Raw genomic sequence first — 56,599 nt, 5'->3', positions numbered from 1 at the left:
CTGGAAATCGCCGAGCACCCCTTCGGCAACCCCAACTTCACCGGCAAACGCTGGCCGCTGGCCGACGTGCGGCTGCTCGCGCCGATCCTGCCGTCCAAGGTGATCGCCGTCGGCCGCAACTACGCCAAGCACGCGGCCGAGTTCGGCAACGAGGTGCCCAGCGCCCCGATGCTGTTCCTCAAGCCGTCCACGACGGTCGTCGGCCCCAACGCGCCGATCCGCCGTCCGTCGAACGTCGGCCGCGTCGACTTCGAGGGCGAATTGGCCATCGTCATCGGGCAGCCGGTGAAGAACGTGCCCGCCGCCCGCGCCGCTTCGGCGATCCTCGGCTACACGATCGCCAACGACGTCAGCGCGCGCGACCTCCAGAAGTCCGACGGCCAGTGGGGCCGCGCCAAGGGCTTCGACACGTTCTGCCCGCTCGGCCCGTGGATCGAGACGTCGCTCGACGCCTCGGACCTCTCGCTCAAGGCGTCGGTGGACGGCGAGCTGAAGCAGGACGGCCGTACGTCCGACCTCGTCCACAAGATCCCCGAGCTGGTCGAGTTCGTCTCCGGCGTGATGACGCTGCTGCCCGGCGACGTCATCCTCACCGGCACCCCCGAGGGCGTCGGCCCGATCGAGGGCGGTCAGAGCGTCTCGATCACCATCGAAGGCATCGGCACCCTGACCAACCCGGTCGAGAACGTCTAGCCGCGGGAAACCGGCTCCATCGGCCGCCGGGCGAACGCCGGAGCGTGCTCCGGCCGCAGCCCGAGGCCGAGGAGCCGGGCCGGGAAGTACGACAGCCGCGGGAACCGCGCGAACGCCTTGATCATCGGCTCCGGCGGGCCGTTGCGCCTGCCGCTCATCACGCCGCGCACGACCGTCCGGTGCATCAGGCGCTGCAGCCCCTGCACCAGCAACGTCGGCGCGAGCCGCCGCGAACGCACCTTCGCCAGGTCGGACTCCGACGGGCGGCCCCGCCGCAGCGGCTCGGCCAGCAGCGTCGCCGCCGCGACCGCGTCTTGCACCGCCAGGTTGATGCCGACGCCGCCGATCGGCGACATCGCGTGCGCCGCGTCACCGATGCACAGCAGCCCGTCGACGTGCCACTTGCGCAGCAGGTTCAGCCGCACGTCGAGGAACTTGACGTCGTCCATCGTCTTCAGCTCGTCCACCCGGTCGCCGAACTCGGGGCAGATCTGCGCCACGTTCTCGCGGAACGCCTCGATGCCCTGCTTTCGCAGGTCTTCGCCCTTGGGTGCGAGGTAGGCGACCTGGTAGTAGTCCGGCCGGGGGAGCGGCACGGCGAACCGGCGGTCCCGCATCTTCGGCAGCAGCATGCCGCCCTGCTCGCCCTCCTTGCGCGAGAGCCGGAACCACCAGACGTCGAACGGGCAGTCGTACTCGTGCGGCACCAAACCGGCTTCGCGGCGGGCGAGCGACCACCGGCCGTCGGCGGCGATCACCAGGTCGGCGCGGATTTCGCCGGTGTCACCGGCCGTCGTGCGGTAGGTGATGCCGGCGACCCGGCCGTGCTCGCGGACCAGGCCGGTGCACTCGGTCTCCATGCGCTGGACGAACGTCGGCTCCTTGCGGGCGCTCTCGGCGAGCAGGTCGAGGAAGTCCCACTGCGGCACCATCGCGATGTACGGGTGGGGGACCTTCAACCGGGTGAAGTCGGCCAGCTTCATCAGCTCGCCGTCCTCCTTCGGGAAGCCGGCCGCGGTCAGCTCGCTGTGCGGCAGCGCGTCGAACCTCTCGCCGAGGCCCAGCTCGTCCAGCAGCGTGAGCGTCGACGGGTGGACGGTGTCCCCGCGGAAGTCCCGCAGGAAGTCCGCGTGCTTCTCGAGCACTGTCACCTCCACGCCGGCCCGCGCCAGCAGGAGTCCCGTGACCATCCCGGCCGGCCCGCCACCGATGACGACGCAGCCCGTGCGCTCGGCCATCTCGACCATCTCCCCTGGTATTCATCGCTTGTTGAATAAGTTGAGGATGCACCGGCCCGGTCCCCGGCGTCAAGCTATGCGGCGACGGATACGCTGATCGGGCTATGAGTGAGACATCGGTGGTACGCGCGCGCTTCTGTCCTTCGCCGACCGGCACCCCGCACGTCGGGCTGATCCGCACGGCGCTGTTCAACTGGGCCTTCGCCCGGCACAACCAGGGGCAGCTGGTCTTCCGGATCGAAGACACCGACGCCGCCCGCGACTCGCAGGAGTCCTACGAGCAGCTCCTCGACGCGCTGCGCTGGCTCGGCATCGACTGGGACGAGGGTCCCGAGGCCGGCGGCGAGTACGGGCCGTACCGCCAGAGCGAGCGCCGCGCGATCTACGCCGACGTCGCCGCGAAGCTGCTCGAAGCAGGGGAGCTGTACGAGGCGTTCTCGACCAACGAAGAGGTCGAAGCGCGGCGCAAGGCGGCGGGACTCGACCCGAAGCTCGGCTACGACAACTTCGACCGCGACCTCTCGGACGAGCAGCGCGCGGCCTACCGCGCCGAAGGCCGCGCTCCGGTGTTGCGCCTGCGCATGCCCGACAAGGACCTCGGCTGGAGCGACCTGGTCCGCGGGGACATCAGCTTCCCGGCGGGCACGATCCCGGACCCGGTGCTGGTGCGCGCCAACGGCGACCCGCTCTACACGCTGACCAACCCGGTCGACGACGCGCTCATGAAGATCACGGACGTGCTGCGCGGCGAGGACCTGCTGCCCTCCACGCCCCGCCAGATCGCGCTCTACGAGGCACTGCAGCGGGTCGGCGTCGCCGAGTTCACGCCGCGGTTCGGCCACCTGCCCTACGTCATGGGCGAGGGCAACAAGAAACTGTCCAAACGCGACCCCTCGTCGAACCTCTTCAACTACCGCGACCGCGGTTTCATCCGCGAGGGCCTGCTGAACTACCTGGCCCTGCTGGGCTGGTCGATCGCCGACGACCGCGACGTGTTCAGCGTCGAGGAGATGATCGCCGCGTTCGACGTCACCAAGGTCAGCGCCAACCCCGCGCGCTTCGACCTGAAGAAGGCCGAAGCGATCAACGGCACCCACGTGCGGGCCCTGCCGGCGGACGAATTCGTGAAGCGCGTCACGCCGTATCTGGTCACGGCGGGTGTTCTCCCGGAATCACCGGGCGAAGAGCAGCTCGCGCGGCTGAGCGCGATCGCGCCGCTGGTGCAGGAGCGCGTCACGGTGCTTTCGGACGCCGCGCCGATGGTCGCCTTCCTCTTCGTTGCCGAAGACACTTTCGCACCGGAAGAAGACGCCGCCGCGAAAAATCTCGGCGAAGCCGCGCAGCCGGTGCTCACCGCGGCGGTCGCCGCGCTCGAGGCGCTGCCTTCGTGGGAGACCGCGGCCATCGAGGAGGCGCTCAAGAGCGCCCTTGTGGACGGTCTGGGTCTCAAGCCCCGCAAGGCTTTCGCGCCCGTGCGCGTCGCCATCACCGGGCGGACCGTTTCCCCGCCGCTGTACGAATCCATGGAGCTGCTCGGCCGCGATGTCTCATTGGGACGTCTTCGCCGCGCATTGGTCGGATAACCGAAAGAAGACGGTTCGCCAACTGGGAGTAGAGCCGGTGCGCCGGAACAGGGGAGCCGTAATCACCTCTTTGGCAGCGTCGCGAACGCGGCGGTTGCCCTAGCCTCACTGGGTGGATTTCGCTCTGGCACCCCCGACCCCGTTGCGATCCGCCCCGCCCGCTTCGGCGGCGCCCGAGCCCTGGGCGCCGCCCGAGCTCCGGCTGGTGTGCCTGGACATCGACGACACCCTGATCGACTGCACCGCCGCGATCCGCCGCAGCCTCCACATCCTCACCGGCCGGGGCGACCTGTGGCCGTTGTGGGACCTGATCACCGAGGAGCACGTCGCCCTCGTCGTCGCGGGCGAGATCGACTACGCGACGATGCACCAGCGGCGCACGGACTGCTTCCTGGCCGAGATCGGCATCCTGGCCGACGCCGAGCAGGTGTGCTCGTTCGAGCGGCGCCGAAGAGAGCTGCTCGACCATTCCTGGCAGCTGTTCGGCGACGTCCTCGACTGTCTCGAATGGCTTCGCGCGGCCGGGCTGATGCTGGCCGCCGTGACGAACGCCTCGGGCGCGCACCAGCGGCGGAAAATCGCCGACCTGGGCCTGGCGCCGTTCTTCGACCACGTCGCCATCGCCGGCGAGCTGGGAGTGGCGAAACCCGATCCGGTGATGTTCCACACGGTCTGCCTCGGCCTGGGCTGCGCACCTGCCCAGGCCGTTCACGTCGGGGACAAACTCGACACGGACGCGATCGGCGCCCGCGACGCCGGGCTGGGCGCGGTCTGGCTCGACCGCGACGAGATCGGCGAGCGCGCCCCGGCGGGCGTCCACCGCCTCGCGGGCCTGGCCGAGCTGCCTGAGCTGCTGGTTTCGGAATACGCGACGATCGGCGTCCCCGCCCAGCGCCGGAGTGACACCCCCGCTTTGGGCGTCCGGAACGGCGTGCTCTAGTATTTCTCCTCGTGCGGTGCTGAACCGGCCAGGCTGGCTCGGTATCTCACTGGGGTATGGTGTAATTGGCAGCACGACTGGTTCTGGTCCAGTTAGTCTAGGTTCGAGTCCTGGTACCCCAGCTGCGGAGAGTGACCCCCTTGCAGAGCGAGAAATCGCCTCTGGTAAGTTCTCTCCAGCAAGAAAAACAGAAAAGCCCCTGGGAAACCAGGGAAAGATCCTAAGCCCCCGTCGTCTAGCGGCCTAGGACGCCGGCCTCTCACGCCGGTAGCGTGGGTTCGAATCCCATCGGGGGTACTTACCGCGAAGTCCGTCTGACCCAGGTCAGGCGGACTTTTTGCTGTGATCCCCCGCGCGGACGAGGTCGTCCGAACCGGTTGCTTCCCGCGCTCACGCCGACCTCGCTCGGCGTCGTGCCCGGGGTGCGGGGGATGGCTCCGCGGCGCTGTACCCGGGTCCCGCCCTGCCGCACCAAGCGAGAAGGTCGCGGCGCCGGTGACCCACCGCCCCGGCTGACACAATCCGCGGGTGCCCACGCCCGCCGGATCGTCCACGCCAGCACCGACCCGCACGCGGCGGGGACTCACCCTCCTCACGTTGTTCGGGGCCGTTCTCTTCGGCTACGCGGCGTTCAGCGACACATTGGACGCCAAAGCGGTTGCGTCGCTGTGTGCCGGCCTCGCGTGCGGCGGCGTCGGCTACCTGTTCATCGTGATGCTGCGCGCGGAAGACCGGAGAGCCCTCGAGCGGACCGCTCCGGCGCGGCCGCGGGAGCGAGCCGATCCGGTCACCGAATACCTCCGCAGTCCCGAGTTCGAGGACTTCGACGCCTGGTCCGCGCGGCTCGCCCTGCGCGTCCTCGTCGAGGACGCCCTCACCGATCCGGACGTCGTCGCGGCACTCGCCGGCGAGGGGCTGGGCCAGGACGACGTCCGGACGAGCCTGTTCGCCGACGACTCGCTCGTCGCCCGGATCCGCATCGAGCAGGACCGGCTGGTCCGCGAAGGCATCGAGAGCACGCCGGTGCCGCGCCGGCGCGTCCCGCGCGCCGGCGAGTTCTTCCTGCTGCTGGCGATCGCGGTGGCCGGCATCGGCTACCTCGTCCTCCTGAGCGCCGCCTGGCCGCGCCTGCCGTTCCCGTGGCGCGTGGTCGGGATGGCCGGGCTGATCGGGGTGGGCGGGCTGTCGGCCGGGCTCGTCGTGCGGCGGGCGCCGGACCTCGCCGGGATGGCCGGCGGGCAAGGCGAACCGCAGCCGCATCCCGAGCTCCTGCGTCTCGGCGACCGGCGCGAGGCCCTGGTCGCCGAGCTGGTCCGGCCGGCGATCCACGAGTTCGCCCGCGCCCACCGGTCCGTCCGCTACGGGACGAAGCTCGCCCACACGGGCGAATCGGGACTCGGCGAGAGCGACGGCGGCGAAGTCGTCATGACCGCCGGAGCGGAACGGCTGCGGCGCATCATCGAACGAGCCGACTCCGGCGCGGTGGCCCTCGCCGGCTCGCGCGGGGTCGGCAAGACGACCGCGATCGAGGCCATCCGGCAGGGCAAGCTGAGCACCGCCGGCCTGCCGCCGCTGGTCGTCCTCGCCTCCGCACCGGCGAACTACGACGCCCGCGACTTCGTGCTGCACCTGCACGCGCTGATCTGCCAGACCGTCATCGAGCGGACGTCGCAGGCGCTCGCGCCGGGATTGCCGCGGACCCAGGGCGAACGCCGGGCCGCGGTGCGCCGCGGGCTCGTCAAGCTGGTGCGGGTCTTGGGTTTCACGCTCGTCTGCCTCGGCGGCGCGCTCCTCCTGTGGGGCGTCCCGGTGGCCCGGTTCCCCGGCGAGATCGGCGGGCTGGCGGCCGCGGCCGTCCGGGACCTCCCGATGTCCGCCCAAGTCCTGTGGAGCGGCCAGCCCGTTACGCACGTCGTTGCCGCCAGCCTGATCCTCCTCGCCGCCTGGCGGCTCGTCTCGTTCGCGGTCCTGACGCCGTTGAGCGCGCTGGTGGTCTTCGGGTTCCGCCGCCGGCACCGCGCCCTCTTCGAGCTGCGCCGGTCGGCTGTCCACCAGCTGACGCGCACGCGGTTCCTGCAGACGCACACCACCGGCTGGTCGGGCAAGCTGACCCTGCCGCTGAAGGGCGAGGCCGGCCGGACGTGGTCGACGCAGCGGGCCGAACAGCAGCTCACGCACCCGGAAGTCGTCGAGGAGCTGCGCTCGTTCGCCGGCAAGAGCGCACGGACCCTGCGGGACAACGGGGTGATAGGCAGGCTGGTCATCGCCATCGATGAGCTGGACAAGATCGGCGAACCCGAGAAGGCCCACCAGTTCGTCAATGACGTCAAAGGAGTCTTCGGGGTCCCGGGCTGCTTGTTCTTCGTCTCGGTGTCGGACGACGCCGTGCTCAACTTCGAGCAGCGAGGGCTGGGCATCCGTGACGCGTTCGACAGCGCCTTCTCGGAAATGGTGCGCCTGGAGCACTTCACCCTCGACGAAAGCCGGCAGTGGGTCGCGTCGCGGGTCGCCGGGGTCACCGAGCAGTTCTGCTACCTCAACCACTGCCTGTCGGGCGGCCTCCCCCGGGAGCTGCGGCGCTACACGGTCGAGATGCTCGACGTGGCCGCGCGGGAGTACGAGCCGACGCTGGCCGCGGTCACGCTCGCGCTGGTCCGGCGGGATCTGGCCGGCAAGATCCACGCGCTCGTCGGGCTGCTGGGCACGTTCGACGCCGAACCCGAGCACGTCGCGCTCACCGCGCGGCTGCTCGCGATCCGCGACGCGGTGAACCCGCTGGAACTCGCGCGGATGGCGGCCGACCTGGTGGGGGAGACGGTGGAGACGTCGGTGCAGCCGGCCGACGTCGTCCGCTGGAACGCGGGCTGCTTCACCTTGTTCTGCGCGACGTTGCTCGACGTCTTCACCGATTCGCTCGAGCACGGGGCCCTCACGGAAGAGCTGCACCAGCTCGCGCTGGCCCGCCGGCAGCTGCCGGCGCACCCGCAGCTGGCGTGGCAGCGGATCGAGGATTTCCGCAAGGCGCACAACCTCGACCCGGGTGTCGACGGACGGTCGAAAGACGGTCGACGGCGGCAGTGAAGGATGGGTGCTCGCAGGAATTCGGCTCTCGCGCGGCTGACGTCGGGTTCAGCCGGGAACTGCCGCGCGGTGGTGGAGAAAGGGCCTCCGCCGGCGGCGGGGACGTCAGTCCTTACCGCCGACGGGCCTTCGGTGTTCCCCCAGTTCTCTGGCGGGCACCGCCGTCACTTCTTGGCGGCGGCGACCTTCTTGCGCGGGGCGCGCTTGCGCGGGGCGGCGGCGGGGGCCTCGGACTCCGCCACCTGGGCCTGCTCGTACGCCGAGATCACCTCGGACGAGAGGCGGCCGCGCTCGGAGACCTCGTAGCCGTTCGCGTTCGCCCAGGCGCGGATCTGCTGGTTGCGCTCGCGGTCGGTGGTGCTCGTCGTGGTCGACTGGCCCGTCGCGACGCGGACCTTGCGGCCGCCGATGCGCCGGCCGGCCGCGATGAAGCGGGCGAGCTCGTCGCGCAGGGCGGCGGCGTTCTCGTCCGAAAGGTCGATTTCGTAGGTGACGCCGTCGAGGCCGAACTGAACGGTCTGGGCGGCGGTGCTGCCGTCGATGTCGTCCAGGATCTCGACGAGGACTTTCTGGGCCACGGGAATGCTCCTCAAGCTGGATGTGCGTCCGGGGAACGTGACGTGTGACAAGGTGCACAATGACCGACGTTCTCCCGTGGAGTGTATCCACCCGGCGATCGGTTCGGCAATTTCCCGTGGTTTTTCCCGGTTCGGCGGGCCGGAATGGACGCGCGCCGAGATCCACTGTGGAGGACTACGGCGTCCCGGAAGGCGCCGAATCCCCTTGATCCGTCTCCGGTCCTTCCGCTGCGGGATCGACGATGTCCGCGGCCGCGGCCGCGTCCTTCGCCTCCTCGATGTACCGCCGGGACCGGGCGAGTTCCGCTTCGGGATCCTCGCGCTTGTCATTCTCTGTCATTGCGGCTCCTCCGGTCGCTTGATGGACCTGTTGTCCCCGGCTACCCGGCCCGGGGATTCCGGAAACGGCGTGAATCACCGCTCCGGCGCAAAACGAGGCCGGGAAAGAATGCCGCCCGCAGTTGTCGGGCGACACGGTTGCCGGTGGTGCACCGCGTCGGTCACCCCAACGAGTGGCCCACCGGGCGCGGTGGTCCGGTCCCGGTCGTGCCGCCCAGCAGGCCGTGGGAGCCGCGTCGGGACCGGTTCCGGGTTCCCCGGCCCGCACTGCGGACACGGCCCGGCAGAACGCCGTTGAACGCCGTTTTGCCCCCGGGAACGCCGAAGGGCCCCGCACCAGGCTGGTGCGGGGCCCTTCGACGAGGAAGCGAGTTACTTCTTCTTGGCAGCCGACGTGCGCTTGGCCGGGGCCTTGGCGGCGGTCGTCTTCTTCGCCGCGGCGGTCTTGGCGGCCGGCTTGGCGGCGGCCTTCGCCCGCGTGGTGGTGGTGGCCTTGGCCGCGGTCGCCTTGGCGGGAGCCTTGGCCGCGGTCTTCGGGGCCGCCTTGGTGGCGGTGGCCTTCGCGGCCGGCTTCGCCGCGGTGGCGCGGGTCCGCGTGGTCGTCGCGCGCGTGGTGGCCGGCTTGGCGGCCGCGGCCCGCGTGGTGCGGGTCGTGGTGGCCTTCGCCGGGGCGGCGGCGGCCTTGGTGGCCGTCGCGCGGGTCGCCGTGGTGGCGGTGGCGCGCTTGACCGGGGTGGCCTTCGGCAGCTTCTTGGAGCCGGAGATGACGTCCTTGAAGGTGGTGCCGGCACGGAAGGCGGGCACGTTGGTCTTCTTCACGCGCACGGCCTCACCGGTGCGCGGGTTGCGCGCGGTGCGAGCGGCGCGGGCGCGCTTCTCGAAGACACCGAAGCCGGTGATGTTGACCTTTTCGCCCTTGTTGACCGTCCGGATGATGATGTCGACCAGACCGTCAACGGCCTGCGAAGCCACCTTCTTGTCGCCCAGACGCTCCGACAGCGCCTCGATCAGCTGGGCCTTGTTCGTCATTCCAGTCCTCCATAGTGGAACTACTCGTACACGGCCCATCTCGGCCGACACTGCACACGGTATTACCAATACCGCACAAAATCCAACCGGGGGTCGAAATATTTCCTTGTGAGGGCGCTGGTTCCGCCCCTCCGGAGACCCCGGCCGGCGGGGTCCCGAATCGGAAGCCGGACCTCGACCAAGGCCCTGAGCAGGCAAAACCGTGTGCCCGGGCCGTCCACAGTGGTCGTCCATATAGGACCCGGGGCCCGTCGGGAGACTTTTTCCGCGACACGCCGGGAGCGGCCCTCCCGGCGTGTGGTCGATGCCACCCCGGGCCCGATCCCGCGCAGCGGCGGGGGATCGCGGGCCCGCCGGGAGGCCCGGCGAAGGGCCGCCGGGGTGGGATCGCCGTGGGGTCAACGCGGTAACGCGGCGCCCGCCCGGAGCGACCCTCCCGGGGACGCGGCGAGGTCGTTGCGGCGCAACGGCGGCGAACGCCGTGGGGCCGAAAGGATCTTCCCCGTAGGGTGAACTCACTCGTTCGGCCCAGCCACGGGCGCGGCGCGGAAGGCCGTGTTGGGCGCGGGACTGTCGGTCCGGCGAGCTAGTCTGCCGCGGGAGGAAGACCCGGGTGCGACAGGGAGAACCGTGGACCAGGAGACGCTCACCACCGTGGTCGGCCGGGTGGCCGGGACCGAGGACTCGACGCCGCTGCAGTTCCACGTGGCGATCGACCCGGAAGCCTATCTGCAGCTCGACGACGTCGTCGTGACCAGGCGGGAACTCCCCGGTCTCGGCGAAGTCACGTCGTACGGGGTCGTCACGCAGGTGAACGCGCGGCACGAGGGCGCGAGCTTCGGCAGCGACGTCTTCCTGATCTCCGACGGCGTCCTGCCCGCGCAGGTGCAGGAGATCGCCGAGATCGCCACCACCCGCGTCGAGCCGGAGTGCTACGTGCCGCCGCGGCCGGGATCCGTCGTCTCCCGCGCGGTGGGGGAGGATCGCGCGCAGGCGCTGTACTTCGACAACATGACCCGCCAGGTGGCGGTCGGCCTGGGCCGGGACGGCGAACCCGTCTACCTCAACATGGACTTCCTCGACGGCACGCGGGGCGCGCACGTCAGCATCAGCGGCGTCTCCGGCGTGGCCACCAAGACGTCGTTCGCGTTGTTCCTGCTGCACTCGATCTTCCGCGGCGGCGCCCTGTCCAACGCGCACAACGCCAAGGCCCTCGTCTTCTCGGTCAAGGGCGAGGACCTGCTGTTCCTCGACACCCCGAACGTCCGGCTCGACGAGAACCTCAAGGCCGAGTACGCCAAGCTGGGCCTGCCCGCGGAGCCCTTCGCCTCGGTCGGGTTCTACGCGCCGCCGACGCCGTCGGACACCACGGGGAAGCCTTACGTCACCGGGCGGACGTCGGGCGTCGGCGCGTTCTGGTGGACCATCGCGGAGTTCTGCGCGAACGACCTGCTGCCCTACGTCTTCGCCGACGCCGAAGACGAGCGCAACCAGTACACGATGGTCATCCACCAGGTCGCGAACCGGTTGCGGCTGGACAGCACCCCGGCGGGGAAGGACGGCGCGGCCACGGTCGACGGCGTCCTGTGCCGCACCTACGCCGAGCTCGTCGACGTCATCTGCGAGCGCGTGACCGACGAGGAAACCCGCGCCGGCTGGGCCGGTGCGGTCACCGGCGCGGGCACGGTCAACGCCTTCATCCGCCGCCTGCGCTCGAGCCAGCGCGCGCTCAGCGGCCTCATCCGCGGCGACCTCGCCGACCACGCCGCCCGCAAGCTGTCCACGGAGAACCAGCAAGTCACGGTCGTGGACATCCACAACCTCGTCGAGCGCGCGCAGCGGTTCGTCGTCGGTGTCACGCTCGCCGCGGAGACCGCGCGCAAGGAGGCGGCCGGCCCCGGCGGGCTGCTGTTCACCATGCTGGACGAGCTGAACAAGTACGCGCCGCGTGAAGGCAGCAGCCCGATCAAGGAGGTGCTGCTGGACATCGCCGAGCGCGGCCGCTCCCTCGGCGTCATCCTCATCGGTGCGCAGCAGACGGCTTCCGAGGTGGAGCGCCGGATCGTCAGCAACAGCTCGGTGCGGATCGTCGGGCGCCTCGACGCCGCCGAGGCCTCGCGCCCGGAGTACGGCTTCCTGCCGCAGAGCCAGCGGGTCCGCGCGACGCTCGCGACACCCGGCACGATGTTCGTGAGCCAGCCGGAGATCCCGGTGCCGATCGCGGTCGGCTTCCCGTTCCCGGCCTGGGCCACGCGGCTTTCCGAGGCCGGGCAGGTGCCGACGACCACGGCGGCGTCGAAGAAGTCCGACCCCTTCGCGGGGCTGCCGACCGGGAGCGCCGACCCGTTCGGCGACGACCCGCCGCCGTTCTGAGCCCGCTGCCCGTCACCTGAACGGAAGGACGAAGGGTGAAGTTCCTGCACACCTCCGACTGGCACGTCGGCAAGACGCTCAAGGGCCGCAACCGCCTGGACGAGCAGCGCGCGGTGCTCGGCGAGATCGTCCGGATCGCGCGGAAAGAGACGTTCGACGCGGTCCTCGTCGCGGGCGACCTGTACGAGACGTCGGCGCCTTCGGCGGCCGCGCAGGAACTCGTGGTGCAGGCGCTGATGGCGCTGCGGGACACGGGCGCCGAGGTCATCGCGATCGCGGGGAACCACGACCACGCCGCGACGTTCGAGGCGTACCGGCCGCTGCTCAGGGCGGCGGGCATCCACCTCACCGGGAACCCGCGCCCGGCCGCGGACGGCGGGGTCGTCTCCTTCGACGCCCGGTCGACCGGCGAACGCGTGAACGTCGCCGTGCTGCCCTTCCTTTCCCAGCGCTACGCGGTCCGCGCCGCCGAGCTGCTCGCCGGGACGCCGGCGGACAACGTCGGCCAGTACGACCAGCGCGTGCGGGACATCCTGGAGCACCTCAAGTCCGGGTTCACGCCCGGCGCGGTGAACCTCGTCATGGCGCACCTGACGGTGACCGGCGGCGCGATGGGCGGCGGGGAACGCGCGGCGCAGTCCATCTTCGAGTACCACGTGCCGGCCACGGCGTTCGGCGCCGACCCGCACTACGTCGCGCTCGGCCACCTGCACCGGCGCCAGTCGCTGCCCGCCGCGTGCCCGGTGCACTACAGCGGCTCGCCGTTCGCCGTGGACTTCGGCGAGCAGGACAACAAGAGCGTGGTGCTGAGCGTCGAGGTCACGCCCACGACCCCGGCGAAGATCACCGAAATCCCGCTGACCGCGGGGCGGCGGCTGCGGACCGTCCACGGCTCGGTGGCCGAGCTCGTCGGCCGGGCCGAGGAGTTCGGTGAGGACTACCTCCGCGTCTACGTCCGGGAAGCGACCAGGGCCGGGCTGCGCGAAGAGATCCAGGAAGCCCTGCCCAACGCCCTGGAAATCCGCATCGACCCGGAGTTCGCGGCTCCGGTGACGACGTCGGGCGGCGAACGCGCGGTGGCCGACCGGTCACCGGGTGAGCTGTTCGCGTCCTACTGCGAGGAGCGGACGGTGGACGACAAGCGCGTCCAGTCGCTCTTCGCGCGGCTGCACGACGAAGAGACGAGCGGGGTGTGACATGCGGCCTGTGCTGCTGGAGATGACCGGCTTCGCGTCCTTCCGCGACAAGACCGAAGTCAGCTTCGAGGACACGGACTACTTCGCGCTCGTCGGGCCGACGGGCGCGGGCAAGAGCACGGTGATCGACGCGCTCACCTTCGCCCTCTACGGCTCGGTCGCGCGCTGGGACCACGAAGGCCTGGTCGCGCCCGCGCTCGCCCCGACGGTGAACCGCGCGACCGTGCGGCTGGTGTTCGACGCGGGCGGCGCGCGCTACCACGTCGTGCGGGAAGTCCGGCGCAGCGGCGGGAAGAAACCCACGGTCAGCGTCAAGAACGTCCGCCTGGAACGGCTCGCCGACCCCACCGCGCTCGGCGGCGCGGAGGACGACGCCGACCCGGTCGCCGCGGACTCCGAGGTCACCCCGACCGTCGAACGCCTGCTCGGGTTGACGTTCAAGCACTTCTGCACCTGCGTCGCGCTGCCCCAGGGCGACTTCGCGGAGTTCCTGCACGCCAAGGCCGCCGACCGGCAGAAGATCCTCATCAAGCTGCTGGGCCTGGAGGTCTACGAGCGGATCGGCCGCCGCGCCGGGGTCACGGCCGAGCAGCAGAAGCAGCGCGCCGCCGTCCTCACCGAACAGCTCGGCAGCTACGCCGACGCGACGGAAGAAGCCGTCGAAGAGCTTTCAGCGCGGAGGACTGCGCTCGCCGACCTCGACGCGCGGGTCACCGCGGCGATGCCGGGACTGTCCGACGCCACCCGCGTCCACGACGAAGCCCGGCAGCTGGTCGCGACGGTGACGCGGGAACTGGGCGTCCTCGGCGCGCTGGAACGTCCTGAGGGTGTCGAGGATCTCGAGGCCCGGCGCCAGGCCGCGGCGGACGCCGTGACGACGGCGCAAGCGGAGCTGGAGAACACGGAGAAGGCGGACGAAACCGCCCGCGCCGCGCTCGCGGCCGCGCCCGGCCGCGGCGAGCTGGAGCGGATCCGCGCCGCCCGCACCGAGCTCGGCGAGATCGAGAAGGCGCTCCCGCGGCTGGAAGAAGACGCGAAGAAGGCGTCCCAGGCCAAAGACGCCGCCGCTGTTTCGGCGACCGAGGCGGTGTCCGTCGTCGAGGCGGCCCGGAAGAACCGTGACCTCACCGCGCGGGCCGCGGAGGACGCCGCCGCCGAAGCCGCGCGGGCCCGTCAGGACCGTGACCGGCTGGCCGGGCTCCGGCCGCCGGCGGATCTCGGGGACCTGGCGAAGGATTCGGCGCGGGTCGCGAAGCGGACGGCGGACGCCGACGCGCGCCTGCGTGCCGCCGAGGCCGCGGACGCCGAAGCACGCAAGGCGCTGGCTGCCCAGCCGGACGTCGCGCCGCTCGCTTCGGCCCGGTCCGACGCCCGCACCCTCTACACGTTGTGCGACGCGCAACGGAAGGCCGCACCCGAACAGGCCGCCCGCCGCAAGGAACTCGAAACCGCGCGAACCGCGTTCAAGAGCGCCGACGCCGAACTCACGGCGGCGAAGACCGCGCTGGCCGACGCCGAACGGACCGGCCAAGCCCTGGTGCTGCGGGCGGGCCTGGCCGTCGGGCACGCGTGCCCGGTGTGCGAGCAGGAAGTCACGGCGCTGCCCGATGCCGGCGGGCACGCCCACCTCGCCGAGGCCCGCGAACGCGTCGAGCGCGCCGAACGCGAGCGCGCGACGGCCGAGACCGCGGTGCGCAAGCTGGAGCGGGCCGCCGATCGCGACGCCGACTCCGCCGCGTCCGTGGCCGCGCAGGCGGAAGAACTGCGCGTGGTCCTCGCCGAGGTCGACGGGCCGCCGGAGTCGGCGGTGCTGCGGCGCCCGGTCGAGGCGTCCTTCACCGAACAGGACTTCGCGGACCTCGTCGCCGCCGTGCGTGAACGCGGCGAATGGCTGTCCACGACGATCGAGGGCCGGTCCCGGATCGCCGAAGCGGCGCGTGCCGCGGACACCGAACTGGCGGCGGCTCGCGCCGAGCGCACCGCGGCTCAGCACGACGCCGACGTCGTGGCGAAGTCCTTCGCGGCGGCGCGGGAGGCGTTGCGTGCGGCGCGGGATCCGCTGGTGGAGCTGGGCGCGCCCGCGATCGACGGCGACGACGTCCCGGCGGGCTGGCGGCTCCTCACGACGTGGGCCGCTTCGGCGCTGGACGAACGACGGACGACGCTGGCCTCCCTCGAAGCGGCCGCCGAAGCCGCGGGCAAGGAAGCCGTCGTCGCGGCGGACGACTTCAAGGCCGCCGAGCGCGACGCCGAGCAGCGGCGCACGCGGGCCGTCGACGCGGGACTGGCCGAGCAGGCGGCGGGCACCCGGCTCGAAACCGCCCGGCGCCGTCGCGGCGAACTTGCCGAGACGCTCGCCGGAGCGCCGTCGGCCGAAGTCGTCGCCGAGCAGCTCGCGCGCGTCGCCGAACTCGAGAAGGCCGCGAAGGCCGCGGACGCCGAGCTGCGAAAGGCGCGCGCCGCCGCGAAGGAGGCAGCCGACCGGCAGGCGAGCGTCGCGAAGGAAACGGACGCCGCGCGGCAGCGGCTGTCCCAGGCGCGCGACCCGCTGGTCGGGCTCGGTGCGCCGCCGATCGACGGCGACAGCCTCCTCGGCGCCTGGGCCGCGTTGACCGATTGGGCGGCTGGGCAGGCGAAAGAGCGTCGCGAGCGGCTGGCCGTCGCGACGACTGCCGAGGCCGAAGCCGCCGAAGCGTTGCGAGCGGCCGAGCGCGCCGTGGTGGAGGACGTGACCGCGCTCGGCGTCGAACTGCCGGAGGGGCCGGTGCGGGACCGCGTGCCGGTGGCGCTCGCGACCGCCCGGGCGCGGGCCGAAGCCGACCACACGGAGATGAAGCGGCGCGTGGCGCGCGTGGCCGGGCTGCACGGCGACATCGCGGCCGCAGAGTCCGAAGCGCAGGTCGCGCGGCTGCTCGCGGACCTCCTGCGCTCGGACAAGTTCCCGCGCTGGCTGATCGCCGGGGCGCTCGACACGCTCGTCGCCGAGGCGTCCGCGTCGCTGCTCGAACTGTCGGGCGGCCAGTTCGAACTGACCCACGACAAGGGCGACTTCCTGGTGGTGGACCACAACGAGGCCGACGCCCGCCGCCCGGTGAAGACGCTGTCGGGCGGGGAGACGTTCCAGGCGTCGCTTTCGCTCGCCCTGGCGCTTTCGTCCCAGCTCGGCGCGATGGCCGCGGAGGGCGCGACCAAGCTCGAGTCGATCTTCCTCGACGAAGGGTTCGGCACCCTCGACGAGGCGACCCTCGACGTCGTGGCGTCCACTTTGGAGAACCTCGCCGCCACCGGCTCCCGGATGGTCGGGGTGATCACGCACGTGCCGGCGCTCGCCGAGCGCGTGCCGGTGCGCTTCCTGGTCACGCGCGACGGCACCGGCTCGCACATCAGCAGGGAGGGCGCATGACGGCGGTCGCCGGGATGAACTTCAGCATCGACAGCTGGGACCCGGGCTACGGCAGCTCGATGGAGGCCGAAGAGCTCGCCAGGTCGGGCGCGGAGGTCGAGCTGGACGTCGAGGTCCCGGCGGCCGAGTGGGCGCCGATCGACCCGTCGCCGGTTTCCGCGCCGGAGGCCGTGTTGTTCGTCGACGGCGTCCGGCGGATCGACGCCCGCGTCTGGATCGACGACCCGGACGGGACGAACTCGGCGTCGATCGGGCTGTGCGCGTCGTACGCGGCGGGCGTCGTGTGCTGCTGCGAGGGACGGGCGCACGTGGTCGGGACCGACGTGCGGCGCGGGCTGTTCACGGTCGCCCCGGAGGCGGCCGACATCCCGACGCCGGCCGGGACGTACCAGGCGTTCCGGGCCGCGGCCAAGGAGGACAAGCCGCTGCCCGTGGTCCTTTCGACGGCCCTGCAGGACCAGCTGGCGGAAACCGAGCTCGACACGGCGATCGCGGCCCGCACGGCGATCGCCGGGCACGTCGGCCGCGACCTGCTGGTGGTGGACGGCCCGTTGCGCGGCCGGGCCCACCTCGAGCGGGCGGTCGGGTTCATCAAGAGCCACCAGACGACGTACCTGCCGGGCGAGCTCAACGCGATGGTCGGCCGGCTCGGCCCGCACCAGCGCACGCCGGTGTTCCTGATGGGGACGACGTGGGTCCGGCACTCGTGGTACCTGCGGCTGCCGTCGACGGGCGGCCCGCCGTGGTCGGGCGTGGTGCGCGTGGAGGCGGCATCGCACCTGGACCGCGACGAGGTGGCCGGCCTGGCGAACCTGACGCAGTCGGTACTGGGCCGGTTCGCGTCGGTGCCGTACAAGGACTCGCGGGCACCGCAGAACCTGTATCCGATCGCGGGCCTGGAGCGCGACCTGCGGCACCGGCTGGGGGATCAGCAGTTCGTGTACCGGGCTTTGCGCCTGGCCGCGGCCCGCTGACGTGGCAAGGCGGAGCCGGGGACCGCACCGGGCGCACACCGTCCGCGAGCAGGAGGGGCACGTCGATCTTTCCGGCCGGCCCGCCGCCGCGCTGAGACCGGCCCGGGGCGCGGGTGCGCGCCCCGGGCCGGCACCGCCCTCTGGGGTGGGCGGTCCCCGGGGCGGTGGCCTGGGGGCCCGCGCCCGCCCCGGGGTGTCCTTTGTGGAGGGAGCCGGCCGCGGCCGTTCAAGGTGGTGAACGGCCGCGGCGGCGTTAGGCCGATCAGTGCTTTCTCGCCGCGGCCCGGCCCCTCCGGTGGGCGCCCCTTCCACGCTTGAGCCGGGGAAACGGTTGATCCCTCGTTCTGTTCATGTACATGAACAACTATCGAGTCTATGTTTCTCGGTCACGTATGGGTTAGCTTGTCCGCCGTTGATCCCGTTCAGTGGCGAGGGAGACTGCGATGCGCAACGGCCGGCTGGTTCTTGCCGCGGTTCTGGGGTTGTCGCTGGCCGTGCCGGCGACGGCGGTGGCGGACGCGCAACCGTGGCGCAACGCCCGCCAGTCGCCCGAGCAGCGGGCCGCCGAGCTCGTCGCCGCGATGACCCTCGACGAGAAGATCTCCCAGCTGCACCTGCAGCCCGACGCCGAGCACCAGCGGTTCGTGCCACCCATCCCGCGCCTCGGCGTACCCGGCTTCCGGATCGCCAACGGCCCGGCCGGCATGGGCCCGGCCGACGACAAGCCGCAGAAGCCGGCGACCGCGCTGCCCGCCACGATGGCCCTGGCGTCGACGTTCGACACCGGGCTCGCGCGCCAGTACGGCCGCCTGATCGGCGACGAAACCCGCGCGCTCGCCCACAACGTGTCCGAGGGCCCCGACATCAACATCGCCCGCGTGCCGCGCAACGGCCGGACGTTCGAGGGCATGGGGGAGGATCCGGTGCTCGCCGGCGCCCTGGGCGCCGCCGACATCCGCGGCATCCAGGAGAACGGCACCATCGCCGAGGTCAAGCACTACGCGGCGAACAACCAGGAGACCCAGCGCCAGAGCATCGACGAGCACATCGACGAGCGCACCCTCAACGAGATCTACCTGCCGCACTTCGAGCAGGCGGTGACCGAAGGCCACGCCGGCTCGGTGATGTGCGCCTACCCGAAGATCAACGGCGTCTTCACGTGCGAGAACCCGGCGCTGCTGCAGGGCAAGCTGCGCGACGACTGGGGGTTCACGGGGTTCGTGCAGTCCGACTGGGGTGCCGCGCACAGCACGGTCGGGTCGGCGAACGCGGGCATGAACCTCGAGATGATCGACGGCACCTGGTACGGCGACAAGCTGAAGCAGGCGGTGCTCGCCGGGCAGGTCAGCGAACAGCGCGTCGACCAGCTGCTGATCCCGCGGTTCCGCACGATGTTCGCGTTCGGGCAGTTCGACCACCCGCCGACGCCGGCGCCGCTGCCGACCGCGCAGCACGACGCCGCGGCGAAGCAGTTCGCCGAACGCGGCATGGTCCTGTTGCGCAACGACCACGCCCAGCTCCCGCTCGACGACCGCGCGGTGAAGTCGATCGCGCTGATCGGGCCGTTCGCGACCAAGGCCAAGACCGGCGGCGGGGGCAGCTCGGCCGTCATCCCGACGTCCACAGTGGACCCGTTGCCGGGGCTGCGGGCCCGGGTCCCGGGGGCCGCGGTGACGCTCGACGACGGCAGCGACCCCGCCCGCGCGGCCGCCCTGGCCGCCGGTTCCCAGGTCGCGGTCGTGATGGTCGGCGACAACGAAGCCGAGGGCAAGGACCGGGCGAGCCTGGCGCTGGACGGCACCCAGGACGCGCTGGTGTCCGCCGTCGCCGCGGCGAACCCGCACACCGTGGTCGTGGTGAAGAGCGGAGGGCCGGTGCTCATGCCGTGGGCCGCTTCGGTGCCCGCGATCCTGCAGGCGTGGTACCCGGGCCAGCAGGACGGCGCCGCGGTGGCGGGCGTGCTCTTCGGCGACGTCAACCCGTCGGCGAAGCTGCCGATCACGTTCCCGGCGGCCGACGCGGACACCCCGGCGAACACCACGGCGCAGTTCCCCGGCGTCAACGGCGTCGCGACGTACTCGGAAGGCCTGCAGGTCGGCTACCGCTGGTTCGACGCGCAGGGCAAGACGCCGCTGTTCCCGTTCGGCTACGGCCTGTCGTACACGACGTTCGCCTTCTCCGGCCTGTCGGTGCGGAACACCGGCGACGGCGCGACGGCGACGTTCACGGTGCGGAACACCGGGCACCGCGCGGGCGCCGAGGTCGCGCAGCTGTACCTGGGCTTCCCGGCGGCGGCGGGCGAACCGCCGAGGCAGCTGAAGGGCTTCTCGCGCGTCGAGCTGGCGCCGGGCCAGTCCCAGCGCGTGACGATCCGGCTGGACGCGCGCGACTTCTCGACGTGGGACGCCACCAGCCACGCGTGGCGTCCGGTGAAGGGCGGCTTCACGGTCCAGGTGGGCGACTCGTCCCGCTCGCTGCCGCTGCAGGCGCCGCTGAAGCGCTGACCCGTCAGGCCTTGCAGCCCGGGGCGAGCGCGGCGGCCGTCATCAGCTCCCGGGACGCGACCATCGGGGCGACCGGGTCGTACATGCCGTCGACGTCCTGCTGGGCCTGCTGCAGGGCCTTCATCGCCGGGTCCTGCGAGGCGGCGTCACCCGGCTTCGCACCGTCGAGTGCCGTCTTCGCGTCGCGGGCGCGGTCCCGGGCCGTCGTGTACTTCGTGACGAAGCCCTGCCGGACCGTTTCGGCGAGCGGGACCGGCGCCGGCGGCAGCGCCGTCAGCTTGTCGACCACTTCGCCCGTGCGGTCCGCGATCCCGCCCAGCTCTTCGCTGAGCGCTCGCTGCGCTTCCTCGACCGTGCCCGGTTCGGGCGAACCCGGTATGGCTTCGTCGTTGGTGCGCTCGCGGTAGCCGTGGATCGCCGAGCAGAAGCCGTCCATCCAGTCCCGCGTCGCCGGGTCGACGCTCGGCGGTGCCGGCGGCGTGCTCGGCGCCGTCACGGTCACGGTCGGGGCGGTCGGAGTGGGTCCCGAGCACGCGCTCAGCAGCAGTCCGGCGCCCAGCAGTCCCGCGGCGATCTTCATCGGTCCCCCTCGCGGTGTTCCTCGGCGGATACACGCGCGAAGCGGCCGGGCGGTTGCATCAGGCGGCGGCGAGCGTCCCGCCCAGCGCGAGCCGGCCGTCGTCGGTCAGTTCCGCGCGCGTCCACTGCCCGATCGCCCGCACCGGTCCCCGCGCCGGCCGGATCAGCCCGGCCCGCGCCAGCTCGTGCGCCGTCGCCTGGTCGCAGCACGGCAGCCCGTCGACCCGCAGGTCCGGCTCGCAGCTGCAGGTCAGCTCGGCCCGCCCGGCGTCGACGGCCCGGAGCATCGCCAGTGCCCTTCGGTTCAGCATGGTCGGTTCCCCTCTTCGGTGCTGTCCCTGAAGAGACGTGACCGCCGTCACCGAATACGCAGGTTTCGCGAGGTTCCCCCGAACGGTGCACGATGACCGCATGACGCACTCGATCGGCGACCCGGCTGTGCGCGCGTTCGTCGACGCGCTGAACGCGGGCGACCGCACGGCGTTCCGGGCCGCGCTGACCCCGGACGCGACCATGTCCGACGACGGCACGGACCGCGACCTCGCGGAATGGACGGAGAAGGAGATCTTCTCCAGTCAGGGCCACCTCGAGGTCGAAACCGCGGAAGACGAGGGGAGGCGGTTCGTCGCGAACTACTCGAACTCGACGTGGGGCGCGATGCGGACGCGGTGGGCGTTCACGGTTCGCGACGGCAAGGTGGCGCGCTTCGAAACCGGCCAAGCCTGACAACGGGTGTGACTCCTGGGGCGGGAGTTACAGGCGTTCCTGCAACGCGTCCGCCGCCGCGAGGAGGTCCGCGGCCCAGCGCGCGCCGGGCTTGCGGCCGATCCGCTCGATCGGGCCGGACACCGAAACCGCCGCGACGACCGTGCCCGCGGAGTCGCGGACCGGCGCCGAAATGCTGGCCACACCCGGCTCGCGCTCGGCGACGCTCTGCGCCCAGCCGCGGCGCCGGACCTCCAGCAGCGTGCGCTCGCCGAAGACCGCGTCGGCCAGGATCGTGCGCTGCGTGTGCGGATCCGCCCACGCCGCCAGCACCTTCGCGCCCGAGCCCGCCGTCATCGGCAGCCGGGAGCCCACCGGGACGGTGTCCCGCAGGCCGGACGGCGGTTCCGCGGTGGCGACGCACACGCGTTGGACACCGTCGCGGCGGTACAGCTGCACGCTTTCGCCCGTGACGTCCCGCAGCTTCGGCAGCACCACGCCGGCCGCGTCGAGCAGCGGGTCGGTCGAGCCGCCCGCCAGCTCGGCCAGTGCCGTACCGGGACGCCAGCGGCCGTCCGGACCGCGGCGCAGCAGCCGGTGCACCTCGAGGCCGACCGCGAGCCGGTGCGCGGTGGCCCGGGGCAGGCCCGTCCGCGTGCACAGTTCCGCGAGGCCGCAGGGGTCGTCCGCGACCGCCTGCAGGACGGCCACTGCTTTGTCCAGTACTCCGATACCGCTATGCTGTCCCACGACCCGATACTAGCGTCCCGCACTTTGGGAAGTCCAGCATCTGGGAAAACCCTGAACTCGAGCTGCGCTCCTCCTTCGCGGCTCGCATCCGTTCCGCAGGTGCGCGCCCGAGTTCCGACGTCGAACCGTGGAAGGAGCCGGAGATGACCAGCCCGACCGGCAAGGCCCGCACGCTGGCGGAGAAGGTGTGGGAAAGCCACCTCGTGCGCCGAGGTGAAGGCGCCGAGCCGGACCTGCTCTACATCGACCTCCACCTGCTGCACGAAGTGACCAGCCCGCAGGCCTTCGACGGCCTCCGCCTGGCCGGGCGGCCGGTGCGCCGCCCCGACCTCACCATCGCGACCGAGGACCACAACGTCCCGACCGTCGACATCGAGCTCCCCATCGCCGATCCGGTCTCGCGTACCCAGGTCGACACCCTTCGCCGCAACTGCAAGGAGTTCGGGGTCCGGCTGCACCCGATGGGTGACGCCGAGCAGGGCATCGTGCACGTCATCGGCCCGCAGCTCGGCCTGACGCAGCCCGGGATGACCGTGGTCTGCGGTGACAGCCACACCTCCACGCACGGCGCGTTCGGCGCCATCGCCTTCGGCATCGGCACGTCCGAGGTCGAGCACGTGCTCGCCACGCAGACGCTGCCGCTGCGTCCGTTCAAGACGATGGCGATCACGGTCGACGGCGAGCTGCGCCCCGGCGTCACGGCGAAGGACATCATCCTCGCGGTGATCGCCAAGATCGGCACCGGCGGCGGGCAGGGCTACGTCCTGGAGTACCGCGGCTCGGCCATCGAAGCGCTCTCGATGGAGGCGCGGATGACCGTGTGCAACATGTCGATCGAGGCCGGCGCCCGCGCCGGGATGATCGCCCCGGACGAGACGACCTTCGCGTACCTGAAGGGCCGCCCGCACGCGCCGCAGGGCGCCGACTGGGACGCGGCGCTCGAGAACTGGCGGCAGCTGCGCACCGACGAAGGTGCCGAGTTCGACGCCGAGGTGCACCTCGACGCGGGCGAGCTGACGCCGTTCGTGACCTGGGGCACCAACCCAGGCCAGGGGCTCCCGCTGGGTGCCGACGTGCCCGACCCGGAGCTGATCCCGGACGAGAACGACCGCATCGCCGCTGAAAAAGCCCTGTCCTATATGGACCTGAGGCCGGGCACGCCGCTGCGCGAGATCGCCGTGGACACCGTCTTCCTCGGCTCCTGCACCAACGGCCGGATCGAGGACCTGCGCGCCGCGGCCGAGGTGCTGCGCGGTCGGAAAGTGGCGGACTCCGTCCGGATGCTGGTGGTTCCCGGCTCCATGCGGGTCCGCAAGGCCGCCGAGGCCGAAGGGCTCGACGAGGTCTTCACCGCGGCCGGCGCCGAGTGGCGCCAGGCCGGCTGCTCGATGTGCCTGGGCATGAACCCGGACCAGCTGAAGCCGGGCGAGCGCAGCGCGTCGACGTCGAACCGCAACTTCGAGGGCCGGCAGGGCAAGGGCGGCCGGACGCACCTGGTCTCGCCGCTCGTGGCCGCCGCCACGGCCGTGCGGGGCACGCTGTCCTCGCCGGAAGACCTGCAGACCGCCGCCCGCTGACCCACCCGAGGAGCTCCCACCATGGAACCGTTCACCCAGCACACCGGCGTCGGCGTCCCGCTGCGCCGGTCCAACGTGGACACCGACCAGATCATCCCGGCGGTCTACCTCAAGCGGGTGACCCGGACCGGGTTCGAGGACGGGCTGTTCGCCGCCTGGCGCGGTGACCAGGACTTCATCCTCAATCAGGAACCGTTCAAGAGTGGCAGCGTGCTGGTCGCGGGCCCGGACTTCGGCACCGGGTCGTCGCGCGAGCACGCCGTCTGGGCCCTGATGGACTACGGCTTCCGGGCCGTCATCTCCGCCCGGTTCGCCGACATCTTCCGCGGCAACTCCGGCAAGGGCGGCCTGGTGGCCGCGCAGTGCGAGCAGCACGACGTCGAACTGCTCTGGAAGCTGCTCGAGAACGAGCCCGGCACCGAGGTCACGGTCGACCTCGAGACCAAGACCGTGCGGGCCAAGGACTTCACCGCGCCCTTCCAGATCGACGACTACGTCCGCTGGCGGCTGCTGGAAGGCCTCGACGACATCGCTCTCACGTTGCGCCATGCCGGTGAGATCGACAGCTTCGAGTCGGGCCGCCCGTCCTGGAAGCCGACGACCACGCCGATCGCCGCTTCGTAGCGTTTTCGAGGGCGGAATCCCTTGTGGTACCGGGGATTCCGCCCTTCGTGCGGCCGGCTGCGACACCACGCCGAACGGCCCTCGCGGGGATCTCCCGCGAGGCGGAACCCGCCCCGGGGCAAGGGAAAGATTCCGCGTGCCGTTTGGAATTTGTGCTGCCTTGGTAATACCGTGTCGCTAGTCGGCCCTGCGCGGCCGTGGACGAGCACTTCCTTCTTGGAGGACTGGAATGGCCAACAAGGCCCAGCTGATCGAGGCGCTGACGGAGCGCCTGGGCGACAAGAAGGCCGCTTCCGAGGCGGTCGACGGTCTGGTCGACATCATCATCCGGACGGTCAACAAGGGCGAAAAGGTCAACATCACCGGCTTCGGGGTGTTCGAGAAGCGTGCTCGTGCGGCCCGCACCGCGCGCAACCCGCGCACCGGGGAAGCCGTGCGCGTGAAGAAGACGAACGTGCCCGCGTTCCGCGCCGGCACCACGTTCAAGGACGTCATCTCCGGCGCGAAGAAGCTGCCGAAGGCCACCCCGGTCCGCCGCGCGGCGGCAGGCACCCGCACCGCGGCGGCCACGACCTCCCGGACGGTCGCGGCCAAGCCGGCCACCACGCGGTCGACGACCACGCGCACCCGCACGGCGGCGGCAAAGCCGGCGACGACAACCCGCGCGACGGCGACAAAGGCGGCCGCGGCGAAGCCGGCGACGACGCGGGCCAAGGCGGCCCCGAAGGCAGCGGCCCCGAGGGCTGCGGCGGCTCCGAAGGCGGCCGCGGCCAAGACGACGGCCGCGAAGCCCGCGGCGGCGAAGACGACCGCGGCGAAGACCACGACCCGGGCGACGACATCGCGGGCCAAGGCGGCCCCGAAGACCGCGGCCGCCAAGGCCCCGGCCAAGCGCACGACGGCGGCGAAGAAGAGCTGACCACCCGAAACTGTCGGACCCCTGCGGTAACGTGAAATCAGGGGGACCCCCAGGGGGTGACCTCTGCTGGGCTTTCGGCGGGGCCTCGCGCAGACGTGCGCGGGGCCCCGCCGTGCATTCCGGGCCAGGTGCGGCGGAAGCGTGTGAGGGTGACTCACGTTCCGGGGTAGCGCGGTCAGCTCGCGCTCAAGCAAGTGCCCGGGGCGGCCAGCCTTGCGGGCCAGGTGGTCGCCCGCGTGCTCCGAGAAATCGGCTCGCGTAGCCGGACGGCCAGCCCACTCGCCGGTGCGGCCGGATCGCGTGCTCAGCAAAAGTCGGCTCGCGTGGCCGGATGGCCAGCCCACTCGCCGGTGCGGCCGGTCGCGTGCTCAGCAAAGTCGGCTCGCGTGCGTGGGCAGCCAGCTCGCTCGCCGGTGCAGTCGGCTCGCGTGGTCGGTCAGTCACCGGGCCGGCCGACTCTCCAGGCGCGCCAACCGACTTCTCCCGGCGACCGTTCCGCTACACGGGCGGGCGCGACCGACGGGGCGGCGTGCCGACCGACCGTTCGGGCGTGCCCACTCGGTGTTACCCACTGCCAAGATCCACAGTCCGAACGGGACTCGGGCACCACTCGCTCGGAGCAGACCGCCGTCGCGGGACCGGTTCCGCCCAATTTCGCAAAGTTGCTTGAGCGCCCGGCCGAGTGATGCCACGCTGCCACCTCGGGGCCCGCGTCCGGCGGTGCCCGCCCGCACGCGAGGCGAACCCTGGGGGCGACCACCATCGACATCCGGCTGCTCGGCCCGTTCCAGGCGCTCGTCGGCGGTTCGCCGGTCGTGCTGACCAGTTCCCGGCAGCGGGCGCTGCTCGCGACACTGGCGTTGTCCGCGGGCCGGCTCGTGTCGATCGACGCCCTCGCCCGCGGGGTGTGGGGCGAAGATCCGCCCGCGCACATCCGCGGCAGCCTCCAGACCTACGTGATGCGCCTGCGCCGGCTCTGCGGCGAGGAAACCGTCGTCACCGAACCGGACGGGTACCGGCTGGTCGTCGACCCGTCCCGGGTGGACGCCCTCTGCTTCCTCCGCACCCTCGACCAAGCCGCCGCCGCGACGGAACCCGCGCGCCGCCGCGACCTGCTCACCGCCGCGCTCGCCACCTGGGGCGGCTCGCCCCTGGAAGGCGTCGGCTCGCCCGCGCTGGCCGCCGAGTGGGGGCCGCTGCTGACCGAGCGGTACCTCTTCGCCGTCGAACAGCGCATCGACCTCGACGCCGGGCTCGTCCCCGACGCCCGGCTCGTCGCCGAGCTCACCGACCTCGTCGCCCAGCACCCGCTGCGGGAATCGTTGTGGGAACGGCTGGTGCGCGTCCTCGCCCGCTCCGGGCGCCGCGCCGAAGCGCTGTCCCGCTACGCCGGTCTTCGCGCGCTGCTGGCCGACGAGCTGGGCGTCGAGCCGGGGGAGGACCTGCGCCGCCTGCACGCCGAACTGCTCGCCGCCGACGCCGGGCCGGCCGTCCACACCGTCCCGCGGCAGCTGCCCTTCGACGTCGCCGGCTTCACCGGGCGCGGCCCCGAGCTCGCCGAACTCGACCGCCTGCCGCCGGGTGGCGCGTCCGGCATCGTCGTCATCGAAGGCACCGCGGGCGTCGGGAAGACGTCGCTGGCCGTGCACTGGTCGCACCGCGTCCGCGACCGCTTCCCCGGCGGCCAGCTGTTCCTCGACCTGCGCGGGCACTCGGCGGACACGCCCGTCGCCCCGGACGCCGCGCTCGCCGGGTTCCTGCGCGCCCTCGGCGTCCCGGCCGAGACCGTGCCTTCCACAGTGGAGGAACGCTCCGCGCTCCTGCGCAGCCGCCTGGCCGGCAGCCGCACGCTCATGCTGCTCGACAACGCCCGCGACGCCGACCAGGTCCGGCCGCTGCTGCCCGGCACCGGCAACCTCGTCGTCGTGACCAGCCGCAACCAGCTGCGCGGCCTCGTCGCGCGAGACGGCGCCCGCCGGATCGCCCTGCGCTCCTTCGACGACCGGGACGCGGCCGCGCTGCTCGCCGGCAGTGTCGGACCGCAGCGGCTCGCCGCCGAACCCGCCGCCGTCGCCGAGCTCGTCCAGCTCTGCGGCCGTCTCCCGCTGGCGCTGGCGCTGGCGGGCGAACGCGCGTCGCGCTTTTCGGGCGTCTCGCTCGCGGGGATCGTCGAGGAACTGCGCGACCAGCGGCTGCGGCTCGACACCCTGCGCGACCCGCAGGACGCCGGGACCGACCTGCGGGCGGCGTTCTCGTGGTCGTACAAGGCGTTGCGCCCGGCGGCCGCGCGGTTCTTCCGGCTGCTGGGCCTGCACCCCGGCCACGGCTTCAGCCTGTCGTCGGCCGCCGCGCTGGCCGGGACCGACCTGCGGGAGGCGCGGGAGCTGGCCGATCAGCTCGCCGCCGCGCACCTGCTCAACCAGCCCAGCACCGATCGCTACCAGTTCCACGACCTGTTGCGCGTCTACGCGGCCGAGCTCGTCGAAACCGAGTCCGCCGCGGACGAACGCGTGGCCGCGCTGCGGCGGCTCCTCGACTGGTACCTGGCAAGCGTCGCCGAAGCGACCACGCTCGTCCGGCCCGACCTGCTCACCGACGACCTCACCCTCGACCCCGCGCCGGTGCCCGCCGTGCCGTTCACCCAGCACGAGCAGGCGATCGCCTGGTACACGACGGAACGCGCGGCCCTCACGGCGCTCGTCGGCGTCGCCGCCGACAACGGCTTCACCGCCCACTCGTGGAAGCTCGCGTGGCTGCTTCGCGGGTTTTTCGCCGAACGCCACGACCGCGACGACTGGATCACGACGGCGCGCACGGCCGTCACGGCGACCCGGGAAGCCGGCGACAGCACCGGTCTCCAGTACAGCGCCAACAACCTCGGCTCGGCCTACCTGCGCACCCTCCAGCCCGACAAGGCACTCGAAGCACTGGAGGAGGCGCGCGCCGCGTCCGAGTCCGGCGCCGGAAGCGCCCTGACGGTGGCGATCCTGTCCAACCTCTCGGGCGCGTACTACGTCCAAGCCGAGTACGCGAAAGCCGAGCGCCACGCGCTGAAAGCAGTCGGCATCGCCCGCGACCAGGGCCAGCGGACGTTCGTCCCGCACGCGCTCCTCAACGTCAGCGCCAGCCGCATCGGCCTGCGCGACTACGACAACGCCGCCGAAGCGGCCCAGGCCGCACACGAAGCCTTCGCCGAACTCGGCGACCGCTACCACGCGGCGCTGGCGCTGGGAAACGTCGCCGAAGCGCTCGAAGGAGCCGGCCGCTACGACGAAGCGGAGAAGTCGGGACTGGAAGCACTCGCCGAGCTGAAGGAACTGAACGCGGAATACGGCACGATCGACGTCCGCATCACGCTCGGCCGGCTCAAGCTGCGCACGGGCCGGAACGAAGAGGCACGAGGGCACTGGGCCGAGGCGCTGACGGTCTGCCGGCGCCTCGGCGATCCCCGCATCCCGGAGATCCGCACCCTGCTGGCGACAGTGCCGTCGGACGGGCCCCAGACCCGGGATGCGCCGTACCCCTAGCCCGGCGCAGCCCAGCGGGACCCGGAGCCAGTACACCAAGATCGACTGTCACGGCACTGTCTTCTGCCGGTGGCGTGCGCACACGGGCAGGTCGTCGCGCTGGCAGCCTCGCGCTGGTGGATTGCCGCGGTAGCTGGCTCGTGCTGCGTGGCGGTCGCGGTGTCAGGCTGTCGCCCACGGCAGGCGGTCGCGCTGGCAGACCGCGCAGTGGCGGACTTGCCGCTGAAGCTGGCTGGCCCGCGCTGCCTGGCGGTCGCGCTGACAGGCAGTCGCCCACGGCCAGGCCGTCGCGCTGGCTGGCAGACTCCCGCGCTGGCAGACCCCCGCGCTGGCAGACCCCCGCGCTGGCAGACCCCCGCGCTGGCAGACCCCCGCCCTCCCTGGGGGGCGTGCCCTTGTCCAGCGTATCGGGGGCCGCCGACCAAAAGCCGGGGAAAGCCCGCAGCCGAGGCCGGTTGCCCACATCACGGACGGCTTGTGGACAAGCCGCTCAGCGGTGGCTGGGCGAGGGGGTCGGCAGCGCGCTCGGGTAGTAGTCCGCCGCCAGCAGGACCGGGCCCTCGTCCTTGGTCGGGGCGCGGAACGACAGCACCCAGAACGAGCCCTTCTTGCTCGGCACCACGCCGCCGCGGGCGGCGGCCAGCTCGACGCCGTCGCGGTCCGCCAGTGCGCTGACCAGGTCCGGGATCACGCCGCCCTGGCTGCACACCACCGGGGTGCCGCCGTCGCCGGCCACCGCCAGCAGCCGCGCGACGCCCAGCACCGGGTCCGGCCAGTAGCCCTCCTCCGACAACAGCGGCTCGTGCCGCACGTCGGCCCCCAGGTCCTCCGCGACCCCGCCCACCGTCTGCACACACCGCAGCCGCGGCGCCGACAGCACGCGGTCCGGCCCGAACAGCGCCAGCACTCGCCGCAGCGCCGACGCCTGCCGTTGTCCGGCGTCCGACAACGGCCTCAGGTCGTCGTCGCCGGACCAGTCGTCGCGCTTGCCCGCCTTCGCGTGCCGCACCAGGACCACCGTCGTCACGTCGACCGGCAGCTCGCAAAAAGACCGCAGCACCCGCACGTCTTCCGGGCGCGTCAGCAGCTTCTCCGCCGCCGTCGGGGCGAGCCAGCGCAGCTCGTCGACCTCGTGGTTGACCTCGAACTCGCCGGAAACGGCTTCGGCGCTGAAGTAATCGACCTTCTTCGGGACAGTGCCGGACCCGTTGCGCGTGGGCACCGAATACTCCGTCCGGGTCAGGTAGCGGCCCAGGATCCCGTCGAACCCGGTCTCCTCCCGCACTTCGCGGACGGCGGCCTCGGCGATCGTCTCGCCGGGGTCGAGCTTTCCCTTCGGCAACGACCAGTCGTCGTACCGCGGGCGGTGCACCAGGGCGACTTCCGTCTCCCGCCCGGCGGCGCGCCACAGCACCGCGCCGGCCGCCCGTACCTCCTGGGTCATCCGGCGGCCCCGTGCAGCTTCGCGAGTTCCAGCTGGTGGTCGCGGACGCGCGAGCCTTCCGCCGGGAACGGCGACCACTCGCCGCTGGCGGTCAGCACCCAGCACCGCGTCTCGGGGTCGAGCGCCGAGTCGAAGATGTCGTCGAGCTGCCGCGTCAGCTTCGGGTCCTTGACGCGCACCAGCGCCTCGATCCGCCGGTCCAGGTTGCGGTGCATCATGTCCGCGCTGCCGATCCAGTGCGTCCCGCCTGCCCGGAAGTGGAAGACCCGCGAGTGCTCCAGGAACCGGCCGAGGATCGACCGGACGTGGATGTTTTCCGACAACCCCTCGACGCCCGGCTTCAGCGCGCAGATCCCGCGGACGACGATGTCGACCGGCACCCCGGCCTGCGACGCGTGGTACAGCGCGTCGATCACCTGCTCGTCGACCAGCGAGTTGCACTTGATCCGGATCCCGGCCCGCTGCCCGGCCCGCGCCAGCTCGATCTCCTCGCCGATCGCGCGCACGATGCCGCGGCGGATGCCGTGCGGCGACGTCAGGATCGTCCGGTAGGTGTCCTGCCGCGAGTAGCCGGTCAGCACGTTGAACAGGTCGGTGATGTCCGCGCCGATGCTCGGGTCGGCCGTGAGCAGGCCGAGGTCCTCGTACAGCCGCGCGGTCTTCGGGTTGTAGTTGCCGGTGCCGATGTGGCAGTAGCGGCGGATGGTCGAGCCCTCTTGGCGCACCACCATCGACACCTTGCAGTGCGTCTTCAGCCCGACCAGGCCGTACACGACGTGCACGCCCGCGCGCTCCAGCGTGCGCGCCCAGGTGATGTTCGCCTGCTCGTCGAACCGCGCCTTGATCTCGACCAGCGCGACGACCTGCTTGCCCGCCTCGGCGGCGTCGATCAGCGCGTCGACGATCGGCGAGTCGCCCGACGTCCGGTACAGCGTCTGCTTGATCGCGAGGACCTTCGAGTCGGCCGCTGCCTGCTCTATGAACCGCTGCACGCTCGTGGAGAACGAGTCGTACGGGTGGTGCACGAGCACGTCGCCCTCGCGCAGCGTCGCGAAGACGCTCTTCGGCGTCTCGCGCTCGCCGAACGCCGGGTGCGTCGCCGGCACGAACGGCCGGTCCTTCAGCTCCTTGCGGTCCACACTGGACAGCTGGTGCAGGCAGGTCAGGTCGAGCAGGCCGGGCACCTCGACGACGTCCGCCGGGTCGACGTCCAGCTCGCGCAGCAGCAGCTCGAGCATGTGCTCGCTCATGTCCTGGGCGACCTCGAGGCGCACCGGCGGGCCGAACCGGCGCTGCGCCAGCTCGCGCTCGAGGGCCTGCAGGAGGTCTTCGTCACGGTCTTCGTCGACCTCGAAGTCGGCGTTGCGGGTGACGCGGAAGACGTGGTGCTCGGTGACGTCCATCCCGGTGAACAGCTCGCCCAGGTGCGCGGCGATGAGCTCTTCGAGGGGCAGGAACGTCGCGGTGCGGCTGGTGCGCTCGTTTTCGACGCGCATCAGGCGCGGCACGTTGCTCGGCACCTTCACCCGGGCGAAGCGCTCGGTGCCGCCCTCGGGGTCGCGGACCGTCACCGCGAGGTTGAGCGAAAGGCCCGAAATGTACGGGAACGGGTGCGCCGGGTCGACCGCCAGCGGCGTCAGCACCGGGAAGATCTGCTCGGAGAAGTAGCTGGAGAGCCGGAGCTGGTCGGCGCCGGACAGGTCGGCCCAGCCGACGATCCGGATGTCGTACTCGGCCAGCTGCGGGCGCAGGTGCTTCTCGAACGCGCCGGTCTGCCGCTCGACCAGGTCCTGGTTGCGCTTGGCGATGTAGTCGAGCTGCTCGCGCGGGGTGAGCCCGTCCGCGCTGCGCACCAGCAGGCCCGTCTCGTCGCGGCGCTTCAGGCCGGCGACGCGGACCATGTAGAACTCGTCCAGATTGGACGCGAAGATCGCGAGGAACTTCGTCCGTTCGAGCAGCGGCTGCGACTCGTCCTCGGCCAGCGCGAGCACACGGGCGTTGAAGTCCTGCCAGGAGAGCTCGCGGTTGAAGTACCGGTCGTCCGGCAGCGTCTCGACGGCGGTCGGCGCGCTGGTGACCGCGGGCGGCGCCGACGGGACGGCGCGGAACTCCTCGGCGGGGCGCTCGGCCGCGCGAGGCGCCTTGCCGGTTCTGGTGGTCTTGCTCGTCGTGGGCTGGGCAGCGGCCGCGGTGGTCTTGCGGGGCCGGGCCTTCGCGGCGGTGGTGCGGGCCGCGACGTCACGCGCGCTGGACTTCGCCGGCTCGCGCTTCGCCGGCGTCGTCTTTTTGGCCGTCTCCGAAGATCCGTTCGCCGGGTTCCGTCGCCTCCGCGGTGCGGGCGTGCTGCCGTCTGCTGTGCTCACCGCACCCATTCTTCACTAAGCCGCGCCGAATTGCGCAGACCGCGGTGAAGGTCAGGTGAACAGCTCAGCGGAGGTTTCGCCGAGGCGTGCGGCGGTGTGTTTCCCGACACCCAGGCCGCGCGCGTGGGCGAGGTCCCCGGGCGTGTCGACATCGCTGCGCAGGGACGGGAAAGCGCCGCCGAGCGCGACGGCTCCGGAGCCGCGGTGCGCGCCCGCCGAGCCGGGACCGAAGCGTGGGTCGAGGGGCGCGCCGGGCGCGGACAGCAAGAGGGTGGTGCCGGTGCCCTGCCGGTCGGCGACGAAGGCCCGGCGGTGGTCGGCCTCTTTCAGCGCGGCCGAGAGATCGCCCGCGCGCAGGGCGGGGAGGTCGGCTTGCAACGCCCCGACGACGCCGTGGGGGTCATCGGCGCGGAGCAGGGCCTCACCGTGGCGGAAGGCGGCGTTGAGGGTCTTCTCGGCCGGCTCGGCGACGATCTCGACCCCGAGCTCGCCCAGCTCGGCGACGGCGTCGGGATCGGACGCGACGAGCAGCACGCGCCGGACGTGCGCACTCGACGTCACGGCGGCGAGGGTGTCGGCGGCCAAGGCCAGGACGAGCCCGGGGTGCAGTCCGGGGTCGACGGCCCCACGCAGCCGCGACTTGCCGTCACGGGGGTGTTTCATCGGCACGACCAGGTCCACGTCCACGTGTCCATCTTTACCCGAAACGGCGCAGGCGCGTCGGCGGACGGGCGAGTTGTCCACAGGTGGTCCGGGTTGTGGACAAGTCGGGGTGCGGGGTGTTCGAGCCGGGGTTTCCGTCGGTGGGGGTCGATACGCTCGAGACGGGGTGGCCCCCAGGGAGGGTGGGCTTGCGTTGTGTGTGGGTCGGGGTCTTGCCGGAGCACGAACTGCGGCGACGCGCGGGTGGACCGGGCCTGGTCGCAGGCTGGGTGGGTCGCCGGGCGGGGTGCTGGTGGCGTGGCCGCCGAGCCGGCCGGGAGTGGTGCTGTGCGCTGAACCTGGCCGGGCCGGGTGGGGTGCCGCCGGGCGTGAGGGGCACCGCTGGGATGGGGCGGGTGGCGTGGCCGCCGAGCCGGCCGGGAGTGGCGCTGGGCGCCGGGCCTGGCCGGGCCGGGCCGGGTGGGGTGTCGCCGGGCGTGAGGGGCACCGCTGGGCGCCGAACCTGGCCTGGCCGGGTGGGGCGCCGCGGGCCTGAGGGGGGCACCGCTGGGGGTGGGCGCCGAGTGGCGTGGCCTGCCGGATTGGGCTGGGCGCAGCCTGGCCGGGCGCCGGGCGCCGGGCCAGGCCGGGCGCCGGGCGCCGGGCCTGGCCGGGACGAGGTGGGGCGCCGCGGGCCTGAAGGGGGCACCGCTGGGGTGGGGCGCCGAGTGGCGTGGCCAGCCGGATTGGGCTGGGCGCAGCCTGGCCGGGCGCCGGCGGCCGATCCCGAGCACTTGACCGGTCGCGGGCAGGTCTTCCGTGGCTTGTCGTGAGTGTTCCGGGGCGGTTCTGACACTCACGGCAAGCCACACCGACGCAACCTCCTGCCGGATCGCCGAGCCGGGCCCACGGCTGCCCCGGCCGTCCCGGTCGAGGGGCCGGGTCGTGGCTGAACCCACCCTCCCTGGACTGGCCCGACCCCGGCGCGGCAGGATCTGGGGACCTGAACCGTGGAGGAGGAGATCGTGGCCCGGCGTGAGAAGGGCGGCTTCTGGGTGGGGTTGGCCGCCGCCGTGTTCTACCCGCTCACCGGTATCGCGCGGCGGGTTTACGTCGGGAACGAGAAGGTTCCGCGGCAGGGGCCCGCGCTGCTCGTGCTCAACCACATCTCGCACCTCGACCCCGTCGTCGACGCCGTGTTCGTGCACCGGCAGAAGCGGGTTCCGCGCTTCCTCGGGAAGGAAAGCCTGACCCGGACGCCGATCTTCGGGAAGGTCTTCGTCGGGTCCGGGCAGATTCCCGTCTCGCGCGGGTCGGCCGCCGCCGGGGACAGTCTCAAGGCCGCCCACCAGGCCCTCCAGGAGGGGAAGATCGTCGTCATCTACCCCGAGGGCACCATCACCAAGGACCCGGCCGGCTGGCCGAAGGAGTCCTTCACCGGCGCCGCGCGGCTCGCGCTGCAGAACGACGTCCCCGTGATCCCGATCGCCCGCTGGGGCACCAGCCAGCTCTTCAACGGCTACACCAAGAAGTTCAAGCCGTTCCCGCGCAAGACGATCACCCACAACGTCGGCGACCCCCTCGACCTCTCGGCCTACCGCGAGGGCAGCGCGCGCAGCGCGTCCAAGCTGCGCGAGGTCACCAAGGTCATGATGGACGAGGTGACCCGGCTGCTCGCCGAGACCCGCCACGAAGAACCGCCGGCGGCGAAGCCGGAGGACCCGGCCTGATGCGCGCCGACGTCCAGCGGGTCACCGTCCTCGGGGCCGGTTCGTGGGGCACCGCCTTCGCGAAGGTGCTCGGCGACGCCGGCCGCGACGTCACGATGTGGGCGCGCCGCGAGCAGGTCGCCGACGACATCCGCGAGCGGCACGTCAACAGCGCCTACCTGCCCGGCGTCGTGCTCCCGGAAAACATCACCGCGACCAGCGACCCCGCGAAGGCCCTCGAAACTGCGGAGGCCGTCGTCCTCGCGGTGCCCAGTCAGAGCCTGCGGGCGAACCTCTCGGCGTGGCGCCCCCTCCTGCCGCCGGACGCGATCCTCGTCAGCCTCGCCAAGGGCGTCGAGCTCGGCACCCTCAAGCGGATGAGCGAGGTGATCGGCGAGATCGTCGGGATCGACGCCGGCGACGTCGTCGTGGTCACCGGGCCGAACCTGGCCAAGGAGATCGCCGCCGGGCAGCCGTCCGCGTCGGTGCTCGCCTGCGCCGACCATGAACGCGCCGTCGCGATCCAGCGCGCCTGCGCCAACTCCTACTTCCGCCCGTACACCAACACCGACGTCGTCGGCTGCGAGCTCGGCGGCGCCTGCAAGAACGTCATCGCGCTCAGCACCGGGATGGCCGCCGGCCTCGGCCTCGGCACCAACACCATGGCGACGCTCATCACCCGCGGCCTGGCCGAGATGGCCCGCCTCGGCGCCAAGCTGGGCGCGGACCCGCTGACGTTCGCCGGGCTCGCCGGCGTCGGCGACCTGGTCGCGACCTGCTCGTCGCCGCTTTCGCGCAACCGGACCTTCGGGGAGCGCCTCGGCCGCGGCGAGACGCTCGAACAGGCGCAGGCGGCGGCCGGCGGGCAGGTCGCCGAAGGCGTGATGTCGTGCTCGTCGATCCGCGCGCTGGCGCAGAGCGTCGGTGTCGACATGCCGATCACCGACGCGATGCACCGCGTCTGCCACGAAGGCGTCGACCCGCGGCAGGCGGGCGCGGAGCTGCTCGGGCGCTCCCAGAAGCACGAGTGGTCCTGACGGTGTGACCTACCGCCCGGATGCTGGGAGCGGCTTGACCGGTCCCGGGCGGTACGGAACGCTGGGTGCCATGTTCGCGTACGAGATGACTGAGCTGCGGGGCCGCACGGGCCTGCGCGCCGTCATGTGCGCGTGTCGCTGTTGTCGGTGAACCCCGCCCCGGCCCAGCTCGACACCCTTCTTCTTCCGTGAGGACCCTCATGTTCGCCGTTCCGGACAACACCCTGCTGCGTCCCGAGAACCCCGCGCTGCGCCACCCGGTGCGCGTCGCGCTGGAGTTCGCCGCCGACCGCGACCGCTGGAAGCACCTGCTGCGCTACGACCCCGACCAGCGCTTCGCCGCGCTCGTCGCGAAGGACGAGCAGCAGGAGGTCTGGCTGATGAGCTGGCTGCCCGGCCAGCGCACCGACCTGCACGACCACGCGTTCGCCAGCGGCGCGTTCACGCTGGTCACCGGCCGGCTGACGGAAGCCGTGGCCCGCCGCGCGCCGGACGGCCGCGCGGTCACCGAGCTGCACGCGCTCTCGGCGGGGCAGTCGCGCGTGTTCGGGCCGGGGTACGTGCACGAGGTCCGCAACGACGGCCCCGACCCGGCGATCTCGCTCCACGTCTACCGCGACGCCGAGCGCGCGATGCGCTCGTACCACCTCGACCCGCTGGGCGGCCCGGTCCTGGACTGAACCGCTCAGTCCAGGTCCCCGCGCAGGCGGAACTCCCGCTCGATCGCCGATCGGTCCGCACCGGACGCCAGCAGCGCGTGCAGCAGGATCCGGGCCTTCCGCGCGTCCAGCCAGCCGGCCATCGTCGCGCCCAGCGCGATCAGGCTCGACTCCGAGCCGTGGAAGCCGTACGTCGAGCGCAGCGTCGGGCCCGCGCCCGTCCGGGACGCGACGACCACCGGCAGCGACGGCACCAGCCGCGCCACCACGTCGGCGGTGCCGGAAGAGACGTGCCCGACGCCCGTCGCCGCCACCACGATCCCGCGCACGCCCGGCTGCGAAGCCAGGTACGAGAGCACCTCGCCCGAGTCGTCCAGACCCGCCTCCACCACGGGGACCAACCCCGAGAAGTCCTTTCCCCCCAAGGAAGGCAGTCGCGGCGGGGACGGGTGGAAGTAGTGCACCGCCTGCTCGACGACCATGCCGAGCGGCCCTGCCGGCGCCGAGGAAAACGCCTCCAGGTGGCTCGTGTGCGCTTTGCGGACCCAGCGCGCCGCGTGGACGTCGTCGTTCAACGTCACCAGGGCGCCCCGGCCGCGGCTGCGCGGGTCGGCCGCCACCGTCAGGGCGTTGCGCAGGTTCGCGGGGCCGTCCGGGCTGAGCAGGCCCGCGTTGCGCATCGCCCCGGTGACCACCACCGGCTGGTCCGACGGCCAGCACAGGTCCAGGAAGTACGCCGTCTCCTCCAGGGTGTCCGTGCCCTGCACGACGACGAACCCGTCCGCGTCCTGCTCCAGCCCCCAGTCGCGGCAGCGCAGCAGCGTCGCGAAGTCCAGCGACGCGCTGCCGACGCCGGCCAGCGTCTCGGCCAGGACGTCCATCGGCAGGTCGCCGAGGCCGCCGAGCAGCTCGGCCGCGCCCAGCCGGGGCACGGCGCCGCCTTCGCCGGCGACGGGGGCCATCGAAATGGTGCCGCCGAGCGTGGCGACCGCGATCAAGGGCATGCGCCCACCCTATTCAGCCGCCCTTGACGGCCTGGAGCGTGTAGCTCGCCGCGACCCGCCGCGGCTCGTCCTTCATCCGCCATTCGTCCGCGTCTTCGTCGTGCGCCATCTGGCCGGGGATCGCGTTCCACGGGACGCTGTCGTGCTCGGTGAACCCGGTCAGCGTCAGGCCGTTGTCCAGCAGCGCCGTGATGATCTCGCCGAGCGAGTGGTTCCACGAGTGGCTGACGCTGTTCTCCAGGCGCCGGTCGGTGGTGACGTACGTCTCGGGCTCGTCGAAGACCAGCGGTTCGGCGTGCTCGAAGTACGGGTACCGCGGCACCGCCGGGTCCGCCCGCTCGTCGAGCGCCCACAGCATCGGGTGCCCTTCGCGGACGAACAGCCGGCCGCCCGGCCGCAGCAGCCCGGCGACCACGGACGCCCAGCGCGCCGCCGAAGGCAGCCAGCACAACGCGCCGATCCCGGTGTAGACGAGGTCGAACCGCCCGGCCCCCAGGACTTCGACGGCGTCGTAGACGTTGGCTTCGTGGAAATCGACCTCGACGCCCGCCGCCGAAGCGAGCCGCCGTGCTTCCGTCAGCGCCGCGCCCGAGAAGTCCAGGCCGCTCATGGCCGCGCCCAGCCGGGCCAGCGAAACCGTGTCCGTGCCGATGTGGCACTGCAGGTGGACCCCGCGCAGCCCGGCGACGTCGCCCAGGCGCGGCCGGTCGAAGCGCACGACGGCGCTCAGGTGCGCCGGATCGGAGGCGAACCGCGAGAACGCGTAGTTGGGCGACGCCGCGTGCAGCGTCGCGCGTTCGTCCCAGTTGGCCTTGTTGACCGCGAACGAGTCGGTCACGACGTCGCTGCCCGTTCGGCCGCGCTGCGCAGCACGCAGAACTCGTTGCCTTCGGGGTCGGCGAGGACGGCCCAGCCGGTGCCGTCCGGCTTGCGCAGGTCGTTCACCAGCGTCGCGCCCAGCCCCAGGAGCCGCTCGACCTCTTCGTCGCGCGGGACGTCCGGGCGGAGGCAGACGTGGAGCCGGTTCTTGACCGTCTTCGGTTCCGGGACCCGCAGGAACAGCATGTCGATCCCGCCTTCGAGCTCGATGCCGACCTCGTCGTCGCCGGGCTGGTCCCCGTCGGGGATCGGCTTGCCGAGCACCTGGCTCCAGAACTGGCACAGCGCATAGGGGTCGGCACAGTCGACGGAGACGTGCAGGACGGACGACGGCATGGCGCTCCTCGAGGTCGGAAGATCCCCAGTGTGGAGGAGCGCCCGGGCGAGGGCGAACCGATTTAGGACGCCAGGGCGAGGCCCGCCGTCCGGTGCACGCGGCGGCTGTCGTCGACGATGAGGATCTCGCAGTCCGGCCGGTCGGCCGCCCACGTGATGCCTTCGGCGCCCATCGCGAACGCCGCGGTGGCCAGGGCGTCGGCGGTGACGAGGTCGCCGGCCACGACGGTGACGCTCATCAGCCCGGTCGCCGGCGCGCCGGAGCGGCCGTCGAGGATGTGCGAGCCGCGCTCGTAGGCCGCCGACGTCGCGATGGCGCCGTCGCGCGACTCCAGCACCGCGCACACGGCCAGGGGCTGCTCGGGGTGGCGCACGCCGACCCGCCACGCCCGCCCGGGTTCCGGCTCGCCCGCGGTGACGACGTCGCCGCCGGCGTTGAGGCAGAACGTCGTCGCGCCTTCGGCCTTGAGCATGTCCGCGGCGCGCTGCACGGCCCAGCCCTTCACCACGGCGCACGGGTCGAGGCCGCGGCCGGGCAGCCGCGCGCGGAACGCGCCGCCGGAGAGCTGTTCGTAGTACGCGCAGAGTTCGAGGACCTCGATGAGGTCGTCGCTCAGCCCGGCGGCGGTGAGCTCGCCGCGGTCGTACCGGCTGACCTCACTGTCCTCCTTGAACGGGCTGAACCGGGCGTCGACTTCGCGGAACCAGACGAAGACCTCGTCGACGATCTCGGCGAAGTCCCCGTCGTCCCGCAGGTCCAGGGAGATCGGCAGGCCCATGACCTGCTCGACGCGAGTGGTCATCTGCTGCCCCGGGCGTCGATGGCCGCCTGCAGCGACTTCTTGTACGACTCGCTCGTCTCGGTCGCGCCGGTCACCGTGTCGATGTCCGCGCTCTGCGCCTTCATCGCCTCTTCCTGCAGGCGCGGCAACGCCGTGAGCGCGCGACCGTCGTCCGGGGCCTGCAGCAGCGTGATCACCGACAGGCGCGAACCCGTGAAGGTCACCTGGACCTGGACGGTCCCGTAGTTGCCCGACTCCGCGGAACCCCGGGTCGTGACCGTCGCATCGGGACTGTCCGGAGTGGACGAAGCAGGCGGTGCCGCCGAGGGGGACGGTGCCGTGACGCTCGGCGGCGGCGCGGCCGTGGCGGCGGTGTTGTGCACCGGCCCCGGCTCGAACCGCCAGACCGCGATGAACCCCGCGATCGAGAGCATGACGACGAAAATGGTCCTCTTCACCACGTCCCCCTAGGCCGCGAGGCTGAAACGTTCGGCGTGCACCTGGGTCTTCGGCACCTTCAGCTCGCGCAGGCTGCGCAGCACGGCCGCCGTCATCCCCGGCGGCCCGCACACGAACACGTCCCGCTCGTGCACGTCCGGCACCATCATGTGCAGGTTGGCCGGGCCGAGCATCGTGCCGCGCGGGCCGACCGCCTGGTCCGGTCCGGTGAGGACGCTGACGACCGCGCCGCGCGCCTTGGCGAGCCCGTTCAGCTCCGGCAGCAGCACCGCGTCGGCCTGGGTGCGCACCCGGTAGAGCACGACGACGTGGCCGTCGATGTCCTCGAGCAGCGCGCGGATCGGCGTGATGCCGACGCCGCCCGCGACGAGCAGCGCGTTCGGCCGCTGCTGGTGGATGGTCGTGAACGCGCCGTACGGGCCTTCGGCGAACACGCGCGTCCCGACGCGCAGGCTGCGCAGCGACGCGCTGGAGTCTCCGAGCGCCTTCGCGGTCAGGCGCAGCGTGCGGCCGTCGGGTGCGGCCGACAGCGAGAAGGGGTTGGCCTGCCACCAGCGGTCCTTCGTGAGGAACCGCCACAGGAAGAACTGGCCGGCTCGCGCGGGCATCCTGTCGAGGTGCTTTCCGGTCATGTACACCGAAACCACGTCCGGCGCTTCGGAAACCACGGCCGTGACGCGCAGCTGGTGGCGCAGGTTCCGCCACAGCGGCAGCACGACGCGTCCGGCGAGCACGGCGGCGCCGGCCGTGAGCCACATCGTCCACCAGTAGGCCTTCGCCACCGGGGCACCGGCGAACGACGTGCCGAGCGCGATCTGGTGGGTGAACGCCAGCACGATCGCGGCGTAGGTGTAGAGGTGGATGAAGTGCCAGGTTTCGTACGCGAGCCGCTTGCGCGCGAACTTCGCCGAAGCCCCGCCGACGATCAGGATCACCGCGAAGGCGACCAGCGCGCGCAGGATGCCTTCGAGCTGGTTCGCCATGTCGACCAGCTCGTCGACGACGCCCTTGCTCGAGACCTCCGCGTAGCCGAACACGATGAACACCAGGTGCGCCAGCAGGGTCCACAGGATCGTGAAGCCGGTCCAGCGGTGCCACGACGTCAGCCGGTCCATCCCGATCCGCCGGTCCAGCCACGGCAGCCGGGCCACGAGCAGCAGCTGGACCGCCATGGCCAGCGCGCCGTACATCCCGGCCAGCCTGCCGATGCTGATCAGCACGTTGTCCGAGAGGCCGGCCTGCGCGAACAGGGCGGTGACGGCGGCCACGTTGGCGCCCACGAGGAGGAAGAGGCCGGATTTCGCGGCGATCCGGGGGCGGATCGCCGGGCGCGCGGCCTCGGCGGTCTGCGTCATGGTGGTCACACGGATTCCTGCTCGGTTCGGTTCACGAAGATCAGCCTCGCGGCGGAATCTGTGGCGAGTCTGGGTATCGCCTGTCGGATTCCTGTCGGCCCGCGGTTCCGCCTCGCCCGCCACGCGGACGCCGGGAGAAGATGGGGTGGTGCAGCCCGCCGAACCCGTGCGCCTGCTCGTCGTCGACGACGAGCCGCACATCGCCGACCTCGTCGCCACCGTCGCCCGGTACGAGGGCTGGCAGGCGGTCACGGCCGGGTCGGGAAAGGCCGCGCTGAGCCGGGCCGCGGAGTTCGGGCCGGACATCGTCGTGCTCGACCTGATGCTGCCCGACCTCGACGGCTTCACGGTGCTGGACCGCCTGCGCGAGCACGGCAGCGCGGTGCCCGTGGTGTTCCTCACGGCCAAGGACGCGACGTCCGACCGCATCGCCGGGCTCACCCGCGGGGGTGACGACTACCTCGTGAAACCGTTTTCGGTCGAGGAGCTGATGGCCCGGCTGCGCGCGGTCCTGCGGCGCAGCTCGGGCGTCACGCACCAGGTGGTGACGCGCGGCGCGGTCCTGCGCGTCGGGGACCTGACGCTGGACGAGGACACCCGCGAGGTCCGCCGCGGCGAACGGCTCGCCGAGCTGACGCCCACCGAGTACGAGCTGCTGCGCTACCTCATGCGCCGGTCGCCCGCGGTGCTCACGAAAGCCCAGATCCTCGACCACGTCTGGGAGTACGACTTCGGCGGCCGGTCCAATGTGGTCGAACTGGTCATCTCGCACCTGCGGCGCAAGGTGGACGCGGGCGACGGCGAACCGCTGATCCACACCGTGCGCGGCGTCGGCTACGTCGTGCGCCGGGCCGGCCGGTGAAACGCTTCTTCGCCCGCTGGTACGGGGCTTGGCAGCGCACGCGGCTGGGCACCCGGATCACGCTCGGCCTCGGCGCGCTGGCCCTGGTCGTGTTCGCGGTCGTCGGCGTCTCGATGGTCGGGATCATGCACGGCTACCTCGACCGGCGGCTCGACGAGCAGCTGACCAAGAGCCAGAACCAGCAGCTGCCCCAGCTGCGGGAGACGCACGGCTCACCGCAGTCGATCTACTCCTGGTACTCGGCGCTGTACAAGGTGCGCGAGGGCGTCGCGACGCCCCAGCCCGGCGGCCGGCTGCCCGGGGACGCGCAGCCGCTGGCGAAGATCGCCGCCGACGCGGTCGACGGCGACGTCACGCGCACCATCACCCTCGCCGACGACGGGCCGTACCGGGTGCGGGCGTGCCCGGTGGACAACGGCTCGGTGCTGCTGAGCGCCGCCCCGCAGAAGGACCTCGACGCCACCGTCCAGCAGCTGGTCTGGGTCGAGGTCGGCGCCTTCGCGTTCGCCCTGGCCGTGCTGCTGGTCGTCGGACGGCTGGTGCTGCGCCGCGGCCTGCGCCCGCTGGCCGACATGGCCGGCACCGCGCACGACATCGCCTCCCACGACCTCACCGCGAACGCGGACCTGCCGGTGCGGGCGGCGGGCGCGGGCGGCGGCGCCGAAGTCGAGGAGCTGCGGACGGCGTTCAACGTGATGCTGGCCCACATCGACACGTCCCTCTCCGCGAAGACCGAGGCGAACGAGCGGCTGCGCCGGTTCGTCGCGGACGCGTCCCACGAGCTGCGGACGCCGCTGACGTCGATCCGGGGCTACGCCGACCTTTTCCGCTACGCGGCGGCGAACGAGCCGGCGGAACGCGAGGCGCACCTCACGAAGATCCGCGAGGAAACGGCGCGGATGACCGTCCTCGTCGACGACCTCCTGCTGCTGGCCCGGCTCGACGCCCGGGCCGCCGAGACGCCGCTGCGGCCCGAGCGCGTCGACCTCGCCGAGCTGGCCGGGGACGCGGCGGACGCGTTCACCGCCGGCCGCCCCGACCACCCGCTGACGTCCGCACTCGCGGCGGCGCCGGTGGACGCGGACCCGCTCCGGCTGCGGCAGGTGCTCGACAACCTGCTGGCCAACGCGGCCGTGCACACCCCGCCGGGGACCGCGGTGCACGTCTCGGTGACGGCCGGCGGCCCGCATGCGGTGGTTCAGGTGACCGACGCCGGGCCGGGGATCGCGCCCGCCGACCAAGAGCGGATCTTCGACCGCTTCTTCCGCGTCGACGATTCCCGCACCCGCGGCCACGGCGGCACCGGGCTCGGGCTGTCGGTGGTCCAGTCCCTGGTGACGGCCCACGGCGGCACGGTCTCGGTGGAGTCGGAGCCGGGCCGCACGACCTTCACCGTGCGGCTCCCGCCGGCCCGGTCCTGATCACTCACGACCGGTGACGTGGGCCGGCGTCGACCAGCCGGGGGAGAGGTCGGCGGACGGCTCGGGCGCGCCGAAGACCGTCCGCACCGGCAGCACCCCGGCCCAGGCGCTGTCGGCGTCGAGGTCCTCCTGCTCGTCGTCCGGGCCCTCGGCGCGCATCTTCACCGACGCCTCGGCGAGGTCCAGGGCCAGGACGCTGACCGACGCGAACTCCTTGGCGTTGACCTCGCGGGCGTGCTCCCACGAACCCGGCGCCAGGTGGTCGGTGAGCACCTTGAGGCCGTGCAGCTTCGCCTCGGCCTCGACCACCGGCGCCGCCTTCCCGAAGATCACCGCGCTGCGGTAGTTCATCGAGTGGTTGTTCACCGACCGCGCGTAGACGATGCCGTCGAGCAGGGTGACGGTGACGCAGACGTCGAGGTCGCCCGACGCCGTCCGCAGGCTCGCCGCGCCGGTGGAACCGTGCAGGTAGAGCGTGTCGCCGTCACGGCCGTAGCCGGTCGGCAGGACGATCGGCACGCCGTCGCGGACGATCCCGAGGTGGCAGATCAGGCCCTCGTCCAGGACGTCGTACAGCACGGACCGGTCGGTGACGGCGCGGTGCTTCTTGCGGCCGAGCGTGGTGCGGGGCGTGGTGGACAGCATGCGACCAGCGTCTCCCAGCACAGTGGCATCGGAGAACGTCCACTTCTCGTACACTTGGGAAGTCCACTTGAGGAGGTCCCGTGACCCACGCCGACACCGCGCTCCCGGTCAGCCTCGACCGGGACGCGACGACCCCGCTGGCCGTCCAGCTCGCCGACGCCCTGCGCGAAGCGGCGGCGACCGGGCACCTGCGCGGCGGCGACCGGCTCCCGTCGACCCGGGCGCTGGCCGGCCGCCTCGGCGTCAGCCGCACGGTGACGTCGGCGGCCTACGAGCAGCTCCACGCCGAGGGATGGATCGCCGGCCGGCACGGCTCGGGCACGTACGTGACGACTCCGCCGTCGTTCTCGGCTTCGGAGGTCCCGGCGCCGGGCGCGGTCCCGGCCGCCGAGGCCGAACCGCCGTCACTGCTCGACCTCGGCCCCGGCACGCCCTGGGCCGCCGGGCTGGACCGCGCGGCCTGGCGCCGCGCCTGGCGCGCCGCGGCCGACCCGGACCCGCTGATCCGGGCCCACCGGGCGGGGCTGCCGGAGTACCGCGCGGCCGTGTCGGAGCACCTCCTGCGCCACCGCGGCCTGGCGGCGGGCTCGGTCCTGGCCACCGGCGGCACGACCGCGGCGGTGGTCGAGCTGGCGGCCGCGGTGCTGGAGCGCGGGGACGTCGTCGCCGTCGAAGAACCGGGCTACCAGCGCGCGGTGCAGGCGTTCCGGCGGGCGGGCATGCGGGTCGCCGGCGTGCCGGTGGACTTCGAGGGGCTGCGGCCGGACGCGATCCCGGCGGGCGCGCGGGCCGTGTACTGCTCGCCGGCGCACCAGTACCCGATGGGCAGCCGGCTGAGCGCGGCGCGGCGGGTGGAGCTGGTGGAGCGGGCGCGCGCGTCTTCGATGCTGGTCATCGAGGACGACTACGACGGCGAGCTGCGCTTCGACGTCGCGCCGCTGCCGATGCTGGCCGCCCTGGCGCCGGACGTGGTGGCGCACCTGGGGACGACGTCGAAGATCCTCACGCCGACGCTGGGCGCGGGGTGGATGGTGGCGCCGGAGGCGATCACGTCGGCGGTGCTGGCGTACCGGGACCTCACGGGCACGCGCCCGTCTCCGGCCGGGCAACGGGTGCTGTACGAATTCGCGCGGAACGGCGATCTCGGACGTCACCTGCGCAAACTCCGCCGCGAGATGGCGGAGCGGCGGACCTTGCTGGCCGGGGCGCTTTCGGGCGCGGGCATCGAGGTCCGCGGCGACGACGCGGGGGCGCACCTGGTGGTGCCGTTCCCGTCCGCGTCGGTGGAGGCGTCGGTGATCTCGTCGGCCGAGCGGCAAGGCATCCGCCTGGACGGGCTGGCACGCCACTTCGCCGGCGAGCCGTCGGCGCACGGGGTGGCCATCGGGTACGCGGGTTGCGCGCGGGAGGCTCTGGTGGCGGCGCTGCCGGCGCTCGTGTCGTTGCTGCGCGGACAATCCCTCTCGTAGGAAGCGACGCGCGGGCGCCGCCGAGGTTGCGCTCGCCGCTCCGCCCGCGCCGCCCGGCGCACCGGCCTCGGCTGTTCGCCGAGGTCACCGGGTACGGTGGCTCACCATGAGCGAGAAGATCCGGGTGGCGGTCGTGTTCGGCGGGCGCAGCAGCGAGCACACCATCTCCTGCCTGTCCGCGGGCAGCGTCCTGGGCCACCTCGATCCGGAGCGCTTCGAAGCCGTCCCCGTGGGCATCACCCGGGAAGGCCGCTGGGTGCTGGGCACCGGCGACTCCGCCCAGCTCGCCATCCGCGGTCGCGAACTGCCGTCGGTCGACGACGGCAAGGGCCTGGTCCTCGCCGGCGACCCCTCCAGCCAGGGGCTCGTCGCGGTCGAGCCCGGCCGCGAGAGCGAACTGCTGTCCCAGGTGGACGTCGTCTTCCCGGTGCTGCACGGCGCCTTCGGCGAGGACGGCACCATCCAGGGCCTCCTCGAGCTCGCCGGCATCCCGTACGTCGGCCCCGGCGTCCTGGCCAGCGCGGCCGCCATGGACAAGGAGACGGCGAAGAAGCTCCTTGCCGCCGAAGGACTTCCGGTCGGCACCTACACCGCGCTGCGCCGCGATCAGTCCACTTTGGACGACGCGGACCGCGCGAAGCTCGGCCTGCCGGTGTTCGTCAAGCCGTCGCGCGCGGGCTCGTCGGTCGGCATCACGCGCGTCGCCGCGTGGGACGACCTGGACGCGGCCATAGAGCTGGCCCGCGCCACCGACCCGAAGATCCTCGTCGAGGCGGCGGTCGTCGGCCGCGAGGTCGAATGCGGCGTCCTCGAGTTCCCGGACGGCCGCGTCGAGGCGTCGCTGCCCGCCGAGATCCGCGTCCTGTCGGAGGACGAAGACGCCTGGTACGACTTCGAAACCAAGTACCTGGGCGACGACGCCGAGCTGGACATCCCGGCCAAGCTCGACGACGCGCTGACCGACCGGCTCCGCGCGATGGCCGTCGAGGCGTTCCGCGCGCTCGACTGCCAGGGCCTGGCCCGGGTGGACTTCTTCGTCGGCGCGGACGGCGAGCTGACCATCAACGAGGTCAACACGATGCCCGGCTTCACGACGAAGTCGGCCTACCCGAAGATGTGGGAGGTCACCGGCGTCGACTACGCGACCCTGCTGACCACGCTCGTCGAGACGGCGATCGCCCGGGGCACGGGCCTGCGCTGACGTTCAGGAGAAGCGCAGCGGCTTGGCCGGCAGCTTCGCCGCGACCGTGTCCGAGATCTGCTGCAGCGGCCCGGTGCCCGCGCTGTCCGGCACGGTCAAGGCCGCGTAGACCTCGCGGTCCACGACGTACCACGTCGACGCGCCGTCACCCGGCACCTGCAGCCACTGGACGCCGTTCACCAGGCGCAACGCCGCCGTCGGGGTCAGCTCCGGGGGCCGGGTGAGCCCGCAGCGCAGCACGAGCGGGTCCTGGTCGCCCCACGCGACCGTCGCCGGCGGGGCCGGGTTCGCCAGCTCGCGCACCTTCAGCGGCGTCCCGTTGGACGTCAGCTCCGCCGGGACCGCGCCCATCAGCGTCGTGCAGCCCGGCGCGTTCGCCTCGGGCGCCGGGACGGGGACGAGCGGCAGGGGCCCGGCTACGGGTTGCTCGGACCCCTTCGTCAAGGCGAACACGGCGACCGCGACCGCCAGGGCCACGGCGAGCGTCGCCGCTATGACGAGGACCACTTTCGGCGGGGCGCCGGTGTCGGAGTCTGGCACCGCACCACTACACCACTGGTTAAAGGTGGACGACCGGGCAGGTCAGGGTCCGGGTGATGCCGTCCACGTTCTGCACCTTCGCGACCACGAGCTGGCCCAGCTGGTCGACGTTGTCGGCGGCCGCGCGGACGATCACGTCGTACGGTCCGGTGACATCCTCCGAGCTGGTCACACCCGGGATGCTGGAGATCTCGGCAGCCACCGCGGCCGCCTTGCCGACCTCGGTCTGGATGAGGATGTATGCGTGGACCACGGCGCGCCCTTTCGTCGGGATCTTGTCGCTCAAGGTAGGAACGTCAGCAGCAACGTATCGCCAGCTCACGGAAAAACATAGGGCATCCGACTATCGGTGATCGACTCTTTGTCCCGGTAGAGAAAGCAGAGGTGACCGGTGTCACCGAACGACGGAACGGTCGCCGAGACCGGGGAGTTCGCACTCATCGCAGCCGTCACCGAAGGACGGCGCCAGCCGCCGGGCACGCTGCTCGGCCCCGGGGACGACGCGGCCGTCGTCGCCGCGCCCGACGGCCGGGTGGTCGCCTCGACCGACGTCCTCGTGCAGGGCGTCCACTTCCGGCTCGACTGGTCCTCGCCCGAGCAGGTCGGGCGCAAGGCCGTCGCGGTCAACCTGGCCGACATCGCCGCCATGGGTGCCACCCCGACCACCGTCCTCGTCGGACTGGCCTGCCCGCCCGACACCCCGCGCGAGGTGGTCACCGCGCTCGCCGACGGCATGTGGGCCGAGGCCGACCGCGCCGGCATCGGCGTCTCCGGCGGCGACATGGTCCGCGCCGACCAGCTCGTGATCAGCGTCACGGCGCTCGGTGACCTCGGCGACCGCGAGCCGGTGACGCGCTCGGGCGCCCGGCCCGGCGACGTCGTCGCCGTCCACGGACGGCTCGGCTGGGCGGCCGCCGGCCTGGCCGTGCTCGGCCGCGGCTTCCGCTCGCCGGTCGGCGTCGTCAACGCGCAGCGCTGCCCCGAACCGCCGTACGAAGCCGGTCCTCGTGCCGCGCTCGCGGGGGCCACGGCCATGATCGACGTCTCCGACGGCCTGCTGGCCGACCTGGCCCACATCGGGGAGTCGTCCGGCGTCGGCATCGACGTCCGCACCGCCGACCTCGACGTCTCGGCCCGGCTCAAGGAAGTCGGGGCCGCGCTGGGCGCCGACCCGCTGGACTGGGTGCTGACCGGCGGCGAGGACCACGCGCTGGCGGCCACCTTCCCGCCGTTCACCGAACTGCCCGAGGGCTGGCGCACGATCGGCGTCGTCACGATGGCCGACTCCGGGATCACCGTGGACGGCAAGCCGTTCGCGCGAGAAGGCGGCTGGACGCATTGGCGCTGAACTAAAGTCGGCAGACGTGAGAATCGTTCCGGTCCCCTACGACCACCCCGACGCGGCCAAGCTCATGGCCGCGGTGCAGCAGGTGTACGTCGAGCGCTACGGCGACGAGGACGTGACCCCGATGAGCCCGGCGGACTTCGACCCGCCGCAGGGCGTCTTCCTCGTCGGCTACCAAGGCGAAGAAGCCGTCGCCTGCGGGGCGTGGCGCGCGCACGACGGCCCCGCCCCGGACTTCCGGGACGGCGACGCCGAGTTCAAGCGGATGTACGTCGCCGACTCGGCCCGCGGCCGCGGGTTCGCGCGGATGATCCTGTCCGAGCTGGAGCGCACGGCGGCGCTGTGCGGCCGCAAGCGCGCGGTCCTGGAGACCGGCACCAAGCAGCCCGAGGCCATCGCGCTCTACACGTCGTCGGGGTACACCGAGATCCCGAACTTCGGCGTCTACAAGAACGAGCCGGAAAGCCGGTGCTTCGGCAAGGAGCTCACTTCGGTGTGAGCTTCAGCAGGGCCGCCGCGTGCGGCCGCAGTGACGCGCTGACGGCGGTGCCGGCGTCCCGGTGCGCCCACAGGTCCCGGACCCGCCAGGTGCCCGGGATCGACGCGGAGACGGTCGCGGTGGTGGTGCCGGTGTTGAGCAGCACCACCGCGAAACCGCCGTCGCTCAACGGTTTCCCCCACACCTGGTAGCCGGGACCCGCTTCGAGCCGGCGGCCCTGCCCGCCCGCGAAGTCCTGGTCGACGGCGATCGCCTCGGGGTTGCCGAGCGTCGCGAGGTCGGTGTCGCCGAGCTTCGCCGGATCGGTGCCGGCGAACAGGGGCGCGTTCAGCACGGCCCAGACGCTGAAGTGCGCGCGGGCCTCGTCCGCAGTCAGCGTGCCGTTGCCGACCTGCAGCATGTCCGGATCGTTCCAGCCGCCCGGGGTGCCGCTGTGGGGCGCGACGGCGGCCTGCTGGTCGATCGTCGCGAGCACCGAGTCCCAGGTCGCGACCAGGTCGTTGGTCGTCCGCCACAGGTTCGCGACCGGCCGCGCCCAGGTCCACGGGCTGGAGACGCCGTATTCGGAGATCGCGTAGACGATCGGGCGCGGCAGCGCGGCCAGCTCGTCGCGCATCTTCTCGAAGGCGGCCTTGCGGTCGAGGCCGTCGACCGTGTCGGCGTTGCACCAGTCGTACTTGAGGTAGTCGACGCCCCAGCGGTCGAACGTCTCGGCGTCCTGGCGCTCGTGGCCGAGCGAGCCGATGCCGGACGCGGGGTAGGCGTCGTTGGCCATCGCGCAGGTCCGGCTGCCGGGGACGGAGTAGATGCCGAACAGCAGGCCGCGGGAGTGCACGTAGTCGGCGAGGTCGGCGATGCCGTGCGGGAACCGCGCCGGGTCGGCCCGCAGCGAGCCGTCGGCGGCGCGCTTCGGCGCCTGCCAGCAGTCGTCGACGACGACGTACTTGTAGCCGGCGTCGCGCAGGCCGGTGTCCGCGAGCGCGTCGGCCGCCTTCTTGACGACGTCTTCGGTGAGGTCGTAGCAGCGGACCTGGTTCCAGCTGTTCCAGCCCATCGGCGGCGTCTCGGCCAGGCCGTTCGCCAGCGCGGGGGCCGCGGTGGGCAGGCTGAGCAGCCACGTCAGCACGACGAGGACCAGGACGAGCGGGCTGGTTTTCGGCTTCGCGGCGATGCCGTGATCCAATCGCACGGGAAGTGAAACCGCAGTCACCCGGAGGCGGCATGCCGATCTACGCACTCGGTGATCTCGAACCGACGATCCACCCCGACGCCTACGTCCACCCGGACGCCACGGTGATCGGCGACGTCCGGATTGGCGCGCACGCGTCGGTGTGGCCGCAGACCGTGCTGCGCGGCGACCACGGCTACATCGAGATCGGCGAGCGGTCGAACGTCCAGGACGGCTGCGTGCTGCACTGCACCGAGCGGCACCCGACGATCCTCGGGCCGTCGTCGGCGATCGGCCACGCCGTGCACGTCGAGGGCGCGAAGATCGGCACCGGCTGCCTGATCGCGTCCGGTTCGGTCGTGCTCAACGGCTCGGTGATCGAGGACGGCGGCATGGTCGGCGCGGGCGCGGTGCTCTCGTACGGCTCGCTCGTCAAGACCGGCGAAATCGCGCTGGGCGTGCCGGGGAAGACGCGGGAAAACAAGTCCTTCAGCGCGGAAAACATCGCGATGGTGGTGGAGTCCTACGTCGAACGCGGCCGCCGGTTCAAGGCCGAGCTGAGGCGGCTCGACCCGCGCGGGTGACGTCGGCCACGCCCGGTAGGCTTGCGCGCCGTGACCGCACGACCGCTGCAGGACATCGTCGAGGCAGGCTGGGCGCAAGCCCTCGAACCGGTGGCGCCGCAGGTCGCCGCGATGGGGGAGTTCCTCCGCGCGGAGATCGCCGCGGGCCGCACCTACCTGCCGGCGGGTGAGCACGTGCTGCGGGCGTTCAAGCAGCCGTTCCACGACGTGCGCGTGCTGATCGTGGGGCAGGACCCGTACCCGACGCCCGGGCACGCGGTGGGCCTGAGCTTTTCGGTGGCGCCGGACGTCCGGCCGATCCCGAAGAGCCTGGTCAACATCTACAAGGAGTACGCCGACGACCTCGGCCACCCGCTGCCGTCGAACGGCGACCTGACGCCGTGGGCCGAGCAGGGCGTGCTGCTGCTCAACAGGGCCCTGACCGTGCAGCCGGGCAAGTCGAACTCGCACCAGGGCAAGGGCTGGGAAGACGTCACCGAGCAGGCGATCAAGGCCCTCGCGGCCCGGTCGGAGCCGATGGTGGCGATCCTCTGGGGCCGCAACGCGCGTAACCTCCGGCCGATGCTGGGCGACGTTCCCTGCATCGAGTCGGCGCACCCCAGCCCGCTCTCGGCGCACAACGGCTTCTTCGGGTCACGCCCCTTCAGCCGGGCCAACCAGCTGCTGGAGCAGCAGGGCGCGGCACCGGTCGACTGGAAACTTCCCTGAGGTCGCGTGTCCGGATCGGCGTGACGGCTCCGACCAGGGGGTGAACCCTTTGGAGGAAACCATGGACGTCACCTCGGCCGACGGCACGACCATCCACTTCGAGCAGCGCGGCGCGGGCGCGCCGGTGATCCTGGTGGGCGGCGCGTTCAACGACCGGACCACCGTCGCGGGCCTGGCCGAAGTGCTGGCCGGCGACTTCACGACGATCGCCTACGACCGGCGCGGCCGCGGCGACAGCACGGACGCGTCCTCGTACGCGATGGACCGCGAAATCGAGGACATCGCGGCGCTGATCGAGCACGCGGGCGGCTCGGCGTCGGTGTTCGGCCACTCGTCGGGCGCGATCCTGGCCCTGGAAGCCGCGGCCGCGGGCCTGGCGATCGAGCGCGTGGCCGCGTACGAGCCGCCGTACGCAACCGACGAGCACCCGCGGCCCGACGTCCTGGACAAGGTGCGCGCCCAGTTGGCGTCGGGCGACCGGGACGGTGCCGTGGCGACGTTCCTGGTGGTCGCGGGCACGCCGGAAGAGATGATCGACGGGATGAAGCAGGCGCCGGTGTGGGGCTGGTTCACGGCCCTGGCGCACACGCTCCCGTACGACCTGGAGATCTGCGGCCCCGGCGGCCGCATCCGCCGCGAAAACCTGGCCCGGATCACGGCCCCGGCTTTGGTGATCGGCGGCGGCGCGAGCCCGGAGACCCTGCAGGCGGGCGCCCGCGCGGCCGCCGCGGCGATCCCCGGCGCCCGGCACGAGACCCTCGACGGGCAGGACCACGGCGTGCTCCAGTTCCCGGAGACGCTGAAGGACCTGCTGACCGGCTTCCTGAAGTAGGACATGAAAATGGCGGGTGCTCCGGAGAGCACCCGCCACCCAACTTCGCGGCCTCAGCCTCGAACGACCTTGCCCGCCTTGATGCAGGAGGTGCACACGTTCAGGCGCTTGCGCTGGGAGACACCCACCTTGGCGTGGACGGTCTGGATGTTCGGGTTCCACCGGCGGTTGGTACGGCGGTGGGAGTGCGAGACCGACTTGCCGAAGCCGGGTCCCTTGCCACAGACGTCGCACACGGCAGCCACGTCGAACTCCTTTGGATCTGGGTCATAGAAATGAGCCCAGATGCACTGGGCAACTCGACCATAGTAACTACTGCGATCGAGGGCCCCGGCACCGGGTCGATACGCTGCCCGAGGACCGGTCAGGAGGTTACGGGGTGCGGGTGCTGGACACGGCGGCGGTGTCGGCCTGGGCGACGGGCTGCGTGCGCAGTCTCGCGAGCCTGCGGCCGGCCATCGACGAGATCAACGTGTACCCCGTCGCGGACTCCGACACCGGCTCCAACATGCTCTTCACGATGACCGGCGCGGCGAAGGAACTCGAAGCCGCGCAACCGAAGGACGCCGCCGAAGCGCTGAAGGTCCTCGCGCGCGGCGCGGTCGCGTCCGCCAAGGGCAACTCCGGGGTGATCCTGTCCCAGGTCGTGCGCGGGCTGGCCGACCGAGCCGAAGGCGACCTCGACGGCCCGTGGCTGGCCGCGGCGCTGGGCCACGCCGACGAGGTCGCCACCGGGGCCGTGAGCCGCCCGGTCGCCGGGACGATCCTCACCGTCCTGCACGCCGTCGCGACGGCCGTCCGCGGCGACACCCGAAGCCTCGGCGAAGTCGCCCAGGAGGCGGCGCACGAGGCCGCCCACGCCCTCGAGAAGACGCCCCTGCAGCTGCCCGCGCTGGCCAAGGCGGGAGTCGTCGACGCCGGGGCCCGCGGGCTCGTGGCCGTGCTCGACGCCCTGGTCGGCGTGCTCACCGGGGCCGCGATCGAGCAGGAGCACGCCCTCGAGGTGCACGCGATCCCGCAGGCCGAGGCCTACGCCTGGGAGGTCATGTACCTCCTCGACGGCGTCGACGAACAGGGCCTGCCGACGCTGCGCAAGGAGCTGAGCGGCCTCGGCGACAGCGTCACGGTGGCCGGCGACGGCTCGGGCAGCCACGCGGTGCACGTCCACTGCGCCGACATCGGCGCCGCCATCGAGGCCGGGCTCGCGCTCGGCCGGCCGCGCAAGATCCGCGTCGAGCCGTTGCTCACGCCGACGCCGATCGAGCCCGGCGGCGGGATCGACCGCACGGTCGTCGCCGTCGTGCACGGCGGCCCGCTGGCCGAGCTGCTGCGCGCCGAGAGCATCCCAGTACTGGCCGTGCCCGAGGGCGAGACCCCCAGCGTCGAGGACGTGATCAGCCTGCTCAACGAGGCCGCCGGGCGGCACGTCACGGTGCTTCCGGGCGGCGTCGCGCTCACCGCGGCGGTCGACACGGCGGCCGGGCACGCCATGGCCGGCGACCGCGATGTCGTCGTCATCCCGTGCGTCTCGCCGGTGCAGGTACTCGCCGCGCTCGCCGTGCACGACGCCGGGCGCCGCACCAACGACGACGTCGTCGCGATGGCCGAAGCGGCCGCCGCGACCAGGCGTGGCGAACTGCGGATCGCGCAGGAGGAGTCGCTAACCTGGGTGGGCCGGGCCCAGTCCGGTGACGTGGTCGGCCTGGTCGACGACGAGGTGGTGCTGATCGAGCCGGCGCCGGCGTCGGAGACGAACCTGGTCGCGGCCGCGATGAACGTGCTGAACCGGATGCTGGCGCTCGGCGGCGAGCTGGTGACGGTGCTGAGCGGGGCCGCCGCCCCGCCCGGGGTCACCGGCGAGCTCGCGGAGCAGCTGCGGCTGGAGCACCCGGAGGTGGAGCTGACCAGCTACGCCAGTGGCCAGGCGGACGCCGTGCTGCTGATGGGAGTCGAATAGCCGATGGCCGGACTGCGCGACAAGCTGCCGCTGCTGCTGGGCGCCAAGACAGCCAAGGCGCTCGCCACCTCGCTGGACATCGAGACGGTCAGCGACCTGCTGCGCCACTACCCGCGCCGCTACGCCGAGCGGGGCGAGCTCACCGACATCGCCGGCCTCGAGCTGGGCGAGCACGCGACCGTGCTGGCGCGCATCGAGAAGGTGAGCAAGCGGCGGATGAAGTCCCGCAACGGGACCATCCTCGACATGGTGATCACCGACGGAAAACGGCGTCTCACCTGCGCGTTCTTCAACCAGGCCTGGCGCGAGAAGGACCTCGTCCCCGGCAAGACCGGCCTGTTCGCCGGCAAGGTGTCCGCCTTCCGCGACACGCTGCAGCTGACCAACCCCGAGTACGAGCTGTTCGAGGCCGACCGCGCCGACGAGGCGATGGACGACTTCCTCGCCGCGATCATCCCGGTCTACCCGGCGGCGCAGGGCATGCCGACCTGGTCGATCGCCAAGTGCGTGCGCCAGGTGCTCGACGTCCTCGAAGTCGACGAAGACCCGATGCCGGCCGAGCTGCGGCGGCTGCACAAGCTGTCGGACCTCGACACCGCGCTGCACGGCATCCACCGTCCGAGCAACTGGGCGCACCTCGAGGCGTCGAAGAAGCGGCTCAAGTGGGACGAGGCCATGGCCGTCCAGCTGATCTTCGCGCAGCGGCGCCACTCGGCCATCTCGCGGCCGGCGAAGCCGAACCCGCACGTCAGCGGCGGGTTGATGGACGCCTTCGACAAGCGGCTGCCCTTCGACCTGACCGCGGGCCAGCAGGCGATCGGCGACGAGATCGCCGCGGACCTCGCCTCCGAACACCCGATGAACCGGCTGCTGCAGGGCGAGGTGGGCTCCGGCAAGACGATCGTCGCGCTGCGGGCGATGCTGCAGGTCGTCGACAACGGGCGGCAGACCGCGATGCTGGCCCCGACCGAGGTCCTCGCCGCCCAGCACGCCCGGTCGCTGCGGGAAATGCTCGGCGACCTCGGCCAGGCGGGTGAGCTGGGCGCGGCGGACAACGCCACCCGCGTCACGCTGCTCACCGGGTCGATGGGCGCGAAGGAGCGCAAGAAGGCGCTGCTGGAGATCGTCAGCGGCGAGGCCGGCATCGTCGTCGGCACGCACGCGCTGATCCAGGACCACGTCGAGTTCGCCGACCTCGGCCTCGCCGTCGTCGACGAGCAGCACCGCTTCGGTGTCGAGCAGCGGGACGCGCTGCGCACCCGCGGCGCCGGCGACACCAGCCCGCACGTGCTGGTCATGACCGCGACGCCGATCCCGCGCACGGTCGCGATGACCGTGTACGGCGACCTCGAGGTCTCGGCGCTGCGCGAGATGCCGGTCGGGCGCTCGCCGATCTCGACGACGGTGGTCCCGGTCGCGGAGAAACCCGCCTGGTTCGACCGGATCTGGCAGCGCGTCCGCGAAGAGGTCGGCAAGGGGCACCAGGGCTACGTCGTGTGCCCGCGGATCGGCGACGAGCCGCCGTCGGACAAGAGCGACAAGCGGCCGCCGCTCGCGGTGCTCGACGTCGCGCCCGACCTGGAGCACGGTGCGCTGCAGGGGCTGAAGATCGGCGTGCTGCACGGCCGGATGCCGCCCGACGAAAAGGACGCGGTGATGCGCGCGTTCTCGGCGGGGAAGCTCGACGTCCTCGTCGCGACCACGGTGATCGAGGTCGGCGTCAACGTCCCGAACGCCACGGCGATGGTGATCATGGACGCCGACCGGTTCGGCGTCAGCCAGCTGCACCAGCTGCGCGGCCGCGTCGGCCGGGGCAGCGTGCCGGGGCTGTGCCTGCTGGTCACCGAGGCCCTCGACGGCACGGCGACCCGCGAACGGCTGGCCGCGGTCGAGTCGACCACGGACGGCTTCGAGCTGTCCCGCCTCGACCTGGAGCTGCGCCGCGAGGGCGACATCCTCGGCGCCGCGCAGTCCGGCAAGCGGTCCGGGCTCAAGCTGCTGTCGCTGCTGCGCGACGAGGACGTCATCGCCGCGTCGCGGGCCAGCGCCCAGGAGATCGTCGAGAAGGACCCGGACCTGAAGAAGTA

General features: G+C 72.3%; 49 protein-coding genes and 2 tRNA genes (2 of these 51 running past the window's edge). 30 read left to right on the top strand and 21 right to left on the bottom strand.

The features are described 5' to 3' along the window. On the top strand, positions 1-693 hold the 3' portion of the coding sequence (locus tag ACYVLJ_RS33140) for a fumarylacetoacetate hydrolase family protein (RefSeq protein WP_460441610.1). It extends 78 nt beyond the left edge of the window; only the last 693 of its 771 coding nucleotides appear in the window; its start codon lies beyond the left edge, outside the window; it ends in the stop codon at positions 691-693. Here ACYVLJ_RS33140 and ACYVLJ_RS33135 read toward each other — a convergent pair. After that, a complete protein-coding gene (locus tag ACYVLJ_RS33135) occupies positions 690-1,931 on the bottom strand; it encodes an FAD-dependent oxidoreductase (protein ID WP_460441609.1) in 1,242 nt (413 codons plus the stop codon). The two genes, ACYVLJ_RS33140 and ACYVLJ_RS33135, sit on opposite strands and share 4 nt — an antisense overlap. A gap of 104 nt (positions 1,932-2,035) precedes the next feature. On the opposite strand from ACYVLJ_RS33135, the gene gltX reads away from it, so the two are divergent. The 5 genes from gltX (at position 2,036) to ACYVLJ_RS33110 (ending at position 7,535) form a co-directional block, all read left to right on the top strand. Next, positions 2,036-3,514, top strand: a complete 1,479-nt coding sequence (gltX, locus tag ACYVLJ_RS33130; protein ID WP_460441608.1) for a glutamate--tRNA ligase — start codon at positions 2,036-2,038, stop codon at positions 3,512-3,514. Positions 3,515-3,719: 205 nt separating this feature from the next. Then, positions 3,720-4,454 carry an HAD family hydrolase gene (locus ACYVLJ_RS33125; RefSeq protein ID WP_451979827.1) on the top strand — a complete coding sequence of 245 codons (735 nt, stop codon included), beginning with the start codon at positions 3,720-3,722 and terminating at the stop codon, positions 4,452-4,454. A 50-nt stretch (positions 4,455-4,504) separates the two neighbouring features. Continuing rightward, a tRNA-Gln gene (locus ACYVLJ_RS33120) sits at positions 4,505-4,576 on the top strand. Positions 4,577-4,678: 102 nt separating this feature from the next. Then, positions 4,679-4,751: transfer RNA gene (locus tag ACYVLJ_RS33115), tRNA-Glu, on the top strand. 300 nt (positions 4,752-5,051) lie between these two features. Beyond that, on the top strand, positions 5,052-7,535 hold the full coding sequence (locus ACYVLJ_RS33110) for a hypothetical protein (protein WP_460441607.1): 2,484 nt from the start codon (positions 5,052-5,054) through the stop codon (positions 7,533-7,535). Positions 7,536-7,699: 164 nt separating this feature from the next. Here ACYVLJ_RS33110 and ACYVLJ_RS33105 read toward each other — a convergent pair whose 3' ends face one another. The 3 genes from ACYVLJ_RS33105 to ACYVLJ_RS33095 form a co-directional block, all read right to left on the bottom strand. Next, a complete protein-coding gene (locus tag ACYVLJ_RS33105; RefSeq protein WP_451975076.1) occupies positions 7,700-8,113 on the bottom strand; it encodes a histone-like nucleoid-structuring protein Lsr2 in 414 nt (137 codons plus the stop codon). A 175-nt stretch (positions 8,114-8,288) separates the two neighbouring features. Further along, positions 8,289-8,453 (bottom strand): hypothetical protein, encoded by a 165-nt coding sequence (locus tag ACYVLJ_RS33100; protein ID WP_460441606.1) that lies wholly within the window; start codon positions 8,451-8,453, stop codon positions 8,289-8,291. 371 nt (positions 8,454-8,824) lie between these two features. Beyond that, positions 8,825-9,481, bottom strand: coding sequence for an HU family DNA-binding protein (locus ACYVLJ_RS33095; RefSeq protein WP_451975072.1), 657 nt, complete (start codon positions 9,479-9,481; stop codon positions 8,825-8,827). Positions 9,482-10,111: 630 nt separating this feature from the next. On the opposite strand from ACYVLJ_RS33095, the gene ACYVLJ_RS33090 reads away from it, so the two are divergent. From ACYVLJ_RS33090 to ACYVLJ_RS33070, 5 genes are all read left to right on the top strand, one after another. After that, positions 10,112-11,854 carry an ATP-binding protein gene (locus ACYVLJ_RS33090; RefSeq protein WP_451975070.1) on the top strand — a complete coding sequence of 581 codons (1,743 nt, stop codon included), beginning with the start codon at positions 10,112-10,114 and terminating at the stop codon, positions 11,852-11,854. 35 nt (positions 11,855-11,889) lie between these two features. Further along, entirely contained in the window at positions 11,890-13,050 is a 1,161-nt protein-coding gene (locus ACYVLJ_RS33085; RefSeq protein WP_460441605.1) for an exonuclease SbcCD subunit D, read from the top strand. Position 13,051: 1 nt separating this feature from the next. Further along, positions 13,052-16,453, top strand: coding sequence for a sbcc family protein (locus tag ACYVLJ_RS33080; protein WP_460441604.1), 3,402 nt, complete (start codon positions 13,052-13,054; stop codon positions 16,451-16,453). Beyond that, positions 16,450-17,427 (top strand): hypothetical protein, encoded by a 978-nt coding sequence (locus ACYVLJ_RS33075; protein ID WP_460441603.1) that lies wholly within the window; start codon positions 16,450-16,452, stop codon positions 17,425-17,427. The genes ACYVLJ_RS33080 and ACYVLJ_RS33075 overlap by 4 nt, the downstream gene beginning before the upstream one ends. Before the next feature lie 443 nt (positions 17,428-17,870). Beyond that, on the top strand, positions 17,871-19,931 hold the full coding sequence (locus tag ACYVLJ_RS33070) for a glycoside hydrolase family 3 C-terminal domain-containing protein (RefSeq protein WP_460441602.1): 2,061 nt from the start codon (positions 17,871-17,873) through the stop codon (positions 19,929-19,931). Positions 19,932-19,935: 4 nt separating this feature from the next. Here ACYVLJ_RS33070 and ACYVLJ_RS33065 read toward each other — a convergent pair whose 3' ends face one another. Both ACYVLJ_RS33065 and ACYVLJ_RS33060 read right to left on the bottom strand, forming a co-directional pair. Next, entirely contained in the window at positions 19,936-20,511 is a 576-nt protein-coding gene (locus ACYVLJ_RS33065; protein WP_460441601.1) for a hypothetical protein, read from the bottom strand. Between the two features lie 58 nt (positions 20,512-20,569). Further along, the gene (locus tag ACYVLJ_RS33060) at positions 20,570-20,821 is read right to left on the bottom strand and encodes a hypothetical protein (RefSeq protein ID WP_451975058.1); all 252 of its coding nucleotides are present in this window, start codon (positions 20,819-20,821) and stop codon (positions 20,570-20,572) included. A 100-nt stretch (positions 20,822-20,921) separates the two neighbouring features. Here ACYVLJ_RS33060 and ACYVLJ_RS33055 point away from each other — a divergent pair, with 100 nt between their 5' ends. After that, the gene (locus ACYVLJ_RS33055) at positions 20,922-21,236 is read left to right on the top strand and encodes a nuclear transport factor 2-like protein (RefSeq protein WP_451975056.1); all 315 of its coding nucleotides are present in this window, start codon (positions 20,922-20,924) and stop codon (positions 21,234-21,236) included. Between the two features lie 27 nt (positions 21,237-21,263). Here the strand turns inward: ACYVLJ_RS33055 and ACYVLJ_RS33050 are convergent, their stop codons facing one another. Beyond that, complete coding sequence (locus tag ACYVLJ_RS33050; RefSeq protein ID WP_051183801.1) at positions 21,264-21,965, bottom strand: IclR family transcriptional regulator; 702 nt, start codon at positions 21,963-21,965, stop codon at positions 21,264-21,266. 143 nt (positions 21,966-22,108) lie between these two features. On the opposite strand from ACYVLJ_RS33050, the gene leuC reads away from it, so the two are divergent. From leuC to ACYVLJ_RS33030, 4 genes are all read left to right on the top strand, one after another. After that, positions 22,109-23,542: a 3-isopropylmalate dehydratase large subunit gene (gene leuC / locus ACYVLJ_RS33045; protein WP_460441600.1), complete on the top strand. Its 1,434-nt coding sequence runs from the start codon at positions 22,109-22,111 to the stop codon at positions 23,540-23,542. 21 nt (positions 23,543-23,563) lie between these two features. Next, positions 23,564-24,166: a 3-isopropylmalate dehydratase small subunit gene (gene leuD / locus ACYVLJ_RS33040; protein WP_451975052.1), complete on the top strand. Its 603-nt coding sequence runs from the start codon at positions 23,564-23,566 to the stop codon at positions 24,164-24,166. A gap of 229 nt (positions 24,167-24,395) precedes the next feature. After that, on the top strand, positions 24,396-25,085 hold the full coding sequence (locus ACYVLJ_RS33035) for an HU family DNA-binding protein (RefSeq protein ID WP_460441599.1): 690 nt from the start codon (positions 24,396-24,398) through the stop codon (positions 25,083-25,085). A gap of 815 nt (positions 25,086-25,900) precedes the next feature. Continuing rightward, entirely contained in the window at positions 25,901-28,612 is a 2,712-nt protein-coding gene (locus ACYVLJ_RS33030) for an AfsR/SARP family transcriptional regulator (RefSeq protein WP_460441598.1), read from the top strand. 490 nt (positions 28,613-29,102) lie between these two features. Here ACYVLJ_RS33030 and ACYVLJ_RS33025 read toward each other — a convergent pair whose 3' ends face one another. Genes ACYVLJ_RS33025 through cofC form a run of 3 tightly spaced genes read right to left on the bottom strand, consistent with a single transcriptional unit; the run spans position 29,103 to position 33,106 of the window. After that, on the bottom strand, positions 29,103-30,056 hold the full coding sequence (locus ACYVLJ_RS33025) for an NUDIX hydrolase (RefSeq protein WP_460441597.1): 954 nt from the start codon (positions 30,054-30,056) through the stop codon (positions 29,103-29,105). Continuing rightward, positions 30,053-32,428, bottom strand: a complete 2,376-nt coding sequence (locus ACYVLJ_RS33020) for an RNA degradosome polyphosphate kinase (protein WP_451975044.1) — start codon at positions 32,426-32,428, stop codon at positions 30,053-30,055. The genes ACYVLJ_RS33025 and ACYVLJ_RS33020 overlap by 4 nt, the downstream gene beginning before the upstream one ends. Before the next feature lie 42 nt (positions 32,429-32,470). Next, positions 32,471-33,106, bottom strand: coding sequence for a 2-phospho-L-lactate guanylyltransferase (gene cofC, locus ACYVLJ_RS33015; protein ID WP_451975042.1), 636 nt, complete (start codon positions 33,104-33,106; stop codon positions 32,471-32,473). Positions 33,107-34,071: 965 nt separating this feature from the next. On the opposite strand from cofC, the gene ACYVLJ_RS33010 reads away from it, so the two are divergent. The 3 genes from ACYVLJ_RS33010 (at position 34,072) to ACYVLJ_RS33000 (ending at position 36,487) form a co-directional block, all read left to right on the top strand. Beyond that, positions 34,072-34,791, top strand: coding sequence for a lysophospholipid acyltransferase family protein (locus tag ACYVLJ_RS33010; RefSeq protein ID WP_451975040.1), 720 nt, complete (start codon positions 34,072-34,074; stop codon positions 34,789-34,791). Continuing rightward, positions 34,791-35,807 (top strand): NAD(P)H-dependent glycerol-3-phosphate dehydrogenase, encoded by a 1,017-nt coding sequence (locus ACYVLJ_RS33005; protein ID WP_460441596.1) that lies wholly within the window; start codon positions 34,791-34,793, stop codon positions 35,805-35,807. The genes ACYVLJ_RS33010 and ACYVLJ_RS33005 overlap by 1 nt, the downstream gene beginning before the upstream one ends. A 200-nt stretch (positions 35,808-36,007) precedes the next feature. Beyond that, positions 36,008-36,487 (top strand): cysteine dioxygenase, encoded by a 480-nt coding sequence (locus ACYVLJ_RS33000; protein WP_460441626.1) that lies wholly within the window; start codon positions 36,008-36,010, stop codon positions 36,485-36,487. A 5-nt stretch (positions 36,488-36,492) separates the two neighbouring features. Here the strand turns inward: ACYVLJ_RS33000 and ACYVLJ_RS32995 are convergent, their stop codons facing one another. From ACYVLJ_RS32995 to ACYVLJ_RS32970, 6 genes are all read right to left on the bottom strand, one after another. Beyond that, entirely contained in the window at positions 36,493-37,470 is a 978-nt protein-coding gene (locus ACYVLJ_RS32995) for an asparaginase (protein ID WP_460441595.1), read from the bottom strand. 13 nt (positions 37,471-37,483) lie between these two features. Further along, a complete protein-coding gene (locus ACYVLJ_RS32990) occupies positions 37,484-38,308 on the bottom strand; it encodes a class I SAM-dependent methyltransferase (protein WP_451975034.1) in 825 nt (274 codons plus the stop codon). Further along, complete coding sequence (locus ACYVLJ_RS32985) at positions 38,305-38,685, bottom strand: VOC family protein (protein ID WP_451975032.1); 381 nt, start codon at positions 38,683-38,685, stop codon at positions 38,305-38,307. Before ACYVLJ_RS32985 ends, ACYVLJ_RS32990 begins: the two co-directional genes overlap by 4 nt. Before the next feature lie 62 nt (positions 38,686-38,747). Beyond that, positions 38,748-39,488 carry an FAD:protein FMN transferase gene (locus ACYVLJ_RS32980; protein ID WP_460441594.1) on the bottom strand — a complete coding sequence of 247 codons (741 nt, stop codon included), beginning with the start codon at positions 39,486-39,488 and terminating at the stop codon, positions 38,748-38,750. Further along, positions 39,485-39,925: an FMN-binding protein gene (locus ACYVLJ_RS32975; protein WP_460441593.1), complete on the bottom strand. Its 441-nt coding sequence runs from the start codon at positions 39,923-39,925 to the stop codon at positions 39,485-39,487. The genes ACYVLJ_RS32980 and ACYVLJ_RS32975 overlap by 4 nt, the downstream gene beginning before the upstream one ends. A 9-nt stretch (positions 39,926-39,934) precedes the next feature. Next, positions 39,935-41,281 (bottom strand): ferredoxin reductase family protein, encoded by a 1,347-nt coding sequence (locus ACYVLJ_RS32970; RefSeq protein WP_460441625.1) that lies wholly within the window; start codon positions 41,279-41,281, stop codon positions 39,935-39,937. A gap of 148 nt (positions 41,282-41,429) precedes the next feature. Here ACYVLJ_RS32970 and ACYVLJ_RS32965 point away from each other — a divergent pair, with 148 nt between their 5' ends. Further along, complete coding sequence (locus ACYVLJ_RS32965) at positions 41,430-42,143, top strand: response regulator transcription factor (RefSeq protein ID WP_460441624.1); 714 nt, start codon at positions 41,430-41,432, stop codon at positions 42,141-42,143. Next, a complete protein-coding gene (locus ACYVLJ_RS32960) occupies positions 42,140-43,564 on the top strand; it encodes a sensor histidine kinase (RefSeq protein ID WP_460441592.1) in 1,425 nt (474 codons plus the stop codon). Before ACYVLJ_RS32965 ends, ACYVLJ_RS32960 begins: the two co-directional genes overlap by 4 nt. Here ACYVLJ_RS32960 and ACYVLJ_RS32955 read toward each other — a convergent pair whose 3' ends face one another. Beyond that, a complete protein-coding gene (locus ACYVLJ_RS32955; protein ID WP_460441591.1) occupies positions 43,565-44,209 on the bottom strand; it encodes a pyridoxamine 5'-phosphate oxidase family protein in 645 nt (214 codons plus the stop codon). It abuts the gene before it with no gap. A gap of 80 nt (positions 44,210-44,289) precedes the next feature. Between ACYVLJ_RS32955 and pdxR the strand changes: the two genes are divergently transcribed. Together pdxR and ACYVLJ_RS32945 are read left to right on the top strand one after the other, a co-directional pair. Next, complete coding sequence (pdxR, locus tag ACYVLJ_RS32950; protein ID WP_451975022.1) at positions 44,290-45,678, top strand: MocR-like pyridoxine biosynthesis transcription factor PdxR; 1,389 nt, start codon at positions 44,290-44,292, stop codon at positions 45,676-45,678. Between the two features lie 106 nt (positions 45,679-45,784). Further along, positions 45,785-46,879, top strand: a complete 1,095-nt coding sequence (locus tag ACYVLJ_RS32945; protein WP_460441590.1) for a D-alanine--D-alanine ligase family protein — start codon at positions 45,785-45,787, stop codon at positions 46,877-46,879. Positions 46,880-46,882: 3 nt separating this feature from the next. Here ACYVLJ_RS32945 and ACYVLJ_RS32940 read toward each other — a convergent pair whose 3' ends face one another. After that, positions 46,883-47,419: a DUF3515 domain-containing protein gene (locus ACYVLJ_RS32940; protein WP_460441589.1), complete on the bottom strand. Its 537-nt coding sequence runs from the start codon at positions 47,417-47,419 to the stop codon at positions 46,883-46,885. Positions 47,420-47,438: 19 nt separating this feature from the next. Further along, positions 47,439-47,672, bottom strand: coding sequence for an Lrp/AsnC family transcriptional regulator (locus ACYVLJ_RS32935; protein WP_285454796.1), 234 nt, complete (start codon positions 47,670-47,672; stop codon positions 47,439-47,441). A gap of 138 nt (positions 47,673-47,810) precedes the next feature. Between ACYVLJ_RS32935 and ACYVLJ_RS32930 the strand changes: the two genes are divergently transcribed. Both ACYVLJ_RS32930 and ACYVLJ_RS32925 read left to right on the top strand, forming a co-directional pair. Continuing rightward, a complete protein-coding gene (locus ACYVLJ_RS32930) occupies positions 47,811-48,767 on the top strand; it encodes a thiamine-phosphate kinase (protein WP_451975016.1) in 957 nt (318 codons plus the stop codon). A 16-nt stretch (positions 48,768-48,783) separates the two neighbouring features. Beyond that, positions 48,784-49,263 (top strand): GNAT family N-acetyltransferase, encoded by a 480-nt coding sequence (locus ACYVLJ_RS32925; RefSeq protein ID WP_451975014.1) that lies wholly within the window; start codon positions 48,784-48,786, stop codon positions 49,261-49,263. Here ACYVLJ_RS32925 and ACYVLJ_RS32920 read toward each other — a convergent pair. Then, complete coding sequence (locus ACYVLJ_RS32920) at positions 49,250-50,452, bottom strand: glycoside hydrolase family 27 protein (RefSeq protein ID WP_460441588.1); 1,203 nt, start codon at positions 50,450-50,452, stop codon at positions 49,250-49,252. The two genes, ACYVLJ_RS32925 and ACYVLJ_RS32920, sit on opposite strands and share 14 nt — an antisense overlap. A 32-nt stretch (positions 50,453-50,484) precedes the next feature. Between ACYVLJ_RS32920 and ACYVLJ_RS32915 the strand changes: the two genes are divergently transcribed. From ACYVLJ_RS32915 to ACYVLJ_RS32905, 3 genes are all read left to right on the top strand, one after another. After that, positions 50,485-51,015, top strand: a complete 531-nt coding sequence (locus tag ACYVLJ_RS32915; protein ID WP_451975010.1) for a gamma carbonic anhydrase family protein — start codon at positions 50,485-50,487, stop codon at positions 51,013-51,015. A gap of 30 nt (positions 51,016-51,045) precedes the next feature. After that, positions 51,046-51,723 carry a uracil-DNA glycosylase gene (locus tag ACYVLJ_RS32910; RefSeq protein ID WP_460441587.1) on the top strand — a complete coding sequence of 226 codons (678 nt, stop codon included), beginning with the start codon at positions 51,046-51,048 and terminating at the stop codon, positions 51,721-51,723. Between the two features lie 61 nt (positions 51,724-51,784). Continuing rightward, entirely contained in the window at positions 51,785-52,555 is a 771-nt protein-coding gene (locus ACYVLJ_RS32905) for an alpha/beta fold hydrolase (RefSeq protein WP_460441586.1), read from the top strand. 53 nt (positions 52,556-52,608) lie between these two features. Here ACYVLJ_RS32905 and rpmB read toward each other — a convergent pair whose 3' ends face one another. Beyond that, a complete protein-coding gene (gene rpmB / locus ACYVLJ_RS32900; protein ID WP_003091970.1) occupies positions 52,609-52,800 on the bottom strand; it encodes a 50S ribosomal protein L28 in 192 nt (63 codons plus the stop codon). Between the two features lie 134 nt (positions 52,801-52,934). Between rpmB and ACYVLJ_RS32895 the strand changes: the two genes are divergently transcribed. Together ACYVLJ_RS32895 and recG are read left to right on the top strand one after the other, a co-directional pair. Then, positions 52,935-54,512, top strand: a complete 1,578-nt coding sequence (locus ACYVLJ_RS32895) for a DAK2 domain-containing protein (RefSeq protein WP_460441585.1) — start codon at positions 52,935-52,937, stop codon at positions 54,510-54,512. A 3-nt stretch (positions 54,513-54,515) separates the two neighbouring features. Further along, positions 54,516-56,599 carry the 5' portion of an ATP-dependent DNA helicase RecG gene (recG, locus tag ACYVLJ_RS32890; RefSeq protein ID WP_451975002.1) on the top strand. 70 nt of this gene lie beyond the right edge of the window, so only the first 2,084 of its 2,154 coding nucleotides appear in the window; it begins with the start codon at positions 54,516-54,518; the stop codon falls past the right edge of the window.

It is taken from the genome of Amycolatopsis stemonae, from assembly GCF_054781455.1.
Note: the sequence above shows the minus strand (reverse complement) of the source record. Positions and strands in the feature narration are given on the sequence as shown.

Excerpts from the sequence above, each read along its gene's own strand:
- gltX (WP_460441608.1), top strand. The coding sequence starts at position 2,036 with ATGAGTGAGACATCGGTGGTACGCGCGCGCTTCTGTCCTTCGCCGACC.
- ACYVLJ_RS32980 (WP_460441594.1), bottom strand. The coding sequence starts at position 39,488 with ATGACCACTCGCGTCGAGCAGGTCATGGGCCTGCCGATCTCCCTGGAC.
- ACYVLJ_RS32915 (WP_451975010.1), top strand. The coding sequence starts at position 50,485 with ATGCCGATCTACGCACTCGGTGATCTCGAACCGACGATCCACCCCGAC.
- ACYVLJ_RS33000 (WP_460441626.1), top strand. The coding sequence starts at position 36,008 with ATGTTCGCCGTTCCGGACAACACCCTGCTGCGTCCCGAGAACCCCGCG.
- ACYVLJ_RS32905 (WP_460441586.1), top strand. The coding sequence starts at position 51,785 with ATGGACGTCACCTCGGCCGACGGCACGACCATCCACTTCGAGCAGCGC.
- ACYVLJ_RS32970 (WP_460441625.1), bottom strand. The coding sequence starts at position 41,281 with ATGACGCAGACCGCCGAGGCCGCGCGCCCGGCGATCCGCCCCCGGATC.
- ACYVLJ_RS33035 (WP_460441599.1), top strand. The coding sequence starts at position 24,396 with ATGGCCAACAAGGCCCAGCTGATCGAGGCGCTGACGGAGCGCCTGGGC.
- ACYVLJ_RS33065 (WP_460441601.1), bottom strand. The coding sequence starts at position 20,511 with ATGAAGATCGCCGCGGGACTGCTGGGCGCCGGACTGCTGCTGAGCGCG.
- ACYVLJ_RS32945 (WP_460441590.1), top strand. The coding sequence starts at position 45,785 with ATGAGCGAGAAGATCCGGGTGGCGGTCGTGTTCGGCGGGCGCAGCAGC.
- leuC (WP_460441600.1), top strand. The coding sequence starts at position 22,109 with ATGACCAGCCCGACCGGCAAGGCCCGCACGCTGGCGGAGAAGGTGTGG.
- leuD (WP_451975052.1), top strand. The coding sequence starts at position 23,564 with ATGGAACCGTTCACCCAGCACACCGGCGTCGGCGTCCCGCTGCGCCGG.
- ACYVLJ_RS33080 (WP_460441604.1), top strand. The coding sequence starts at position 13,052 with ATGCGGCCTGTGCTGCTGGAGATGACCGGCTTCGCGTCCTTCCGCGAC.
- ACYVLJ_RS33095 (WP_451975072.1), bottom strand. The coding sequence starts at position 9,481 with ATGACGAACAAGGCCCAGCTGATCGAGGCGCTGTCGGAGCGTCTGGGC.
- ACYVLJ_RS33075 (WP_460441603.1), top strand. The coding sequence starts at position 16,450 with ATGACGGCGGTCGCCGGGATGAACTTCAGCATCGACAGCTGGGACCCG.
- ACYVLJ_RS33025 (WP_460441597.1), bottom strand. The coding sequence starts at position 30,056 with ATGACCCAGGAGGTACGGGCGGCCGGCGCGGTGCTGTGGCGCGCCGCC.
- ACYVLJ_RS32995 (WP_460441595.1), bottom strand. The coding sequence starts at position 37,470 with ATGCCCTTGATCGCGGTCGCCACGCTCGGCGGCACCATTTCGATGGCC.
- ACYVLJ_RS33005 (WP_460441596.1), top strand. The coding sequence starts at position 34,791 with ATGCGCGCCGACGTCCAGCGGGTCACCGTCCTCGGGGCCGGTTCGTGG.
- ACYVLJ_RS33135 (WP_460441609.1), bottom strand. The coding sequence starts at position 1,931 with ATGGCCGAGCGCACGGGCTGCGTCGTCATCGGTGGCGGGCCGGCCGGG.
- ACYVLJ_RS32985 (WP_451975032.1), bottom strand. The coding sequence starts at position 38,685 with ATGCCGTCGTCCGTCCTGCACGTCTCCGTCGACTGTGCCGACCCCTAT.
- ACYVLJ_RS32955 (WP_460441591.1), bottom strand. The coding sequence starts at position 44,209 with ATGCTGTCCACCACGCCCCGCACCACGCTCGGCCGCAAGAAGCACCGC.
- ACYVLJ_RS33060 (WP_451975058.1), bottom strand. The coding sequence starts at position 20,821 with ATGCTGAACCGAAGGGCACTGGCGATGCTCCGGGCCGTCGACGCCGGG.
- ACYVLJ_RS33020 (WP_451975044.1), bottom strand. The coding sequence starts at position 32,428 with ATGGGTGCGGTGAGCACAGCAGACGGCAGCACGCCCGCACCGCGGAGG.
- ACYVLJ_RS33100 (WP_460441606.1), bottom strand. The coding sequence starts at position 8,453 with ATGACAGAGAATGACAAGCGCGAGGATCCCGAAGCGGAACTCGCCCGG.
- ACYVLJ_RS33070 (WP_460441602.1), top strand. The coding sequence starts at position 17,871 with ATGCGCAACGGCCGGCTGGTTCTTGCCGCGGTTCTGGGGTTGTCGCTG.
- ACYVLJ_RS33055 (WP_451975056.1), top strand. The coding sequence starts at position 20,922 with ATGACGCACTCGATCGGCGACCCGGCTGTGCGCGCGTTCGTCGACGCG.